Origin of the sequence: Christiangramia portivictoriae DSM 23547 (genome assembly GCF_000423045.1) — a bacterium.
GTDB lineage: Bacteria > Bacteroidota > Bacteroidia > Flavobacteriales > Flavobacteriaceae > Christiangramia > Christiangramia portivictoriae.
The window spans coordinates 1-57671 of record NZ_AUHF01000009.1 but is presented as its reverse complement, the minus strand read 5'-3'; the positions used below and the strand labels follow the sequence as shown (position 1 = coordinate 57671).

Annotated in this window: 60 protein-coding genes, 1 rRNA gene and 1 other RNA gene (1 of these 62 running past the window's edge); 28 read left to right on the top strand and 34 right to left on the bottom strand. The window is 38.9% G+C overall.

Features of this window, described 5'->3' with window-relative positions:
* The 6 genes from G529_RS0108180 to G529_RS0108155 form a co-directional block, all read right to left on the bottom strand.
* Positions 1–496, bottom strand: the 5' portion of a protein-coding gene (locus G529_RS0108180; RefSeq protein WP_026915072.1) for a CAP domain-containing protein. 11 nt of this gene lie to the left of the window's left edge; 496 of the gene's 507 nt are visible here — the first part of the coding sequence; it begins with the start codon at positions 494–496; its stop codon lies beyond the left edge, outside the window.
* A gap of 173 nt (positions 497–669) precedes the next feature.
* Positions 670–1578 (bottom strand): ribonuclease Z, encoded by a 909-nt coding sequence (locus G529_RS0108175; protein ID WP_026915071.1) that lies wholly within the window; start codon positions 1576–1578, stop codon positions 670–672.
* Positions 1579–1595: 17 nt separating this feature from the next.
* Positions 1596–1928, bottom strand: a complete 333-nt coding sequence (locus G529_RS0108170; RefSeq protein ID WP_026915070.1) for a hypothetical protein — start codon at positions 1926–1928, stop codon at positions 1596–1598.
* Between the two features lie 8 nt (positions 1929–1936).
* Positions 1937–2869, bottom strand: a complete 933-nt coding sequence (locus G529_RS0108165) for an aspartate carbamoyltransferase catalytic subunit (RefSeq protein WP_026915069.1) — start codon at positions 2867–2869, stop codon at positions 1937–1939.
* The gene (gene pyrR, locus G529_RS0108160; RefSeq protein WP_026915068.1) at positions 2862–3416 is read right to left on the bottom strand and encodes a bifunctional pyr operon transcriptional regulator/uracil phosphoribosyltransferase PyrR; all 555 of its coding nucleotides are present in this window, start codon (positions 3414–3416) and stop codon (positions 2862–2864) included. Before pyrR ends, G529_RS0108165 begins: the two co-directional genes overlap by 8 nt.
* A gap of 94 nt (positions 3417–3510) precedes the next feature.
* Positions 3511–4506, bottom strand: a complete 996-nt coding sequence (locus G529_RS0108155) for an alpha/beta hydrolase (RefSeq protein WP_026915067.1) — start codon at positions 4504–4506, stop codon at positions 3511–3513.
* Between the two features lie 258 nt (positions 4507–4764).
* Here G529_RS0108155 and G529_RS16180 point away from each other — a divergent pair, with 258 nt between their 5' ends.
* The 3 genes from G529_RS16180 to G529_RS0108140 all read left to right on the top strand — a co-directional run bounded on the left by G529_RS16180 (position 4765) and on the right by G529_RS0108140 (position 10365).
* The gene (locus G529_RS16180; protein WP_051201399.1) at positions 4765–7485 is read left to right on the top strand and encodes a PAS domain-containing sensor histidine kinase; all 2721 of its coding nucleotides are present in this window, start codon (positions 4765–4767) and stop codon (positions 7483–7485) included.
* A complete protein-coding gene (locus G529_RS0108145) occupies positions 7472–7873 on the top strand; it encodes a response regulator (RefSeq protein ID WP_026915066.1) in 402 nt (133 codons plus the stop codon). The genes G529_RS16180 and G529_RS0108145 overlap by 14 nt, the downstream gene beginning before the upstream one ends.
* 113 nt (positions 7874–7986) lie before the next feature.
* Complete coding sequence (locus tag G529_RS0108140) at positions 7987–10365, top strand: alpha-L-rhamnosidase-related protein (RefSeq protein WP_051201398.1); 2379 nt, start codon at positions 7987–7989, stop codon at positions 10363–10365.
* Positions 10366–10445: 80 nt separating this feature from the next.
* On the opposite strand, the gene rpsA is transcribed toward G529_RS0108140, so the two are convergent.
* From rpsA to lon, 4 genes are all read right to left on the bottom strand, one after another.
* Complete coding sequence (gene rpsA / locus G529_RS0108135) at positions 10446–12296, bottom strand: 30S ribosomal protein S1 (RefSeq protein WP_026915064.1); 1851 nt, start codon at positions 12294–12296, stop codon at positions 10446–10448.
* A 176-nt stretch (positions 12297–12472) separates the two neighbouring features.
* Positions 12473–13645 (bottom strand): MFS transporter, encoded by a 1173-nt coding sequence (locus G529_RS0108130; RefSeq protein WP_026915063.1) that lies wholly within the window; start codon positions 13643–13645, stop codon positions 12473–12475.
* Entirely contained in the window at positions 13646–14338 is a 693-nt protein-coding gene (gene cmk / locus G529_RS0108125) for a (d)CMP kinase (protein ID WP_026915062.1), read from the bottom strand.
* A gap of 93 nt (positions 14339–14431) precedes the next feature.
* Entirely contained in the window at positions 14432–16882 is a 2451-nt protein-coding gene (lon, locus tag G529_RS0108120; protein WP_026915061.1) for an endopeptidase La, read from the bottom strand.
* A gap of 209 nt (positions 16883–17091) precedes the next feature.
* On the opposite strand from lon, the gene G529_RS0108115 reads away from it, so the two are divergent.
* From G529_RS0108115 to G529_RS0108100, 4 genes are read left to right on the top strand one after another with little or no spacing between them, the layout of a single operon-like run.
* Entirely contained in the window at positions 17092–17646 is a 555-nt protein-coding gene (locus tag G529_RS0108115; RefSeq protein ID WP_026915060.1) for an RNA polymerase sigma factor, read from the top strand.
* Positions 17636–18184 (top strand): hypothetical protein, encoded by a 549-nt coding sequence (locus G529_RS0108110; protein WP_026915059.1) that lies wholly within the window; start codon positions 17636–17638, stop codon positions 18182–18184. Before G529_RS0108115 ends, G529_RS0108110 begins: the two co-directional genes overlap by 11 nt.
* Positions 18165–19271, top strand: coding sequence for a DUF4097 family beta strand repeat-containing protein (locus tag G529_RS0108105; protein WP_026915058.1), 1107 nt, complete (start codon positions 18165–18167; stop codon positions 19269–19271). Before G529_RS0108110 ends, G529_RS0108105 begins: the two co-directional genes overlap by 20 nt.
* Before the next feature lie 26 nt (positions 19272–19297).
* Complete coding sequence (locus G529_RS0108100; RefSeq protein ID WP_026915057.1) at positions 19298–20020, top strand: head GIN domain-containing protein; 723 nt, start codon at positions 19298–19300, stop codon at positions 20018–20020.
* A 23-nt stretch (positions 20021–20043) separates the two neighbouring features.
* Here G529_RS0108100 and G529_RS15650 read toward each other — a convergent pair whose 3' ends face one another.
* Both G529_RS15650 and G529_RS0108090 read right to left on the bottom strand, forming a co-directional pair.
* Positions 20044–21393: an MFS transporter gene (locus G529_RS15650; protein WP_035695841.1), complete on the bottom strand. Its 1350-nt coding sequence runs from the start codon at positions 21391–21393 to the stop codon at positions 20044–20046.
* Between the two features lie 61 nt (positions 21394–21454).
* Positions 21455–22276 carry a M48 family metallopeptidase gene (locus G529_RS0108090; protein WP_026915056.1) on the bottom strand — a complete coding sequence of 274 codons (822 nt, stop codon included), beginning with the start codon at positions 22274–22276 and terminating at the stop codon, positions 21455–21457.
* 186 nt (positions 22277–22462) lie between these two features.
* Between G529_RS0108090 and G529_RS0108080 the strand changes: the two genes are divergently transcribed.
* The 5 genes from G529_RS0108080 (at position 22463) to lpdA (ending at position 26315) form a co-directional block, all read left to right on the top strand.
* Entirely contained in the window at positions 22463–23335 is an 873-nt protein-coding gene (locus tag G529_RS0108080; RefSeq protein ID WP_026915054.1) for an alpha/beta fold hydrolase, read from the top strand.
* A 27-nt stretch (positions 23336–23362) separates the two neighbouring features.
* Positions 23363–23854: a peptide-methionine (R)-S-oxide reductase MsrB gene (msrB, locus tag G529_RS0108075; RefSeq protein WP_026915053.1), complete on the top strand. Its 492-nt coding sequence runs from the start codon at positions 23363–23365 to the stop codon at positions 23852–23854.
* 1 nt (position 23855) lies between these two features.
* Complete coding sequence (gene msrB, locus G529_RS0108070) at positions 23856–24248, top strand: peptide-methionine (R)-S-oxide reductase MsrB (RefSeq protein ID WP_026915052.1); 393 nt, start codon at positions 23856–23858, stop codon at positions 24246–24248.
* A gap of 16 nt (positions 24249–24264) precedes the next feature.
* Positions 24265–24786: a hypothetical protein gene (locus tag G529_RS0108065; protein ID WP_035695839.1), complete on the top strand. Its 522-nt coding sequence runs from the start codon at positions 24265–24267 to the stop codon at positions 24784–24786.
* Between the two features lie 137 nt (positions 24787–24923).
* Positions 24924–26315: a dihydrolipoyl dehydrogenase gene (gene lpdA / locus G529_RS0108060; RefSeq protein ID WP_026915050.1), complete on the top strand. Its 1392-nt coding sequence runs from the start codon at positions 24924–24926 to the stop codon at positions 26313–26315.
* 160 nt (positions 26316–26475) lie between these two features.
* Here lpdA and G529_RS0108055 read toward each other — a convergent pair whose 3' ends face one another.
* The 7 genes from G529_RS0108055 to G529_RS0108030 all read right to left on the bottom strand — a co-directional run bounded on the left by G529_RS0108055 (position 26476) and on the right by G529_RS0108030 (position 30248).
* The gene (locus tag G529_RS0108055; protein WP_026915049.1) at positions 26476–27198 is read right to left on the bottom strand and encodes a Dph6-related ATP pyrophosphatase; all 723 of its coding nucleotides are present in this window, start codon (positions 27196–27198) and stop codon (positions 26476–26478) included.
* Complete coding sequence (gene aroQ / locus G529_RS0108050) at positions 27191–27616, bottom strand: type II 3-dehydroquinate dehydratase (protein WP_026915048.1); 426 nt, start codon at positions 27614–27616, stop codon at positions 27191–27193. Before aroQ ends, G529_RS0108055 begins: the two co-directional genes overlap by 8 nt.
* A gap of 77 nt (positions 27617–27693) precedes the next feature.
* The gene (locus G529_RS0108045) at positions 27694–28191 is read right to left on the bottom strand and encodes a hypothetical protein (RefSeq protein ID WP_026915047.1); all 498 of its coding nucleotides are present in this window, start codon (positions 28189–28191) and stop codon (positions 27694–27696) included.
* A 118-nt stretch (positions 28192–28309) separates the two neighbouring features.
* The gene (locus G529_RS16175; RefSeq protein ID WP_051201397.1) at positions 28310–28600 is read right to left on the bottom strand and encodes an outer membrane beta-barrel protein; all 291 of its coding nucleotides are present in this window, start codon (positions 28598–28600) and stop codon (positions 28310–28312) included.
* Between the two features lie 21 nt (positions 28601–28621).
* Positions 28622–28843: a hypothetical protein gene (locus tag G529_RS16170; protein ID WP_051201396.1), complete on the bottom strand. Its 222-nt coding sequence runs from the start codon at positions 28841–28843 to the stop codon at positions 28622–28624.
* 137 nt (positions 28844–28980) lie between these two features.
* Positions 28981–29514: a porin family protein gene (locus G529_RS0108035; RefSeq protein ID WP_026915046.1), complete on the bottom strand. Its 534-nt coding sequence runs from the start codon at positions 29512–29514 to the stop codon at positions 28981–28983.
* Positions 29515–29642: 128 nt separating this feature from the next.
* Positions 29643–30248, bottom strand: a complete 606-nt coding sequence (locus tag G529_RS0108030; protein ID WP_026915045.1) for a porin family protein — start codon at positions 30246–30248, stop codon at positions 29643–29645.
* A gap of 110 nt (positions 30249–30358) precedes the next feature.
* Between G529_RS0108030 and xerD the strand changes: the two genes are divergently transcribed.
* Positions 30359–31255, top strand: coding sequence for a site-specific tyrosine recombinase XerD (xerD, locus tag G529_RS0108025; protein WP_026915044.1), 897 nt, complete (start codon positions 30359–30361; stop codon positions 31253–31255).
* A gap of 78 nt (positions 31256–31333) precedes the next feature.
* Positions 31334–32281: an aldo/keto reductase gene (locus G529_RS0108020; RefSeq protein ID WP_026915043.1), complete on the top strand. Its 948-nt coding sequence runs from the start codon at positions 31334–31336 to the stop codon at positions 32279–32281.
* A gap of 63 nt (positions 32282–32344) precedes the next feature.
* On the opposite strand, the gene rny is transcribed toward G529_RS0108020, so the two are convergent.
* The 4 genes from rny to G529_RS0108005 form a co-directional block, all read right to left on the bottom strand.
* Positions 32345–33907: a ribonuclease Y gene (gene rny / locus G529_RS0108015; RefSeq protein WP_026915042.1), complete on the bottom strand. Its 1563-nt coding sequence runs from the start codon at positions 33905–33907 to the stop codon at positions 32345–32347.
* A 52-nt stretch (positions 33908–33959) separates the two neighbouring features.
* Positions 33960–34078: non-coding RNA, 6S RNA (gene ssrS, locus G529_RS16370), on the bottom strand.
* 51 nt (positions 34079–34129) lie between these two features.
* Complete coding sequence (locus tag G529_RS0108010) at positions 34130–34423, bottom strand: cell division protein ZapA (RefSeq protein WP_026915041.1); 294 nt, start codon at positions 34421–34423, stop codon at positions 34130–34132.
* Between the two features lie 7 nt (positions 34424–34430).
* On the bottom strand, positions 34431–34721 hold the full coding sequence (locus G529_RS0108005; protein ID WP_026915040.1) for a hypothetical protein: 291 nt from the start codon (positions 34719–34721) through the stop codon (positions 34431–34433).
* 185 nt (positions 34722–34906) lie between these two features.
* On the opposite strand from G529_RS0108005, the gene G529_RS0108000 reads away from it, so the two are divergent.
* The gene (locus G529_RS0108000; RefSeq protein WP_026915039.1) at positions 34907–36595 is read left to right on the top strand and encodes a M23 family metallopeptidase; all 1689 of its coding nucleotides are present in this window, start codon (positions 34907–34909) and stop codon (positions 36593–36595) included.
* 67 nt (positions 36596–36662) lie between these two features.
* Here the strand turns inward: G529_RS0108000 and G529_RS0107995 are convergent, their stop codons facing one another.
* Complete coding sequence (locus tag G529_RS0107995; RefSeq protein WP_026915038.1) at positions 36663–37811, bottom strand: cysteine desulfurase family protein; 1149 nt, start codon at positions 37809–37811, stop codon at positions 36663–36665.
* 87 nt (positions 37812–37898) lie between these two features.
* Here G529_RS0107995 and G529_RS0107990 point away from each other — a divergent pair, with 87 nt between their 5' ends.
* Positions 37899–38936 (top strand): hypothetical protein, encoded by a 1038-nt coding sequence (locus G529_RS0107990; RefSeq protein ID WP_026915037.1) that lies wholly within the window; start codon positions 37899–37901, stop codon positions 38934–38936.
* Here G529_RS0107990 and G529_RS0107985 read toward each other — a convergent pair.
* A complete protein-coding gene (locus G529_RS0107985) occupies positions 38933–39478 on the bottom strand; it encodes a Smr/MutS family protein (RefSeq protein ID WP_035695836.1) in 546 nt (181 codons plus the stop codon). The two genes, G529_RS0107990 and G529_RS0107985, sit on opposite strands and share 4 nt — an antisense overlap.
* Positions 39478–39678, bottom strand: coding sequence for a hypothetical protein (locus G529_RS0107980; RefSeq protein WP_035695834.1), 201 nt, complete (start codon positions 39676–39678; stop codon positions 39478–39480). Before G529_RS0107980 ends, G529_RS0107985 begins: the two co-directional genes overlap by 1 nt.
* Before the next feature lie 77 nt (positions 39679–39755).
* On the opposite strand from G529_RS0107980, the gene G529_RS0107975 reads away from it, so the two are divergent.
* From G529_RS0107975 to G529_RS0107965, 3 genes are read left to right on the top strand one after another with little or no spacing between them, the layout of a single operon-like run.
* Positions 39756–41588, top strand: coding sequence for a T9SS type A sorting domain-containing protein (locus tag G529_RS0107975; protein WP_157514582.1), 1833 nt, complete (start codon positions 39756–39758; stop codon positions 41586–41588).
* Positions 41585–41878 carry a DUF2752 domain-containing protein gene (locus G529_RS0107970; protein WP_026915033.1) on the top strand — a complete coding sequence of 98 codons (294 nt, stop codon included), beginning with the start codon at positions 41585–41587 and terminating at the stop codon, positions 41876–41878. The genes G529_RS0107975 and G529_RS0107970 overlap by 4 nt, the downstream gene beginning before the upstream one ends.
* 17 nt (positions 41879–41895) lie before the next feature.
* Complete coding sequence (locus tag G529_RS0107965) at positions 41896–42222, top strand: CCC motif membrane protein (protein ID WP_026915032.1); 327 nt, start codon at positions 41896–41898, stop codon at positions 42220–42222.
* Between the two features lie 62 nt (positions 42223–42284).
* Here the strand turns inward: G529_RS0107965 and rocD are convergent, their stop codons facing one another.
* Positions 42285–43568, bottom strand: coding sequence for an ornithine--oxo-acid transaminase (gene rocD / locus G529_RS0107960; RefSeq protein ID WP_026915031.1), 1284 nt, complete (start codon positions 43566–43568; stop codon positions 42285–42287).
* A 174-nt stretch (positions 43569–43742) separates the two neighbouring features.
* Here rocD and rlmD point away from each other — a divergent pair, with 174 nt between their 5' ends.
* From rlmD to G529_RS0107945, 3 genes are read left to right on the top strand one after another with little or no spacing between them, the layout of a single operon-like run.
* Positions 43743–45152 (top strand): 23S rRNA (uracil(1939)-C(5))-methyltransferase RlmD, encoded by a 1410-nt coding sequence (gene rlmD / locus G529_RS0107955; protein ID WP_026915030.1) that lies wholly within the window; start codon positions 43743–43745, stop codon positions 45150–45152.
* Positions 45153–45157: 5 nt separating this feature from the next.
* Positions 45158–45721, top strand: coding sequence for a DUF6452 family protein (locus tag G529_RS0107950; RefSeq protein WP_026915029.1), 564 nt, complete (start codon positions 45158–45160; stop codon positions 45719–45721).
* Positions 45684–46406, top strand: a complete 723-nt coding sequence (locus G529_RS0107945; RefSeq protein WP_245566902.1) for a DUF6048 family protein — start codon at positions 45684–45686, stop codon at positions 46404–46406. The genes G529_RS0107950 and G529_RS0107945 overlap by 38 nt, the downstream gene beginning before the upstream one ends.
* A 1-nt stretch (position 46407) precedes the next feature.
* On the opposite strand, the gene G529_RS0107940 is transcribed toward G529_RS0107945, so the two are convergent.
* Positions 46408–47565 (bottom strand): THUMP domain-containing class I SAM-dependent RNA methyltransferase, encoded by a 1158-nt coding sequence (locus tag G529_RS0107940; RefSeq protein ID WP_026915027.1) that lies wholly within the window; start codon positions 47563–47565, stop codon positions 46408–46410.
* 106 nt (positions 47566–47671) lie between these two features.
* Between G529_RS0107940 and G529_RS0107935 the strand changes: the two genes are divergently transcribed.
* The gene (locus G529_RS0107935; protein ID WP_026915026.1) at positions 47672–48355 is read left to right on the top strand and encodes a ZIP family metal transporter; all 684 of its coding nucleotides are present in this window, start codon (positions 47672–47674) and stop codon (positions 48353–48355) included.
* A 1-nt stretch (position 48356) separates the two neighbouring features.
* Positions 48357–48785: a DUF4268 domain-containing protein gene (locus G529_RS0107930; protein WP_026915025.1), complete on the top strand. Its 429-nt coding sequence runs from the start codon at positions 48357–48359 to the stop codon at positions 48783–48785.
* A gap of 2 nt (positions 48786–48787) precedes the next feature.
* On the opposite strand, the gene G529_RS0107925 is transcribed toward G529_RS0107930, so the two are convergent.
* Positions 48788–49699: an AraC family transcriptional regulator gene (locus tag G529_RS0107925; protein WP_026915024.1), complete on the bottom strand. Its 912-nt coding sequence runs from the start codon at positions 49697–49699 to the stop codon at positions 48788–48790.
* Positions 49700–49903: 204 nt separating this feature from the next.
* Between G529_RS0107925 and G529_RS0107920 the strand changes: the two genes are divergently transcribed.
* The 4 genes from G529_RS0107920 (at position 49904) to G529_RS0107905 (ending at position 52684) form a co-directional block, all read left to right on the top strand.
* Positions 49904–51427: an aldehyde dehydrogenase family protein gene (locus G529_RS0107920; protein ID WP_026915023.1), complete on the top strand. Its 1524-nt coding sequence runs from the start codon at positions 49904–49906 to the stop codon at positions 51425–51427.
* 4 nt (positions 51428–51431) lie between these two features.
* Entirely contained in the window at positions 51432–51821 is a 390-nt protein-coding gene (locus G529_RS0107915) for a DUF779 domain-containing protein (RefSeq protein ID WP_035695828.1), read from the top strand.
* An 88-nt stretch (positions 51822–51909) separates the two neighbouring features.
* Entirely contained in the window at positions 51910–52275 is a 366-nt protein-coding gene (locus G529_RS15640; RefSeq protein WP_211220661.1) for a ZIP family metal transporter, read from the top strand.
* Position 52276: 1 nt separating this feature from the next.
* Positions 52277–52684, top strand: coding sequence for a DUF4268 domain-containing protein (locus G529_RS0107905; RefSeq protein WP_026915021.1), 408 nt, complete (start codon positions 52277–52279; stop codon positions 52682–52684).
* A gap of 43 nt (positions 52685–52727) precedes the next feature.
* On the opposite strand, the gene G529_RS0107900 is transcribed toward G529_RS0107905, so the two are convergent.
* From G529_RS0107900 to rrf, 5 genes are all read right to left on the bottom strand, one after another.
* Positions 52728–53381, bottom strand: coding sequence for a response regulator (locus G529_RS0107900; protein ID WP_026915020.1), 654 nt, complete (start codon positions 53379–53381; stop codon positions 52728–52730).
* A 113-nt stretch (positions 53382–53494) separates the two neighbouring features.
* Positions 53495–55261: a tetratricopeptide repeat-containing sensor histidine kinase gene (locus G529_RS0107895; RefSeq protein ID WP_084509763.1), complete on the bottom strand. Its 1767-nt coding sequence runs from the start codon at positions 55259–55261 to the stop codon at positions 53495–53497.
* A gap of 314 nt (positions 55262–55575) precedes the next feature.
* The gene (locus G529_RS0107890; RefSeq protein ID WP_026915018.1) at positions 55576–56634 is read right to left on the bottom strand and encodes a hypothetical protein; all 1059 of its coding nucleotides are present in this window, start codon (positions 56632–56634) and stop codon (positions 55576–55578) included.
* 6 nt (positions 56635–56640) lie between these two features.
* Positions 56641–57174 carry a DUF6252 domain-containing protein gene (locus G529_RS0107885; RefSeq protein ID WP_026915017.1) on the bottom strand — a complete coding sequence of 178 codons (534 nt, stop codon included), beginning with the start codon at positions 57172–57174 and terminating at the stop codon, positions 56641–56643.
* 223 nt (positions 57175–57397) lie between these two features.
* Positions 57398–57507 (bottom strand): 5S ribosomal RNA (gene rrf / locus G529_RS0107880).
* Positions 57508–57671 lie beyond the last annotated feature (164 nt).

Here is a 57671-nt window from a genome sequence, read left to right as displayed (position 1 = left end):
CAAAAATATTTGTGAAGTAGTTTTTCCCTTCTGCATCCTGTCTAACAGAAATTCCAAAATGAGTATAATTTCCTTCAATATTGTCCTTGTGTCCTCTACTTTTTAGCCATGCATTAATCACTGCTTCAGAAGTTCTATACCCATAACCTACATTTTCTCCCACCTTGCTCGCGCCTACTGCATTCATCAAATACGAAGCTCTTTCAGAAAAATTATCGTGACTAACGGCTCCTGCATCTATCATATAGTAATTATGATCTTCAGACTCTACAGAACCTTCAGCAAGTGGCTGTAATTCACTCAAACCATTAGCTTTTCTGTAAATGTTCAGATCTTCTAAGATCTCTACTTCCAGGGCGCTGTATTCATAAGAGGCACGGCTGGTGACAGTTTGATCATAACCGGTAACACTATCTTCAGAATTATCCTTAGAGCAAGAAGTAAGAAATAGCGTACAGAATAAAATAATTAGTGCAGGTGAGAAATACTTAGTCATAATAGAGGTTCATTTAGATTGGGATGATAAATGTACATATTATATCGACGAAAAACACGATTAGCTACAAATTGACCTAATTATACATTAATTTTAACATATTCTGTAAGAATTTACGTCTAATTACCTGAACGCTTGTCGATTAAAGGCGTCTCCTAAATATTTGATCGGTGTTATTGAACCATTATTTCTTGTCCGTCATCGCCTAAAATAACATTAGGGAATACCGAGACAGCTTCCTCTCTAAATTTTGTGATTTGGTCATAACGTGTAGAATAATGACCAAGAATAAGTTGACCTACACGGGCTAGTTTAGCGATTTCCGCAGCTTGTTTGGCTGTGCTATGTTTTGTAGGAGCAGCAAGTGCCAGTTCGCTCTCAAGAAATGTAGATTCATGGTAAAGCGCTGAAACTTGTCGAATTAAAGTAATCATTTCAGGATTGAACATGGTATCACTGCAAAAGGCATAGGACAAGGGTTCGGGTGGATCCTGAGTAACTAGGTGGTTACTTACCAGTATGCCATCTTCCGAAGTTACATCCTTGCCTTTTTTCAAACTTTTAAACAAAGTGTAGTGAATGTTTCTTTGCTGGGCTTCGTCTATGAGCAGCTTTCGATCGCCCGGTTTCTCTTTAAATAAAAATCCGTTCGTATAAACCCTGTGTTTTAAAGGAATTGTACTTACAGTAACTTCATTATCTTCAAAAATAACTTCAGATACTTTGGAGTTTAGTTCATGAAAGATTAAAGGATATTTGGTCCAGGCACCACTTAATTTCAGTTGTACAGTAATAAACTCTTTGATGCCTTTAGGTCCATAAATATGAAGCTCAGTTTCACGATTCAGTAAAGAAAAAGTGGAAACAAGGCCCACCAGTCCAAACACATGATCCCCATGCAGATGAGAGATAAAGATATGTTTGATGCTGGAGAACTTTATCTTATTCTTTCGCAAAGCCACCTGGGTACCTTCACCGCAATCGATTAGGAAAAGGTGGTTTTTAATTTCGAGAACCTGGGAAGTTGGGTTGGTAAAGCTCCTGGGCGTCGCGGCATAGCACCCGAGAATCGTTATTTTCAACTGATGATGGCTCATTATTAAAATCCAAGATCACGCTGGATCTCATCCATCTGTATCATGTCTTCTGCCTCCTGCAAAGTGGGCACTACAACCAATTCTTCCGGTAATACATCAATCGCCAGTGCGTCATTTACAATGACGAAACTTTTCTTCGCTTCTCTATGCACATTACTAACTTCCAGAAATGCCAGTAACTGATGATGTTTCAGGTCTTTAAAGGATCTTAGATCTACTACGACATTAGCAGTTTCAAAATCTTTATGATGTTTGGTTAACTCACTTGTGAATTCGGTTAGCTCTGCATCTTCTGCAGCAATAAGAATGTAGTTATCTTTATTAGTTCTTTTCATGATATCTGTTATTGTTTGATTTTGGAGGCAAGTAAGTAAATTACCGCCATTCTAACGGCGACCCCATTCTGAACCTGGTCAAGAATGATCGCATGTTCAGAATCTGCCACATCGCTGGTGATCTCTACTCCACGGTTGATTGGTCCTGGATGCATAATGACAATCTCTTTATTAAGATTATCCAGCATTTTCTTATTCAGGCCGAATTGTTTTACATATTCACGGGTACTTGGAAAATAACTAATATCCATACGTTCATTTTGTACACGTAGCATATTAGCAACATCACACCAGTCCAAAGCTTTTTTAAGATCTGTTTCAACCTGAACCCCCAGAGATTCAATGTGCTTAGGCAGTAAGGTTTTGGGTCCACACACCTTCACTTCCGCCCCCTGAAGCTTCAGCGCAAAAATATTGGAGAGCGCTACCCTGCTATGAAGAATATCTCCAACGATCACAACCTTTTTTCCCTGTACATCTCCAAGTTTCTCTCGAATGGAATACGAATCCAGCAATGCTTGGGTGGGATGTTCGTGTGCTCCATCTCCGGCATTGATGATACTGGCATTTACATGTTGTGAGAGAAAGATACCTGCTCCGGGATTAGGATGTCTCATCACCACCATATCAACCTTCATTGAAAGGATGTTATTCACAGTATCTATAAGTGTTTCTCCCTTTTTTACTGAAGATGAAGCTGCAGAAAAGTTGATAACATCTGCACTTAACCTTTTTTCGGCAAGTTCAAATGAAAGTCTGGTTCTGGTACTATTTTCGAAAAACAGGTTCGCTATTGTTATATCTCTTAGCGATGGCACCTTTTTAATTGGCCTGTTGATCACTTCCTTGAAATGATCTGCAGTCTTAAAAATTAACTCGATATCCTCCTTCTGAAGGTATTTGATTCCCAGTAAGTGATCTACGCTTAATTCACTACTCATGATCCAAGTCTTTTGCGATTAAATACACTGCATCTTCTCCATCCTGCTCTTTCCAACTAACCTTTACTTTTTCATCGTTGATCGCATCTACCTGTCTTCCAGTATAATCTGGCTGTATAGGTAAATGTCTGCTGAAACGCCTGTCTATTAAGCTTAATAATTCGATTCCTACGGGCCTGCCAAAGGATTGAATTGCGGTAAGCGCCGCTCTTATGCTCCGGCCGGTATATAAGACATCATCTATAAAGACAACGTTCATATCTTCCACGACAAAATCTATTTTCGTCTTGTTAGCTTCCAGTGGTTTTTCTCCTCTTCTGAAGTCATCCCGGTAGAAAGTAATATCTAGCTGACCAGATTTTAAATGATGTAGTTGGTATTCTTCTTTGAGAATTTTGATGATTCTTTCAGCAACATAAATGCCTCGTGGCTGAATTCCAATGAGAACGGTATTCTCAAAATTTGTATGTTTTTCTACTAATTGACAGGCCAACCTGTGAAGAATGATATCAAGTTGGTTTGAGTCTAAAAGAACTTTGCGGCTCATAAAACTGGTTGTAGATTAGAACAAAAGTAAGGCTTTTTTTGAATTGATTTTGATAATCAATATACCTAGCCTTCAACCTACCTATTCTGAAAAGTTAAATATTGATATTCAGTTTATTTGTTAGAAAATCTTCAATTGCCTTTTCTACGATTTTAATGTCTTTTGATTTAATATCGCTGCCTACAAAGTGTGTCTCTGGAGTGGCCAGAGGCTTCAAAACAACCATCGAGTCTGGCGTAACAAGTAATCTGTGAGTTTCTTCATAAATATCTACCTCTACATGTTCATCTTCCTGCATAAAATTTTTATGATAATACAGTGTCAAAACAGGTGATTTCACTTTTTTGAAGGTTTGTGGGATCATGGTGGTCTCCACAAGCACCTGAAGGTCTACCAAAGCCCTGGAAGGATAAATGGTATCCCAATACTGTGTAGCGATTTTTTGCTCATGCTCGATCTTCTTATTTTTGCCAAAACTAATCAGGCTGGCGATCTCATAACCCCAGGGAGTATTCAGAACAAAAGTACCCGGCTGATCATCTTCCAGATTTGGCCCCATGTTGATAAGGGCATGAACATCTTCGGGATATTCAGCAGCAAGTTTAAAGGCGAGCGTACCTCCTGTGGAAGTACTCATTATAATCACTTTTCTACCAATTTGCTTCCCAATAGCCAAGGCCTCTTTCGCAGATTTCCAGGCTTCCTTACCGCTAAAATCTTCCAGACTCGCCTGAGGTTGCAAACCATGACCCGCCCAGCGGGCATAATATATATTTGCCTTTAATTTGTTAGCAACATTCTTGTTTACCGGGTAACCATCCCTGTAACTGCCGGCAAAGCCATGTAAATAAACAATACTATATTCGGTAGTGGATGGTTCACCGTTATACCAATCAATTCGAGCCTGGTTATCCTTGCGAGTAGGCATTTTTCGTTCGCTGTCATCTACATAAGTTTCCAGCGCGGCTAAGCCGGAAGGCAACTTCGGCATCTCCAAGGTATATTCCGGCTCATCAGGTACAGGGCCGGTAAAGTAGGTTATGGCCAGAAGGACCAGGATCATAAGGGAGATCCAGTATCTTTTTTTCATATTTCAATAATACTTAAAAATGACACACCTTTCTATATAATTAATAGCAAAATCTACTCTTTCAACTCGATTGAACCCTGTATTTGCCTGTAAAAACAATGCTTAGGTATAGCCATAATTTCTACCTGTCCTGTCTAATACATATCATTTATTTTATAACAACTTAGAAAAATTCTGAATCTTAGAGTTGCTTAAATGCGAGAAAATATCTTAATTGCAGTAATAGATTACCCCCAATCTACGCTAACGACCGACCCTATGCAGAAAGTGAGAGTAGAAGAAATCTCATTAATTATGCGAGAACCTCATGCCTTTGAATTCGTTCAAAAATATGGCTTGCACGGATTTTTGATCTATAAACCAGAAGAACCGGAGCATATCTGGCTGAATGTTCAAATCCTACGAAATCTGGGATTTCCACCTCCGGAAAGCGTTGTAACAAAATATAAGTCTGCAGATTTTTTAAAGGTTTCTAATTGGAAATCACTTCTTTTAAAAATTGAGCAGGATCCTGAAAAGTCGGGTCAAATTCGACTCAAAACATTAAAAAATCACTTTAGAAAGTTCTCTTACAAAGCGATCCAGTTAGCAGACAGATCATTGATTTTTGCTTTGGAGGAATCTGTCCAGAATATCATTCAGCAATTATCATACGGTATTGCCGGCGCTGTTAACAGTGAGGAGATAAGCCAGATGAAAAAAAGGTTTGAGCTAAAAAGATTATTTATTGAGCAAGCTCCCTCTGCTATCGCCATGTTTGACAACAATTTGAAGTACATCGCCGTATCAAAAAGATGGCTAAAGGATTATAACATTGAAAATCTTGATGTCATTGGAAAGTCTCATTACGAGATTTTTCCGGAAATTGGTGAGAACTGGAAAAGGATTCATCAGGAATGTTTAAGCGGAGCCATTCATAGTATGGATGAAGAATGCTTTGTTCGTGCAGATGGTACAACGAACTGGATTACCTGGGAGGTGCGACCATGGTATAATTCTGAAAATCGTATAGGCGGTATCATTATGCATACGGCAGATATTACCGAAATTAAGAATAGCCAGACAGAGAATTACCGCAAACAGGAACTTATGGAGAAAGTTCTTGAAAGTGTTGAAGTTGGAATTGTTGCCTGTGATGCAAAAGGCAATCTTACCCTGTTCAACCAGGCAACCAAAGACTGGCATGGCTTACCTGCCAGACCAGTTCCCAAAGAGGAGCTATCCAGGCATTACGGTCTTTACAATGCTGAAGGAACAAGGGCCCTTAAACCGGAGGAGATTCCGTTAATCAAAGCATTAAATAGCGGCACTATTTCAAACGAGCTGATTAAGATTAGGCCGGTAAATGGTGAAGAAGTTACGGTTTCAGTAAATGGTGTTCAGCTGTTTGATCATGAAGGCAAGCTGGATGGCGCGGTAGTGGCGATGCATAATATTAATCACAGGATAAAAGCTGAAGAAAAATTACGTATTAGTGAGCAAACCTTCAGAGGTAGTTTTGAACATGCAGCCATTGGGATGGCCATACTTGATATTGAAGGAAACTGGTTGAAGGTCAATAAGAGTCTCTGTAATATCATTGGTTATACCGAAAAAGAACTAAAAAAACTTAGTTTCCAGGATATCACTCACCCCGATGACCTGCATACCGACCTGAATTTACTAAATGAACTGGTTGCAGATGAGCGAAAATATTACCATATGGAAAAACGATATTTTCATAAAGATGGATCGATCGTTTTTATCAATCTGGCTGTTTCTCTAGTTCGTGATCATCACGGAGCGCCTTTGCACTTTGTATCCCAAATCACTGATATTACAAAAGAGAAGATCGCTTCCCAGCAATTAAAACAAACGCTGGGAGAACTGGAAAGCATTTTTAATTCCAGTACTCAGGTTAGCATCATTTCCACAGATTCTGAAGGTAGGATCATATCTTTTAATAAAGGAGCTGAAAAGATGCTTGGCTATTCCCAAAAAGAAGTTTCCCAACAGCTAAATATCACCTCTATACATCTTAATTCAGAATTGGAGGAATTTTCTAATCGCCTTTTTGCTGAAGCTGAAATTTATGAACTTCCGGAATTCCTGGAAAGAATTTCCACAAGCAAGGATTTTAAGAACAAAGACTGGACTTATGTAAGGAAGAACGGGAGTGAACTTCCGGTACAACTGGCCATTACTTCAATTACTGAAAATAATGAAAACAAAGGTTTTCTATTTATGGCCATCGACATTACCAACCTTAAACTGGTAGAAGAAGAGCTATCCAATGTCATGTTAATTACCCAGGAACAAAATGCCCGACTGAAGAATTTCGCTCATATAGTCTCACACAACCTGAGATCACACTCCAGTAACATTGGTATGCTCCTGGATCTTTCCATGCGTGATTATCCAGAATTAAAAAACAACGAGATATTCTCTCATCTCACTAATGCATCTGGCAATCTTTCTGAAACCATTGAACATTTAAATGAGGTAACCCTGATCAATACTGCTGTCGAAATAAATTTAGAAGCAGTTAACCTGTACAAAAGCGTGGAGAATATCAAACATTCTATCACAGCGATTGCAGCGACGCAAGGTGTAAAAATTCGAAATAATATCTCAGAAGATAAAAATGTGTTAGGTGTGCCTGCCTACATAGATAGTATCCTTCTTAATTTTATGACCAATGCTGTCAAATACAGCTCATCGCATAGAGAATCTTATGTAGCACTCACAGCCGAAAAACAGGATGATGGTTTCGTAAAAATCGATATTGAAGACAACGGGCTTGGCATTGATCTGAAAAAACATGGCCGGAAGCTCTTTGGAATGTATAAAACCTTCCATAACCACAAAGATTCAAGAGGAATTGGATTGTTTATAACGAAAAATCAAATTGAGGCGTTGCACGGAAAAATTAAGGTAAAAAGTATTCCGGGACAGGGCACGACCTTTTCAATATATTTAAAGAGTTATGAAAAAAGTTGATATCGCCTGTATCATAGATGATGATCCTATTTTTATATACGGGACTAAAAGAATTATGGAAATGGCAGATTTTGCCAGCAGCATCATGGTTTTCAAAAATGGAGATGAAGCTATTACCAATTTGCGACCTATCATGAGTAGCAATAATTCTGTTCCTGATGTAATTTTGCTTGATCTAAACATGCCAATAATGGATGGCTGGCAATTTCTGGATGAATTCATCAATATTCCAAGTTCAAAAAAAGTTGTCATTTATATTGTAACCTCTTCCGTAGATCCTGAAGATGTAGAGCGCGCTAAAAGTTATGGGGAAGTGGATAATTATTTGGTCAAACCAATTAAAGCAGATCAATTAATGAGCCTGATGAATAATTTTCAAAAAAATTGATTCAGGGATATCCATATTAAGAATTTTAAATACTCGTCTTTAGCTGTAGGTCCGCTTAATTTTAACAACCTGGAAAATTATTTTAAATTGAAAGCATAAATATTTCCATGCTCATGCTGCTTAAAAGAATTGCCTTTCTATCGATCATCACTATCTCTCAATTAGCTACTTCACAAAATACCACCAGTATAAAACAACATTTGAAAGGTGTCCCTTTTATTGAGGGTAAAGAAGCATACATCAACTCCCCTTTTGTAACCGCTGGAAGAAGAACTTATGTCGTAGGTCATCAGGATGGAACATTTCCTGAAATTGGCTGGCATATTGATGGGGAAATGGGTGGAATCTGGAATCATCCAATTAAACTTTTTGATGGTATATCTGCCGAAGTCATTATCGAACAGGATAGCTTTCAACTGGATCAAGCCACAAAATTCATCAACTATCCATTTGCGAGTCTGCATCTTTTTGATCTGAAAAAACAGGATATCAAAGTAGAACGCTGGCAATTTGTTTCCGATACAACACAAAGCCTGGCCATTCAATTTATACTGAAAAACAATGGTAAAGCGACAAAAGATTTACAATTCAATTTTAAAGCTTACTCAGATCTTAGACCAACGTGGCTTGGGGAAAGAACCAATATGCTGGATTCCCCGGATATAGCGACCTATAACCAGGATCAGGATTACTGGATGGTACAAGACAGGAATAACCCCTGGAGCGTGGTCATCCAATCTGATCTGAGATCAAGCTACCAGGATAGTATTGAGCAGCAATATCAAGGTCAGGGCACGGGTACATTGCTGGGTTATAACATTTCCATAGAACCCGGGCAATCTCAAATGATCACATTCTTTCTTGCCGGTTCATATATTTCAAAATCAAATTCACTCAAAACTCTCAATTATCTCGAAAACAACCTTGAAAATGAGATCAAACTAAAGAAGGCGAAGTATAAGCAAATCGCTGAAAGCTCAAAACTCACCATTCCAGATAAGAATATGCAGCAGGCCTTCGAATGGATCAAATACAATAGCGAATGGCTCGTTCAAACCATACCTGAAATTGGAACCGGTATAACCGCAGGAATTCCGGACTATCCATGGTGGTTTGGAGTGGATAGCGAATATGCGCTAAAAGGATATATGGCAGTTGGACAGACCGAAGCGGTCGATAAAACTATAAGACTATTGGATAGTGTTTCCATGTCAACTAATCAAAATGGCCGGATTATTCATGAAATGTCCACCAACGGAGCCGTATTTAACAAGGGAAACATCAACGAAACCCCTCAGTTCGCTTCATTGATCTGGGAGATCTATAAATGGAATGGTGACAGGAGCTTTCTTGAAGAATATTTCCCAACCATACAGAAAGGCTTGAAATGGTTACTGAACGAGAATGATGAAAATAATAATCTATTTCCTGATGGCTTCGGAATGATGGAAATTCATGGTCTTGACAGTGAAATGATAGACGTCGCTACCTATACGCAGAAAGGTTTCGAAGATGCTTCAAAAATCGCAAAAGAGCTGAATCTTGATGATATAAGTGATCAATATAGTAACACCGCCGGGATATTAAAACAAAAAATTAATACTGAATTCTGGTCTGAAGAATTCGAGTCGTATGCAGATTTTATTGGCACCGATTCCCAGGCTTTAAGGCTCATTGATGATGCGATCATTCGGGCCGACACCCTACAGAAGCCGTGGTCTGTTTCAGAATTAAAAAAAACCAGGACGTTTATTGAAAATAATCCTTCAACCAGGCCTCGACCTTTTGTCTTACATCATAACTGGGTGGTAAATACTCCCATGGAAATGAAAATTGCCGATTCCGCTAAAGCAATCAAAGCCCTCAGGACAGCTGAAAGATACACTAATCCATTTGGAGTATTTGTTACCGGTATAGACCGCGATGCCTCTTCAGAAGAAGGAAGCGGAAGCTTTAAGGGAAGTAAAAGTTTTTCCTACACAGGTGCTGTAATGACACTTCCAACCGGAGTGCAGGCGATTGCTGAAAATAATTACGGTAGACCGGACCAGGCGTTGAATTACCTGAAGAAAATGAGCCGTTCTTTCAGTTATGCATTCCCTGGCAGTATGTATGAAGTGAGTCCGGATTATGGGATGATCACTCAGGCATGGACCGTCTATAGCTATGCAATACCCATTGTCCAGCAATTTTTTGGTGTAGATCCATTTGCTTCTGAAAAACTGGTAGTCATCAAACCTCAAATGCCAGAAGAATGGGAGAACGCTTCTCTCGAAAATATAAAAATAGCTGAAAATTCTATTTCCATTTATTATTCAAAATTTGATGGAAAAATAACTCTTAAGATAACACAGCTTCAGCCAGAATGGAAAATGAAAGTCGTTCTACCCAAAGGTAAATATCTTCTGGATGGTGAGATACTGGAGCAGAAAAGTGATAAGAATTCTTCTTTTCTGATCACTGGAAAGCAGGTAAATATTAGTTCCAAATAAACTCTCAGCAATTTTTTACGCATAAAAAAACCTCCTTAGAAAACTAAGGAGGTTTTATATTTAAGGATTAAGAAAGTTAATTAGCTCTTTCCTTCCATCTTGTCTTTCAATGCCTGAAGATCAGCATTAACATCACCAATAGTAGTGGCGTTGTCTTTGTTTTGCGAAGCCGATTTCTTAGCAGCCTGCTTAACGATTTTTTGCTCTTCTTCTTTGTGAATTACCATATGAGAAGCTACCACTCTCTTGAATTCTTTATTGAATTCAATAATTTGGAATTCTGCTTCTTCACCTTGTTTAAGTTTAGAACCGTCTTCTTTCTCCAGATGTCTCTGTGGAACGAATGCAGTAATATCCTCATTGAAGTCGATAGTTGCTCCTTTGTCTACTATCTCAGTGATCGCAGCAGTATGTTTTGTTCCAACTCCAAAGTCAGCTTCATACTTATCCCACGGGTTATCTTCGATCTGCTTATGACCAAGACTTAGTTTTCTACCATCTACATCCAATTCAAGAACTACAACTTCAAGCTTATCACCTACGTTAGTAAACTCAGATGGGTGCTTGATCTTCTTAGTCCATGAAAGATCAGAGATATAGATAAGTCCGTCGATTCCTTCTTCTAACTCAACGAATACTCCGAAGTTAGTGAAGTTACGAACGATACCTTCATGTCTTGAACCAACTGGATATTTTGAAGTGATATCAGTCCATGGATCCTGGCTCAATTGCTTGATACCAAGAGACATTTTTCTGTCTTCTCTATCTAAAGTAAGGATTTGAGCATCAACCTCATCACCAACATTTACGAAATCCTGAGCTGAACGCAGGTGCGTGCTCCATGACATTTCAGAAACGTGGATAAGACCTTCAACACCTTCAGCAACTTCGATAAATGCACCGTAATCTGCGATTACAACTACTTTACCTTTCACATTGTCACCAACTTTAAGATCCTCACTAAGAGCATCCCATGGGTGCTGGCTCAATTGCTTAAGTCCTAACTGGATTCTAGACTTAGACTCATCAAAGTCAAGAATTACCACGTTCAGTTTCTGATCAAGTTCAACGATCTCATTTGGATGGTTGATTCTAGACCAGCTAAGATCTGTGATATGAACAAGTCCATCAACACCTCCAAGGTCAACGAATACACCGTAAGAAGTAATGTTCTTCACAGTACCTTCAAGAACCTGACCTTTTTCAAGCTGCCCGATGATCTCTTTCTTCTGCTCTTCGATATCTGCTTCGATAAGCGCCTTGTGAGAAACAACAACGTTCTTAAACTCGTGGTTGATTTTCACTACTTTGAATTCCATGTTCTTACCAACGTAAGCATCGTAATCACGGATTGGCTTCACATCGATCTGCGATCCTGGAAGGAAAGCTTCGATACCAAATACGTCTACGATCATACCACCTTTAGTACGACATTTAATGAATCCATTTACTACAAGACTTTCATCATGTGCAGTATTCACTCTTTCCCAAGCCTTGATCACTCTCGCCTTACGGTGAGAAAGGATTAACTGACCTGTAGAATCTTCACGAACGTCGATCAATACCTCTACATCATCACCTTCTTTAAGGTCTGGGTTGTAACGAAATTCGTTTAGGGAAATAACACCTTCACTCTTTGCATTGATATCAATGATTGCATCACGATCTGTAATATTGATTACTTTTCCTGTTACAACCTCGTCATCTAAAGTGTCAACGAAATTTTCAGCTACTAATTTTTCGAATTCTTCCAGCTTCTTATCGTCGATAGGATCAATTCCTTCTTCGTAATTATGCCAGTTAAATTCTTCCAGAAATTTCTCAGGATTAGCCTGTTGCGTTTCTGCGTCAGGTTGAGACTCATTTGCCATACCGGCAACCTCTTGTACTTCAATTTCCTGAGTTTCTTTGTTTGTGTTTTCTTCAGCCATTACTGACTCCTAAATTTGTATCCTGTGTTTCTTCGGAAATCTTTCAGCAAAACAGAAACTACAGAAGTTGTTTATAGTTTTGATTTTCAAGCCTTTTTGGATTCCCGGTATTCTGCCAAAAAGGAGTGCAAAAATACAATTTAATTTATATAAATCAAACCCCTACTCTCCTATTTTTAAGCAGATTCAGTTTTCTTAAAAAGGAAGTGAGTAATTAATATGAGTATCGTGTAAAAAAGACCTAGAGTTGCCACTCCTTCCCAATGGAAAAGTTCCCAGGCATATGCACCTGTGACCGTTCCCAGAGCGCCGCCAGCAAAGTATCCCACCATATAGATCGTATTTATCCGATTGCGTGCATCCTGGTTCCTGGAAAAAATAATATTCTGATTCGTGATATGCAGTGATTGCAGGCCCATATCTACCAAAAGAACTCCAGTGACCATACCAACTATCGAATTGCCTGAAAATTCAAAAATCACCCAGGCTAAGAGCATGATGAGCGTGGCCAGGGTGATCAAATTGTTCTTGTTCATACGGTCGCTGAGCTTACCAATAACAGTTGCCGCCAACGCCCCTCCTATTCCTAATAGCCCGAAAGCTCCGGCGATACCGCTTCCATAATTAAAATTTTCTTCCATTACAAAAACCAGAGTAGTCCAGAAAGCACTAAAACCTGCAAATCCAAGTCCTCCTCTCAGCGCAGCAAGTCGCACCGGACTTTCGGTTTTAAAATAATGCCAGGTAGATTGCATGAGTTGTTTATAGGTACCTTTGAAATCGGGTTGAAGTTCTGGTAATTTCAATTTCAGAAGTAACCAAAGTATTAGCATTATTCCGGTTGCAACATAATACATGGTACGCCAGCCAAAATATTCCCCTACATAACCACTGATGAATCTACTTCCCAGGATCCCTATAAGCAATCCACTCATCACGATACCAATGGCACTACCCCTGTTTTCTGGATTTGCCAGTTGAGCCGCCATAGGCACGAATACCTGAGGCACCACGCAGGAAAAGCCAACCAAGAATCCAGACAATATTAGAATTGGTAAACTTGGAGCAATCGCCATGGCGAGAAGGCTAATGATGATGACAATAAAATCGACCATCACCATCTTTTTCCTGGGGAATTTATCTCCTAACGGAATTATAAATAATAATCCAAAGGCATATCCAAGCTGAGTAAATAATGGGACATTACTCACTGCCGCTTCAGAAACGCCGAAGTCAGTCGCAATTAAATTTAATAAAGGTTGATTGTAGTAATTATTGGCTACTACCAAACCGGCACTGGCAGACATTAAATATAGTACCGCTTTACTTATACCTTTGTTTTCAGACATTTATTCAGACAATCTGTCTTCTACAATCTTTAATATCTGGTTGAATTGCTCTTTAAGATCCAAGTCTGAATTATCAAATTCCACAGCATCTTCCGCCTGAATTAGCGGGGAGTCTTCGCGAGTAGAATCCATAAAATCACGATCTTTTACATTTTTCAGGACAGCGTCATATCCTACCTCATCCCCTCTTTCAATAAGCTCGTCATATCTACGCTGCGCTCTTTTTTCAGTAGAAGCGGTCATAAATATCTTTAATTCGGCATCTGGAAAAACCACAGTACCAATATCGCGACCATCCATCACTACCCCTTTTTCCTTACCCATTTCCTGCTGTTGCTCCACTAGCATCTTTCGAACATCGGTTAACGCAGCCACCTTACTCACCTGTTGCGACACCTCCATGTACCGAATTTCCTTTTCCACATTTTCGCCGTTCAGGTACATTTCACCAAAACCTTTCTCTTCGTTAAAGACGAATTTTAAACTAACAAATGGCAGGTGCCTGATAATTGCTTCCTCATCAAAATTGGTATCTGAGACAAACAGCTTACGCATCATGTACAAAGTCACCGCGCGATACATAGCGCCGGTATCTACATAAACATAATTTAATTTTTTAGCCAGTCCTTTTGCAACAGTGCTTTTACCTGTAGAAGAAAAGCCATCAATAGCGATTGTTATTTTTTTACTCATATACTTGAAACTTCGAATTACAAAGGTAAATTTTTAAAACCTTTACCAGATGTTTATATAAAAGAAAAGCCCCTTTCGGGGCTTTTTATAAATTTATAACTTCTTAGCGTTCTTTACCGCCTGCTTCGTAATGGCGATATCTATAACATCGCTCATATCCCTTACATAATGGAAGGTTAATCCTTTGAGGTATTCATCCTTGATCTCTTCAACATCACGTTTGTTCTCTTCACACAGGATCAATTCTTTTACCCTGGCTCTTTTAGCTGCCAGAATTTTTTCTTTGATTCCGCCAACAGGAAGCACCTTACCACGTAAGGTAATCTCGCCAGTCATGGCAATACTCTTCTTAACCTTTTTCTGAGTAAATAATGATACCAGAGACGTAAGCATCGTAATACCTGCACTTGGACCGTCCTTTGGAGTTGCTCCTTCCGGAACATGAATATGAACGTTGTATTTTTCGAAAATACTAGCATCCAAACCAAGATCGTCTGCATTTGCTTTGATATATTCCATAGCGATGGTCGCAGATTCCTTCATCACTTTCCCGAGATTCCCGGTAATACTGAGGTTCCCTTTACCTTTTGATAGAATGGATTCAATGAATAAAATATCACCACCTACCTGAGTCCAAGCAAGTCCGGTAACCACACCAGCCACATCATTGTTCTCATATTTATCGCGTTCCATTTTAGGACTTCCCAGAATTTCAATAATATCTTCATCGTTCAGTTTGATGTTGTATTCATCTTCCATCGCGATGTTCTTGGCGGCGTATCTTACCACTTTGGCAATTTGCTTCTCCAGCGACCTCACTCCAGATTCTCGGGTGTAGCCTTCCACAATTTTCTCAAGCTGTTTCTTTCCAACTTTTAGATGTTCAGCGGTTAGACCATGTTCTTCTAATTGCTTCGGAAGTAAATGTCTCTTTGCGATCTCTACTTTTTCCTCGATCGTATAACCAGTCACGTTGATAATTTCCATTCGGTCTCTTAGTGCCGGCTGAATGGTATTCAAAGAATTACAGGTGGCAATGAACATCACCTTGGATAGGTCAAATCCCATTTCCAGGAAGTTGTCATGAAATTCTGAATTCTGCTCAGGATCCAGAACTTCGAGTAATGCTGAAGAAGGATCTCCCGCATTTCCCATACTTAATTTGTCGATCTCATCCAGAACAAAAACAGGATTACTGGTTCCAGCTTTCTTTAAACTTTGAATAATTCTACCTGGCATAGCACCAATGTAAGTTTTTCTGTGTCCGCGTATCTCTGCTTCATCTCTTAGACCACCCAGAGAAATCCTGACATATTCTCTGCCTAGTGCTTCAGCAACCGATTTTCCCAGCGAGGTTTTACCAACTCCCGGAGGTCCGTAAAGACATAGAATCGGAGATTTCATATCGTTTCGCAGCTTCAAAACAGCTAGATATTCAATGATCCTTCTTTTAACGTCATCCAGACCATAATGATCGCGATCAAGAATCTTCTTGGCCCGCTTCAGGTCAAATTTATCTTTACTGAACTCGTTCCATGGAAGATCCAGAAACAGGTCCAGGTAATTTCTTTGAATGGAGTATTCCGCAACCTGAGGATTCATACGCTGCATTTTGGAAAGTTCTTTCTCAAAATGATTCTGAACATCTTCGCCCCACTGTTTGTCTTTTGCGCGATCACGCATCTCTACAATTTCACCTTCATGAGAAACACCTCCAAGCTCTTCCTGGATGGTCTTCATTTGCTGGTGAAGAAAATACTCTCTCTGCTGCTGGCTCATATCACTCTGCACCTTGCTTTGAATATCATTTTTGAGTTCCAACTTCTGGTTCTCAGTATTCATATGCTTCAGCGTGGAAAGTGCTCTCTCCTTAAGATCATTCATCTCCAGCAGCTTTTGTTTTTCAGAAACAGACAGAGACATATTAGAAGAAACAAAATTGATCAGGAAAGAATTGCTTTCTATGTTCTTGATCGCAAAGGATGCTTCCGAAGGAATATTAGGACTCCCTTTTATAATTTGAAGCGCAAGATCTTTTATCGATTCTATAATTGCACCGAACTCAGCATTATCTGCCTCAGGTCGTGTGTCGGGAACCTCAGCAACGGTAGCGTTCATGTAGGGTTCTTCAGTCACTACCTGTGTGATCTGGAAGCGTTTTTTACCCTGTATAATCACCGTCGTATTCCCATCAGGCATTTTTAAAACCCTTAAAATACGTGCAACCACACCTACCTTATTGATATCTTTGGAAGTAGGGTTCTCTACTTCCTCATCCTTTTGCGAAACCACACCAATGATTTTGCTTCCATTGTTCGCCTCGTTAATAAGCTTAATGGATGCATCCCTACCCGCAGTAATAGGAATCACAACCCCTGGAAATAGCACGGTATTTCTAAGAGGTAAGATTGGTAAGGTTTCCGGCAGATTTTCCTTATTTATTTCTTCCTCATCTTCAGGTGTCATAAGAGGAATCAATTCTGCATCTTCATCTATCCCTTGAAATGACAAACTGTCAATATTCGTAAACTTTGTTTTAGCCATAATTATATTTAAGTCAAACTGTCACCAGATCAAATTTCACTAATTTGGTAACTATCGTTAGAAGCCTTGCTAGACAACGCTTTGCAGCTTTCTGTAGATTTTCAATATCAAATATTCAATTCCTATGCCACGCCTTCATTGTAAATTAATTTTCAGAAAGTGTAACATTGTTCGAAAAGTTACATCTTTAGAATAGAAACAGGCATTAATTGACACCAACCATCACACATATTAATGATCTTGTTGCCCGCTGCCGAAAAGGAGAACAGCGTGCACAGATGGAAATCTATGATCGATATTATAAAGCGATGTACAACACAGCCTTTAGAATAACAGGGCACTCTGCTGAAGCTGAAGATATTATGCAGGATTCGTTTTTAAAAGCGTTTACCAGGATCCATAGTTTCAACGAGGACTCCACCTTTGGAGCCTGGCTGAAACGTATTGTGATCAATCAAAGTATCACTGCTTTAAACAAATCTAAGAAGCTGGCAGAGGTTTCTTATAACGATGAGCTTAAAAACGAAGCAGACAGTGTAGGTGTAGCTGGTGAAGATCACAACAGTGATAAAGTAAAATTAGTACTGAATGCTTTGAAGAGTTTAAAAGAGAATTACAGGCTGTGTCTAACCTTACATCTTATTGAAGGGTACGATCATGAAGAAATTGGCGAAATTATGAAGATCTCTTATGGAAATTGCAGAACGATGATCTCCCGAGCCAAGGAAAGCCTGAGAAAAAAATTGCAGCAACATGAAAAATAAGGAATTAGAAGAATTCTTCGAGTCTGTAAATTTTGACATTGAAGAACCACAAACAGCTCATCGTGATAGGTTTGCCAGGAAATTGAAGGAGGCCAAAATGCCTGGAATTGCTGAAAAGGATTCAGCAAAACTTTGGATAGGATTCTTAAGTATTGCCGCGGTACTTGCGCTGGTGTTATTACTGTCCGGTAATTTCGAGCAGGGCAATCAATCCCACCTTGCCAGTATTTCTCCGGAAATGAGGCAAACGCAGGAATTTTATACGGGAGTAATCGAAAAAGAACTCATCGCACTCAATGCTGAAGCTACTCCTGAAACCCAGGCGATCATCCAGGATGCCCTTCAGCAATTGAAAAAGCTGGAGAAACGATATAATAAACTGGAAAAAGATCTGCTGGAAAGCGGAAATGACAAAAGAGTGATTCATGCCATGATTCAAAATTTTCAGCAGCGAATAGATCTACTTAGCGAAGTATTAATACAAATCGAAAACATCAAATCATTAAACAATCAAAATTATGAAAGCAATACTATCTAGCATCCTATTTTTCACGGTGCTTGTAACGAACCTGTATCCCGACAGCACCTGTACAAATACTGAACCTGTCATTGAAGAGGGTAAACACACCAGGAAAAAGACCATCAGGAAAGAATTTGATGTAAAATCAAATGCCGATCTCAACATCAACAATAGTTACGGGAACATAGATATTGTTACCTGGAAAGAAAATCGGGTTCAAATAGAGGTTATTATCAAGACCAATGGGAATGATGAAGATGAAGTGGAAGACAAGCTTGATGATATTCGGGTAGAATTTAATCAGAATTCTGCAGGAGTGACCGCAACGACAAAATTCTCAAAAGAAGATCGATCCTGGTGGAAGAATATCTTTGATGGATTCAATAATGTGAACATGGAGGTAAATTACGTGATTCGGGCCCCTGAAAACAACAATCTGAACCTGGATAATAATTACGGCGGGATCTATATTGACAAAACTTTTGGAAATACTGATATCAATTGTGACTACGGAAAAATTGATGTGGGCGAGCTGAATGGCCGCACTAATATTTTAAATTTTGACTATTCCAGAAGCAGCCGAATTGGTTTTGTGACCAATGCAGAAATTGATGCAGATTATTCAGATTATGAAATTGGAGAAGCTGAAGAATTACTGGTCAATGCAGATTATACCAAATCCCGAATTCGAAAAGTATCCAAACTTGATTTTAACTGCGATTACGGAAGTATGGAGGTCAATAAGGTCCAGGTCCTTATTGGAAACGGAGATTACTTAACGACCACTGTGGACCGGATTTTTACTTCAGCAGACATCAACCTGGATTATGGATCATTGCATATCGAGAAAATAGTAAAAGGCACCAAAACCGTAAATATTGATACAGATTATGCCGGTGTACATCTGGGTTACGATCGGGAAATGACCTTTAGCTTTGACGTTCGAACCAACTATGGAGGAATTAGCGGAACAGATGATCTTGACGTTCGCCGTACGAACGATAAGAATACAAGTAAGTCGATATCAGGAAATTATGGGACAGGATCTGGAGCAAGAATCGATATCTCCACCAGTTATGGAAGTGTAAAATTTAGCAAAGAATAATTAATCAACCATTAAAATTACAAATCATGAAAAAAGCATTATTACTTACAGCCTTACTCTTGCTTGCCTTCACCTCTGCCCAGGCTCAATGGGGCAGTAAGAAAGTCCGCGGAAATGGAAACATGGTCACCGAGACCAGGAGTACATCAGATTACGAGAAAATCCATGTGGTTGGATCCATGAACGTAAAATTGGTATCTGGGAGCGAAGGAAACATCAAGGTTGCTGCGGAAAGCAATTTACAGGAGTATATTCTTACAGAAGTTAAGAATGGTACGCTTAAAATTTCTACTGAAAAAGGCGTTAACCTTCAAACCAGAAAGGATCTTCTTATCACCGTTCCTGTAGAAAGTGTTAACGCTATTTCACTTACCGGAAGCGGAGACATTTGGACGCAGGACAGCCTTTCAGAAGAAGAGCTAAGCGTGAGTGTCACCGGTTCAGGCGACATGGTCCTGGATATCAAATCAAAATATCTCAAAGGTCAGGTGACAGGCTCCGGAGACATCAAGATCAAAGGCAGTAGCGAGAATTTTGAATGTAACGTGACTGGAAGCGGCGATTTTGATGCTTTCGATCTAAAAGCAAAGCACGTGGAAGCGAGAGTTTCCGGTTCCGGAGATGTGATGGTGTATGCCGCATCAAGTCTAAAGGCCAATGTTAGTGGCTCTGGTGACATTGTCTATAAAGGTGATCCGGAGAAACAAAATTTCAAGACAAATGGATCGGGCAAGGTTTCCAGCTACTAGCTAAGATCTGCGTTTCGAACAAATCAAAACCTGTCATCTGGCAGGTTTTCTAATTTAGGTTGCTTTTTCGGAACGCGCATTAATAAAAATACTCCGGCAATGAAAAATACAACTAGGAATAAAATAGAATTTCTAATGCTTCCAGTAATTTGAGCGACCAGCCCATACATAAACATCCCAATCACGATCCCAATCTTTTCAGCCACATCGTAAAAGCTAAAATAACTGGCAGTATCTACGGCATTTTCTGGCAACATTTTAGAATATGTAGACCTTGACAATGATTGTATCCCTCCCATCACCAGACCTACGGATGCTGCTGCTACATAGAACTGTTGCGGAGTTGTGATGAAATACGCATAACCACAAATTGCAATCCAGATGAGGTTTATAAAAATCAGGATTTTCACGTCTCCATAGTTGATCGCCAGTCGTGAAGTAAGAAAAGCTCCCAGAACCGCCACCAGCTGAATGAGTAATATACTAATGATCAAACCCGTAGTAGCGTCCTGCTCTCCCCATTCAAGTTCCTCGATGCCAAAGTAAGTAGCGATTAACATGATGGTCTGCACAGCCATACTATAGACAAAAAATGCAACCAGATAACGTTTCAAGTGCTTATTCTCTTTGATCTTTATCCATATGCCTTTCAGTTCCCTGAATCCGTTGAATAAAATATTATTGGTGAGCCGTGCTTTTTTATTCCCTTCAGGAAGATAATGATAGGTGTACTGACTAAATCCAATCCACCACACTCCTGTCAATACAAATGAAAGTCGGGTAGGCATACCTTCATCTTCAAACCCAAACAGGTCATGGAATAGAATCATTACCAGGCAGATCACCAGCAAAATCACACTTCCCAGGTAACCAAGAGAGAATCCTTTCGCACTCGCTTTATCCTGTTGATCATTGAAGGCAATATCTGGCAGGTAAGAGTTATAGAATACCAGGCTGGACCAGAAACCAATAAGAGCAAGAAAGTAGCAAAGCAGGCCAAACCATAGATTCTCAAGATTGAACCAGAATAGACCAATACAGGAAACGGCTCCCAGGTAACAGAAGAATTTCAGGAAGTTTTTTTTGTTTCCCACATAATCGGCGATCCCTGATAAAAAAGGGCTTAAGAGACTAACTACCAGAAATGCAGCGGCTGTCACATAACTAATAAGCGTATCGTTATTCCAGTTAAAACCTATGAATTCGACGGTATCGCTGATCATATTCCCTTCGGAATCTTTTACGATGGTAAGAGCACCATAAAATATTGGAAATATCGCTGAGGAAATAACAAGGCTGTAAACTGAATTAGCCCAGTCGTAAAATGCCCATGCATGAATTAATTTTTTGCTGCCTTTAGGTAATTGCTTCATGCTTTAAAAATAGAAAAAGCCACCGAATACGGTGGCTTTTCAATTTTAATTTTAGACTATCCTATTTAAAAGTAGTGGTTCCATATTTTCTAGCTTCAGCAATAGCTTCAGGAGCCCACTGAGTAAGATTATTGATCCTTGTTTGATTTGAAGGGTGCGTGCTTAAAAATTCTGGCGGAGCCTGTCCCCCACTATTCGCCTGCATTCTTTTCCATAATTCCGGAGCTTCTCTTGGATCATATCCGGCAATGGCCATAAGTGTTAATCCAATTCTATCCGCTTCAGATTCGTGACCTCTGCTAAAAGGAAGCATCACTCCTACTGTAGTACCCAATCCATAGGCCTGAGCAAAGATCTGCTGTGTACTTTCACTTCGACCACTAACAGCAACAGTTCCTGCTACTGCTCCCAGTTGTTGCAACTGCGCGGCACTCATTCTTTGCGCACCGTGATCTGCAAGTGCGTGGGCTATCTCGTGCGCCATTATGGTTGCAAGACCATTCGTATTCTCAGCTTCATCCAGGATACCGGTATATACTACCACTTTACCACCTGGCATCGCAAAAGCATTAGCCTGATCGTCTTTTACGAGATTAAATTCCCATTTAAAGTCATTCATAAAACCCTGGTAACCGTTCGCGTTCAGGTATCTTTCCGCAGCAGTTACAATATCATCACCCAGTCTTTTTACTTTCCTGGCTTCTTCTGTATTATTGACAACTTCAGCTTCATTTAAGAACTGATTGTATTGCTCGAAGGAAGTTGGGAATAATTGATCGTTGGAAACGAAGTTTAAATTTTTCTCTCCAGTAAATGGATTGGTCTTACATGATACTACTAATAGCAGCACACTTAAACCTAAAAAGGCATTCTTAATTTTCATATCGTTGGTTTTGGATACATAAAAGTACAAAAGCTGTAAAGCCGCTCGAGTTCAATTAAGTATGATTTAACAATAAAAGCAGTTTCAAAAACAATACCATTGTTGATATTTGTAGTGTTTGCAAGGCCTGCAGGACTATAGGAATTTGCAATACTTGAGTAAACCACATTATCAGAACGCACCAAAATGACCCAAAATACCAAAGAAAACATACCGGTTCAAAGACTATTGGTTCCGCAGTATATTTTAACTACATCCCAAATTTTAACCAAGGTAAGTCCGTTTCTGGCCAGTAGATTCGCGGCCAAACTGTTCCTTACACCATTTCGCTATAAACTTCCGGAGAGAGAGAAAGAGATGGATAAAAATACGGTGCAGGAAACATTACTAGTGCCTTCCATGAATCGTGAAATCGTGACCTACAGCTATGGAAGCTCTTCAAAGAAGATCCTATTGGTGCATGGCTGGAGTGGCAGAGGGACTCAGCTGGCTAAAATTGCTTCAGCATTAAAAAGCAAAGGGTATCAAACTATAAGTTTTGATGCTCCCGGTCATGGAAAGGCAGCTGGAAAAATGAGCATGATGCCTTTCTTTATTGAAGCAGTAAAATTTCTGGACGATAAATATGGTCCCTTTGAAGCTGTTATAGGACATTCTCTTGGAGGCATGTCTTCACTTAGGGCAATCAAAGATGGAATGAAAACCAATAAACTGATTTTGATAGGAACTGCGAACAATGTTACTGAAATCACGAAAAATTTTGCTTCAAACATGAAAATGAATGATAAGGTGGCCAAAAAGATGAAAGCTTATCTGGATGGTAAGTTTAAGCAGGATATGGATAGTTTGTCTGGAGCAGAGTCTGCCAAGGAAGTTCGCACTCCTACACTTATTATTCACGATGAACATGATGTAGATGTAGAAATTAATTCAGCTTACGAAATTCACGAGGTTATGGAGAACAGTGAATTGATGGTAACACAAAATCTGGGACACCGGCGAATACTGGGTAATCCTGAGGTAATTAACAAAATTACAGGATTTATAGCGGCACAATAATTGTAATTTTAAACAAAAAATAAAATGATGAGAAAGATTTTAATACTAAGTGCAATGGCAACTTTCCTTTTCAGTTGCAATGGAAATGCTCAAAAAGATGCTTCCAAAGAAAGTTCTAAATCGTATGAGGTAACCAAGTCAAAAGAAGAATGGAAAGCGGCTTTGACATCACAAGAGTACGCTGTATTAAGAGAAGCAGCCACCGAAAGGCCATTTAGCAGCGATTTACTTGATGTTAAAGGAGCCGGAACCTTTGTTTGTGCAGCTTGTGGAAACGAACTGTACGAAAATGAGCATAAGTTTGAAAGTGGTACCGGCTGGCCAAGTTTTGACCGCGCGATCGAAGGTGGTGTAGCTTATGGAAGCGATACTAAATTGGGATACCAGCGTGATGAAGTGCATTGCGCAAAGTGTGGCGGACATCTAGGCCATGTTTTCAACGACGGTCCTAGAGAGACTACTGGAAAACGTCACTGTATTAATGGAGTTGCCATGGACTTCGAACCCGAAAACAAATAAGATGAAGAAATATAATGTAGAAAAGACCGAAGCAGAGTGGAAAGAAAAGCTTACTCCGGAACAGTATAGAGTTTTAAGACAGAAAGGGACTGAGGCGCCTCATACTGGCGAATACAATCTTCACTTTGAGGACGGTGAATACCAGTGTGCTGCCTGTGGAGAGCAGTTATTTGAAAGTGATGCGAAATTTGAAAGTGGTTGCGGATGGCCGAGTTTCGACAATGCTATTGATGGAAAAATCGAATATATTCAGGATAGAACATTCGGAATGATACGTACAGAAATCCTTTGTTCTAACTGCGGAAGCCATCTTGGCCACGTTTTTGATGATGGACCTACAGAGACCGGTCAGCGTTACTGCGTGAACTCGGCAAGCATCAACTTTAATCAATAATATAAATAGATTTATCATGAAAAAATTACTATCACTTATTTTAATAGCGAGTACGATCATCGCGTGTTCTTCAGACGGTGAAGTTGGACCTCCAGGACCTCCGGGACAGGATGGTGTTAACATCGTTGGACAGGCCTTTGAGATCGAAGCAGATTTTAATGATCCGGATTACTCAGTTTTTGCAGATATTCCATCCTCCATCGAAGTACTTGAATCTGATGTTGTTTTAGTTTACTGGCTGGAGCTGGTGGACGACGGGACCGATGTTTGGAACCTGATCCCGCAAACCATTTATTTTGATGATGGAGAATTTCAGTATAATTATAATCATACAGATTTTGACGTGAACATATACCTTCAGGGTAATATCGATCTTGGTACCCTGGGAGAACGATATACTCAGGATCAAATTTTTAAGATCGTGGTATTACCGGTAGATTATGCTCAGGATAACAATTTGGACGTAAGTGATTACCAGTCGGTAAAAACTTCTCTTGATCTTAATGATTCAGATATCAAAAGATTTGAAGTAAAATAATCTTCAATTATTCATATCAAAAGCCTGCTTGATTCAAGCAGGCTTTTTTCATTTTATAATGGGTCTTCTCAGCTTTTAGTTTAAGCTGAAATTCCTTAAATTCGCAACTTCGTTAACCGAATCAAAATATTCTGAATATGACTAAATATGATATTATAGTTTTAGGTAGTGGCCCAGGTGGATATGTGACTGCCATTCGCGCTTCTCAGCTTGGTTTCAAAACCGCTATTGTGGAGAAGGAAAGTCTTGGTGGAGTTTGTCTAAACTGGGGATGTATTCCAACCAAAGCATTATTAAAAAGTGCTGAAGTTTTTGAATACCTGAAACACGCTGAAGACTATGGTCTGAAACTAGAAAATCCAGATAAGGATTTTGATGCGGTAGTGAAGCGAAGCAGAGATGTTGCCAACGGGATGAGCAAAGGTGTTCAGTTCTTAATGAAGAAGAACAAGATCGATGTTATTGAAGGTTTTGGTAAACTAAAATCTGGAAAGAAGATCGAGGTTACCAACAGTAAAGACAAGAAAACCGAGTACCAGGCAGATAATATTATCATTGCAACCGGAGCAAGATCAAGAGAATTGCCAAATCTTAAACAGGATGGTAAAACCGTAATTGGTTACCGTGAAGCGATGACTCTTAAAAAGCAGCCAAAGAAGATGATCGTGGTTGGTTCTGGAGCGATTGGCGTGGAATTCGCACATTTTTATAATTCTATGGGTACAGAAGTAACGGTGGTTGAATACCTTCCAAACGTTGTGCCTTTAGAGGATGAAGAAGTTTCAAAGCAATTCGAAAGAAGCATCAAGAAAGCCGGAATTAAAGTAATGACTAATTCTTCCGTAGAAAGCGTGGAGAAGTCTGGCGATAAGGTAAAAGCTAAAGTAAAGACTAAAAAAGGAGAAGAAACTCTGGAAGCAGACATCGTACTTTCTGCAGTAGGAATTAAAACAAATATTGAAAATATTGGTCTTGAAGATCTTGGGATCAAGACAGATAAGGACAAGATTCTCGTGAATGATTTTTATCAAACAAATGTTTCAGGAGTTTACGCCATTGGAGATGTGGTAGCCGGACCAGCGCTGGCACACGTTGCTTCTGCGGAAGGGATTCTTTGTGTTGAAAAGATCAAAGGAATGGATGTAGAACCACTTGACTATGGAAACATTCCTGGATGTACGTATGCTACTCCTGAAATTGCTTCAGTTGGAATGACTGAAAAGCAGGCAAAAGAAGCTGGCTATGAATTGAAAATTGGTAAGTTCCCATTTTCAGCTTCAGGAAAAGCGAGCGCCTCTGGTAAGAAAGATGGTTTTGTAAAGGTAATCTTCGATGCCAAGTATGGTGAATGGTTAGGTTGCCATATGATTGGTGCCGGTGTAACCGATATGATCGCGGAAGCCGTTTTAGGTAGAAAACTTGAAACAACAGGCCATGAAGTACTAAAAGCAGTTCACCCACACCCAACAATGAGTGAAGCGGTAATGGAAGCTGTAGCTGCTGCTTACGATGAAGTAATCCACTTGTAAGAAGCAAACTTATTATATAATAAAACCCGCCTTCAAATGAAGGCGGGTTTTTTATTTTAATGCGATATATGCTAGACTATACAAAGAATCACGATGATCATATTTCTAGCTTCTACTGAAGTTCAATTCAGCTTAGCGAAATAGATACTATTTGGAAATTTTACTTCGGAAGAAGATCACAAAAGCAGAATTCCGTATTCCAGGATTTTTCAGTATCGCTATGACAATCATCTTCATCTTCCGCAGAAGAATAGGATCGCTTTACCTTCTCTCCTATTTCAAATTCAACAGGACTTTTAAAAATTGGTCCGTCGTAAACAAAGCTGTGAAATTCTCCGTTTTCTCCGCAGGGATCAACATTTTCGGGCAGATCTTTGATAAACTTTTTATCGATAAGTCTTCCGCAGAAAGAATCATCAAGCACTTTGGAATTGGTACAAACCACGATCGCTTTAAATTTGAGATCTATAAACTGCTGAATCAATTCTTTTGTGTTGAGTTTCCATAAAGGAAATACCGCCTGAATGTTAGCATTTTGTAATTGCTCTTCACGATAGGTTCGTAGATCCTCAAGGAATATATCGCCAAAAATCGCATGAGAATAATCTTCTGCTTTTAACTGTTTTGTAGCTTCAGCCATCTTCTGATTATAGGTTTCCATTCCCGCATAGGCAGGAAGATCTATAATTTGCAGATCCATACCGATGCAGCGAGTCTGTTGTAGCAATAATTCTCTACGCACCCCGTGCATGGTAACTCTATCAACATCTGCACTCAGACTCGTTACCAGCTTTCCTACTTGCAGCTGCCGTTTCTGGCGGGCATAGTACAAAGCCATGGCTGCATCTTTGCCACTACTCCAGTTAATGTAAGCCTTATTCATTCTCCTTCAAAAAACTTTGAATGGCCAGGTCATAACTTTGTAGCCCGAAGCCAACGATAACACCTTTTGAATTGGGTGCGATATATGATTTATGCCTGAATTCCTCACGGGAAAAAGTATTTGAAATATGAACCTCAACCACTGGAATGCTAATCGCCGCGACTGCATCGCCTATTCCTACTGAAGTATGAGTATAAGCAGCTGCATTGAGTATGATCCCATCAAAGTCTTCCTGGCCCTTCTGGATCATATCTATCAATTCTCCTTCAATATTGGTTTGATCGTATGAAAGCTCAATGTTTCTGAATTTGAACTGAAGTTCTGAAAAGTAATCTTCAAAACTTTTGTTGCCGTAAGTATCGGGCTCTCTGCTACCCAGCAAATTGAGATTAGGCCCATTTAATATCAATAATTTCATAAGGTGAAATTAATGAATTCTAAAGAAAATGGAGAGTTAGATGTTATTGTATTAAAACGATGTTCTGAATTTGAAGTTTAAAGGTTGTACAGGTATATACTGAACTGGAGAATGGCTTTTCCAGAATTTAGATTCTGGAAACCAAAAAATTGAACGGCTTCTAAAGAGGTATTCTTATTTACTTCGTATTCTATACCAAGAACTGTGGTAAAATCATAGTCTCTCTTACCATTAATATTTGAGTAGATGATCTCCTGACGGCCCATCATCATTGAAAAGTCTGAAGTGCCTAATTGATATTTCAGATTATATCCCATCTTATCTGTGTAGCTGGTCGGGTTCTCATACCTTACCTGATGTGGCTGTAACTTTAAGCCCGGTAAAATTTTACCAAGTTCAAAAGTATCAGCTTCAAGGTTTTTTTCATGGTAATATTTCACCTGCGCCTGCTGTCCTTCAAAATTAATTTTAGCACGATTTTCTTCAGGTGTTAGGTGAAATTCCTCGCTTTCCTGGGCAACGACACAGGTTGAATATACAGTTAGGACCAATAAGATATTTATAGATTTCAGCATAATTAGATAGGTTTTAGCAGTCGCAAGCGTAATATCAACAATAACGAAATTGATTCAGGTTTATTCTAAAAAAAAGCGAAGATTACATCTTCGCTTAAGAATTCAAGTTTTAAATGTGCTAGAATTTGTAGCCAACTCCTATCATCAATGAATTGATTCCTTCTTTGAGATCATTAGACGTATGAAATTCATGATCTTTAAATCTATTCGTTACCTCGTGATAGTATTTAGCTTCCAGGAAAAAATGTTCGTTAATATCATACCCAAGGCCGAAACCCAGATCAATACCAAAATCCTGGTTGTGTCTAATGCGTTTTTCATCAAAAATTATAGATGACTGCGGCCCACCCTGGAGATAGAAACCAGAATCAGCAATTTTGTATTTCAACATCAGCGGTACATACAGCATATTAGAAACATGAGAATTTGACTAATTAACACCGGGTACAAGATTTAATGATTCACTAAGGCTTATATCCAGAAAGGCACCAACATAGTATCCAGATTCACTGAGATTACGGTTATAAAGTTCATCTTCTATGGAATAGACTGAGTTCAAATAACCCGCTGTAACTCCAAAAGAAGTTTCCTGGGGGAAAGATGACAAAGAAAGGATTGTAAAACCTGCAATCAACATGACTTTTTTAAACATGGATAATAATTTATATAGGTTGGATGTAAGATATAACAAGGAAAACGGAGCTTTTTCTGAAATATTACCGACTAACGTTTATAATTAAAAAAACCGAAGAGAATCTCTTCGGTTTCAATACTTTAGAAAAGAAAAATCTAGAATTTATAGCCTACTCCAACGGTGAACGTATTTAAATTCAGTTTAAATTCATCATCTATCTCTCTTACCCTATCCGCGAACCTGTTTGTGAGTTCAAGCGCGTACTTAGCTTCTACGAAGAAATTCTCATTGATCTCGAAACCTACACCAAAACCTGCATCCACACCCACTGTATTTGTGTATTTACCTGGATCTTCTTCAAGGTTCAATGTCGCTTGTGGACCGGCCTGAAGGAAGAATCCCGAGTTCGCGATATGGTACTGCGCCATTACAGGAATAAACAAAAGATTGGTCTCTTCCACTCTACCATAATTTACTCCGGGAACAAGATGCCATGATTCGTTCAATTCGAAGTCGGCTAAAACTCCAACATAAAAACCAGATCCGTCATCAGAAAAGCTTACAGTCTCTTCGCTTACTTTGTACTCAGCATTTAAATACCCTGCGGTAAGACCAAAAGTTGATTCCTGCGCAAAGGAAGATAATGACAGCATGGTGAATGCCATCGCACACATAATTGTTTTTAACATTACTTGATTGAATTTGTAGTTAGATCGCCAAAACTAATAATATTATATACTCGTAAAAATTTTCTCTCAGAATTTCTTACATAAAAAAGCGGACAATGTCCGCTTTTGTATACTTATTTGTCAATAGACTAGAACTGGTATCCAATACCTGCCTGCCAAACTGAATTGTGAGCATCAGATCCTTCAAATACTTCAGTAAATCCGTAAGTATATCTACCCTGGATAAAGAATCCATTATTCAACTTGTACTCAAGACCTGCAGCACCACCAATTTCGAAATCCTTTACCTGATCTTCAAGATCAATATCTCCTCCATTTTCGGTTGGAGCATAATCGATCTCTTCATTCACGTTAAAGTTAAAAGAAGGACCAGCCTGAACACTCAATCCATCAGTTACGTAAACCTTGGCAAGTACTGGTACCTGGATATAATCCAATTGATATTCAATATTATCATCAATATCGAAAATGTTATCTTCATCGATCGAAGCAAAATCGTATCCCTGAGCAGAGTATAATACCTCTGGCTGTATGGATAGTCTGTTTGCTACAGGAATTTCAGCAAGAACTCCCAGGTTGAATGCTGTTCTATGACTTGGATCATTAAAGTAATTTCCAGTTACAGTAGAAAAGTTTACACCACCTTTCACACCAAAACTCCAACTTTCCTGTGCGAACGAATTAGACACAAATCCCATCAACGCAACGGCTACTAATAAAACTGTTTTTTTCATCATTTTTAATTTTTATTTCCGCCAAAAGTAGGATACAACCTGTTAACAAAAAGTTACTCAAGCATAAAGTATTATTAAGACTAATACCGCGTTATCAGTATCTTTAACACATGAAATGGGAGCACGCCTTGAAGGATTATACCAACTACCTGAAGCTTGAACGTGGATTGTCAGATAATTCCATCTCGAACTACCAGTTGGATGTGAAGAAGCTTCAGAAGTTTTTAAATGTTAATGAAATCAACATTGGTCCTGATCATATTTCCGAAGAAATCATTCAAAAGTTCATATATGATGCTTCTGCACGTCTAAATGCCCGTTCTCGATCAAGGTTGATATCGGGGCTGCGAAGCTTTTTTGATTACCTGGTCTTCGAAGATTACAGAGCTCAAAATCCTATGGAACTCATAGAATCTCCAAAAACAGGACGAAAACTTCCCGATATCATCTCTACGGAAGAAATCGACCGGATTATTCGTGCTATAGACCTTGGCAAAGCTGAAGGCGAAAGAAACCGGGCAATGATCGAAACTTTATATGGATGTGGATTACGTGTCTCAGAACTTACCGAACTCAGACTCTCTGATCTGTTCTTCGATGAAGGATTTATCAAAATAACCGGGAAAGGCAATAAACAGCGTTTTGTACCCATTTCAGACTACACCATTAAATACATCAATATTTATAAAGATGAAGTTCGTCCTCACCAACCCATCAAAGACGAGTTTAGTGATACCCTTTTTTTAAACCGAAGAGGCAGACAGTTGACCCGCGCCATGATCTTTACAATCGTTAGAAAGCTTACTGCGGAAGCGGGTATTCAGAAGAAAGTGAGTCCGCATACCTTTCGTCATTCCTTTGCCACACATTTACTGGAAAACGGGGCAGATCTAAGAGCCATTCAGCAAATGTTGGGTCATGAGAGCATTACTACTACTGAAGTCTATGTACATGTGGACAGATCGCATTTGAGAGAAGTCATGGAAAGCTTCCATCCTCGCCGCTAGGTATTAAAGTTCTGCTAAACCATTTTCAGGACTTTTCGCTCCCTCTGTAAATTCTTAACTTCATAGAAAAATTGAATTATGAAGACTTTAAAATTTGAAAACGGAGACCAGATGGATGCTATAGGTCTTGGAACCTGGAAATCTGAAAAAGGTGAAGTTGCTAAGGCTGTAAAGGTCGCCCTGAACAATGGATATAAACATATTGACTGCGCTGCTACATATGGTAACGAAGCTGAAGTTGGAGAAGCATTCGCTGAAGTTTTTGGCAAAGGCGATATTAGACGTGAAGATGTTTGGGTTACTTCTAAATTATGGAACAATGCCCATAAGAAGGAAGATGTTATCCCAGCTTTAAAACAAACTCTAAAAGACTTACAGCTGGATTATCTTGATCTTTATCTTATTCACTGGCCGGTTGCATTTAAACCTGAGGTATCCTTTCCAGAAAAGGCCGATGACTTCTTATCTCTGGAGGAAGTACCATTGATCGAAACCTGGAAGGAAATGGTAAAAGCCAAAGAGCAGGGTTTGGTGAAACATATAGGAGTTTCGAACTTCAGTATAGAAAAACTGGAGGAACTTATGAAAGATACAGACCACGCACCTGAAATGAACCAGGTTGAGCTGCATCCTTATTTGCAGCAGGATAAACTGCTGGAATTCTGCAGTAAGAATGGGATCAATGTTACTGCGTATTCTCCGCTGGGAAGTGGTGATCGGAGCGATGAAATGAAAGCCGACAATGAACCTTCTCTACTTGAAAACCCGGTGATCAATAAGATCGCTAAGAAACACGGTGCATCTGCGGGACAGATCCTTATCAAATGGAGCGAGCAAAGAGGTACTGCTGTAATCCCAAAATCAACCAATGAAGGAAGGATCAAGGAAAACCTACAAAGTGCCGGTTTCCAGCTTGATGAAGAGGATCTAAAACAGATCGCAGATCTGGATGATCATTTCAGGTATGTTACCGGGAAATTCTTTGAAATGGAAGGAAACTCGTATGAGAACATTTATAATGATTAGGAGTACAGAACTCAAAAAAAAGGCCGTTCTTACGAACGGCCTTTTTTTGTATGTTTCTAACGTTTACTTTGCAACGTTCACTGCTCTGGTTTCTCTAATCACAGTAATTTTAACCTGACCTGGATAGGTCATATCTGTCTGGATCTTCTGCGAGATCTCAAACGATAGATTAGCAGCTTTATCATCTGATACTTTTTCGCTTTCAACGATCACTCGAAGTTCACGTCCAGCCTGTATCGCATAAGCTTTCTTTACTCCGCCAAAACCAAAGGCTATTTCCTCAAGGTCTTTTAAACGCTGTATGTACGAATCCAGCACCTGTCTTCTTGCTCCCGGTCTTGCCCCGCTAATGGCGTCACATACCTGTACAATTGGAGATAACAGTGAATTCATTTCGATCTCGTCGTGGTGAGCTCCAATGGCGTTGCATACTTCTGGCTTCTCACCATGCTTCTCTGCCCATTGCATACCAAGGATCGCGTGAGGCACTTCAGTCTCCGTCTCCGGTACTTTACCAATATCATGAAGTAATCCGGCTCTCTTAGCCAGCTTTGGATTTAATCCAAGTTCTGAAGCCATCACCCCACAAAGTTTGGCAACTTCTCTCGAGTGTTGCAGTAGGTTCTGACCATAAGAAGAACGATATTTCATTCTCCCTACCATTTTGATTAATTCTGGCTGTAAACCATGGATACCAAGATCGATCACGGTTCTTTTACCGATATCGATGATCTCTTCTTCGATCTGTTTGCGTGTTTTCTTAACTACTTCTTCGATACGTGCCGGGTGGATTCTACCATCGGTCACTAATTTATGCAAGGATAATCTTGCTACTTCTCTACGAACCGAATCGAAACAGCTTAAAATGATCGCTTCCGGGGTGTCATCCACGATAATCTCTACTCCGGTAGCAGCTTCCAGCGCACGAATATTTCGACCTTCACGACCAATAATTCGGCCTTTTACATCATCACTTTCAAGATTGAATACAGAAACGCAGTTCTCTATTGCTTCTTCGGTACCAATTCGCTGGATCGTATTAATAATGATCTTTTTTGCTTCCTGCTGTGCAGTAAGCTTCGCTTCCTCCACTGTATCCTGAATTAAGGACATCGCATCGGCTTTGGCCGTATCCTTCAGAGATTCTATCAATTGTGCTTTGGCATCTTCCGCAGAAAGTCCGGAAATTACTTCCAGTTGCTGTACTTTGCTATTATGCAGTCTGTCGATCTCCTCCTGGCGCTTGTCCAGGTAATCTACGCGATGATTATAATCTGCAAGTCGGGCTTCAAGATCCTTGTTCAGTTTTTTGTTTTTATTCAGCTCATTAGACACATGAGACTCTTTATCCTTGATCCTTTTCTCTGCATCCCCAATTTTCTTATCTCTGGATAAGATCACTTTCTCATGCTCAGACTTTAATTCAATAAACTTTTCTTTGGCCTGCAGGATCTTATCCTTTTTGATACTTTCGCCCTCTGCTTTGGCTTCTTTAATAATAGAATTTGCCTCTTTTTTTGCGCTGGTAATAGTATTAGAAGCCTGTTTCTTTTCAAGCATCTTCGCAATCGCAAAACCCAACGCAAGGCCTACCACTGCTGCAACAATTATTATAAGTATTTCCATTTATATTGAATTAGATGTATAAAAAAAGCCTGTATTAGCTGTGTTTTGGATTAAACTCCTTAAAATCAAGTTTAGGGCTAACAAGCTGATCAAGAATCCGCTCTCCCGGTAAAGGGACACGGCACGCTTTTACAACATAGACTTACCCTCTTTAAAGAATTCGTGTTGAGTTTATCAAAAAAGCACTAATACAGGCAGTAACCTTTATTATATTTTATGAACTTATGAGCTTAAATGTTCCTGTAACAGATTGTTAAGTTCCTTCAACTTATCTTCTGCTTCAATCATTTCACTCGACTTATCTATATTCTTCTGCTCTGTTTGAGCCGCAAATTGTAAAGCACACATGGCTAAAACATCCTGCTTATCACGCACAGCATAATTTTGCTCAAACTGTTTGATCATCGCCTCGATCTTTTTCGCTGCTTTTCGTAAACCTTCCTCCTGGCTGGGCTGAATGGTTAACGGATACACGCGGTCTGCGATCGATATTTTAATTTTCAGTTTATCTTCCATCCTAAAATTATTCAGATAACTGAACGATGCACTGATCGATTTCCCGAATCAGGCTATTTATCTTGAGCTTCGTTTCTGTCTTATGTTCGGTACTGCCAAGCATCGCGTTTGCTGCTTTTAGAGTTTGAATCTGATCTCTGGAAAGTTGTAAATCTTCTTCCAGCTTGTCATATTCAGATCTTACAGTAGTTAATTCCTGTTGCAAAGCTTCATTGGACTGCCTCACAGATTCGTATCTATGTAGAAGCTTACTGATCTTATTTTCCAGGTTATCAACTATTTCTGTCATATCACTCATAATCGCTCAAACCGATGTGAACCCTTACAAAGTTAACATACGCTTTTTAATATCCCAATACTTTTTGCGGTGTTTTGAAATTTTAATGAACAATGTTAGTAATTCTCTGTAGTCAAGCCATTTAATATTGATAGAACTTTAATTAACTTTACAGCTGCTTGAAAAATGAAAAAGTCCCCAGATCTATGAAGAAAGCTGTATTATTCCTGGTAGCGATCGTTAATATCCAGGTATACTCCCAAGAACAATTACCCCAGGATTATTTTGAAAATCCGCTGAATGTACCCATTGTACTCGCCGGCACCTTTGGTGAATTGAGGTCCAATCACTTTCATAGTGGTCTCGATATTAAGACTCAGCAGCGCGAAGGTCTTGAGGTGAATGCTTCTGCGGAAGGTTATATTAGCAGAATCAATATTCAGCATTATGGCTACGGAAAAGCACTTTATATTCAACATCCAAATGGTTATACCACGGTGTATGGCCATCTTCAGAAGTTATCTCCAAAGCTGAAGGATTATCTACGGAAGCAGCAATATGCAAAGGAATCTTACGAAATTGAACTTTTCCCAGAACCCGGAGAACTTAAAGTTGAAAAAGGAGAATTGATCGCTTATAGCGGAAACACCGGAGGTAGCGGTGGCCCCCATCTGCATTTCGAAATCAGGGATGGCAGCCAGCGACCCATGAATGCTCAATTATTTGGTTTGGATGTTGCCGACTCAAAACCGCCAATGATTCAGGGACTTTTTGCCTACCCTCTTGGTGAAGATGCACATGTAAATAATTCTCAAAACCGACAAAAATTAAAACTGATCCCTCAAAATGATGGAACTTTTGCTGTTCCCGATGTTGAAGCTTGTGGTGAAATAGGCTTTGGTATCACCACTGTAGATCAGCAAGATGGCGCTTACAATCAGAACGGTGTTTTTAAAATAGAATCTAAGCTGAATGGAGAAGAAGTTTTCGAAATTAATTTCGAGAAGTTTTCTTTTGCTGAAACCAGACATCTTAACCAGTTGATCGATTATGAATATTATGCCACCAATAGAAGTAGAATACAGCGACTCTATAAAACGCCAAGCAACCCTTTAAGTATCTACGGAAATATGCAAAACGATGGTTTATTGAATATCAAGGATAGTCTCGATTATCAATACACCATAAGAGTAACAGATCTCAAAGGAAATGAAAAGCTTATCCGTATTCCCATTAAAGGACAGATTAGCGATAAAATCACCAAAAGAAAAAACCTGGAAACAGAATACCTTGCTTCCAGCGAAAACGGACTCTCGGCCAAAGGAGGCAAAATGGATGTCTATATTCCTGGTGGCAGCTTATATAATGATACCTTTCTTGATATCAGCTTCAGCGAGGATGTTGTAAGAGTACATCGCGATGAAATACCTTTACATAAAAATTTCACCATAGGTTTTGATGTAAGCGACCTTTCCGAAGAAGATAAAGCGAAAACCTTTATTGCTCGTGTATCAGATAACGGAAGATTAAATTATTCTACGACCTACAAAAAAGGAAATCGTTTTACCACAGGCACCAGAACATTTGGTAATTATCGATTAGCACAGGATACGAATGCCCCGAGCGTTAGGCCGGTTAATTTCTACGATGGTCAATGGATCTCTGGCAATGAAACCTTAAAGGTTAAAATATCAGATGATCTTTCAGGAATCCAGGATTTTCGGGCAACGGTGAATGGAAAGTTCATTTTGATGGAATATGAATACAAAAACAATACGCTCACGCATTATTTTTCGGATGGTGTCGTGACCGAAACTGAAAATGATCTGAAGATCATCGTAAATGATAATGTAGGTAATACGACGACTTATACTGCGAAGTTTTTCAGAAAATAATCCCATGGTATAAAATTAAATAGCCCGAATCAATGATCCGGGCTTTTTTTTATGTTTAGACGGTCATTTAGCTCTCTATAAAATCTTTCAAAGTAGCTACTACATAGTCAATTTCTTCTTTAGTATTGTATCGGGAAAATGAAAATCGCAAGGATGGCTTTTTCAAATCCTCTTCAGAACAGAATGCATTGAGCACGTGACTACCTGTATCACTCCCGCTTTGGCAGGCACTCCCTTTAGAACAGGCGATCCCTTTAAGATCCAGTTGAAATAAAAGCATTAAAGCCTTCTCCTGGCTTACAGGCAGGCATACATTCAATAAAGTGTAGGTGCTTTGAGTATGATCTTCACAGGCTCCATTAAAGCTTACCCCAGGAATCTCCTGCTTCAGCTTGTCTATAAAGTGCTGTTTCAAACCTTTTACATAAGCCTGTTCTTCTTCCAGATCCTTATAAGCAAGTTTCAAAGCCTCTTCCAGACCCACAATATTGTGCACGCCTTCAGTTCCTGCACGGTGTCCTCGCTCCTGTTCGCCTCCAAATATCAGTGGTTTCAAACCAGAATTTCGGCGCACATATGCAAAGCCAACACCTTTTGGTCCATGAAATTTATGAGCGCTCACCGCGGTAAAGTCGACAGGAATTTCTTCGAAATCCAGTTCAAAATGCCCTACAGACTGTACGGTATCTGAATGAAAAAGAGCATTGTAGGATTTTACTAGTTGTGCAGTTTTCTTGAGATCCAGCATATTCCCAATCTCATTATTCACATGCATCAGGCTAACCAGTGTTTTGGTATCTGAAGATTTTAATCGTTCTTCAAGGTCCTTCAAATCCACATGACCCCTGGAATCCAGTGAAACATATTCAACCTCAATATCAAAACAATTCTGAAGTTGGTTTACGGTATAAAGCACCGCATGATGCTCGATTTTTGAAGTAATGATTCTGCGAACGCCCAGGTCTCTCACGGCAGAATTTAATGCAAGATTATCTGCTTCAGTCCCTCCCGAAGTAAATACGATCTCAGATGCCTTTACATTAAGAATTTTGGCAACAGATTTTCTGGCCTGCTCGATCAAGGTTTTGGAAGATCTTCCGAAGCTATGCGTGGAAGATGGATTTCCATAGTTTTCTTTTAAAACGCTGGTCATTTTATCGACCACTTCATCCCGAATCTGGGTGGTAGCTGCAGAATCAAAATAGACATTTTTCATGGTCGCAAAATTAAAGGAAATAAAATAACTTCCTACATCTCTTCCTCATATCTTTGATTCACGTATTTTTGTTTAAAAAGCAATAGAATGAAACGTTTTTTGATCGCGATTGCGCTGCTTGGCCTATTTACTTCCTGTGATGATGGAGATATTATTGTGACCGACTTCGATTTTGAAGACAGTACACTACAATTTTGCGAAGGCCCAAATAAGTATGTGATTTACGCTACCAATAATGATGACGTAAACGAATCAATATCTGTTGAATTCACCAATAGTAATATTACTACAGATGATTCTGGAAATTTTATTACCAATACATCTGAAAATATCACTTTCTCTTTAAGTACTACAAACAAGGTTATTTACCGTATATATGATGGGCAGATTAATGGTAATAGTTATTTCTGCCAAGTAGTTCCTCCAAGTGATCCGGTTCCAACAACGGAATATGTGAGTGGCTCCGATGGAACTGTGACCATCGCTACCAGGTTTACAGATGAAACCGGAGATGCAGATCCAGATGATGATGATCTCTCTAATTTACAGGAAGGTTGGGATCCAGATGGAATTAATCATCAGGATACTGATGGTGATGGAATTCCGGATTACCTGGACCGCGATGATGATGGTGATAATGTTATTACGCGCGTAGAACTTTTAGTTAATGAAGATTCCATATTAGACGATAATGGAGAAGTTGATACAGACGAAGATGGTATCCCTAACTATCTGGATGATGATGATGATGGAGATGGCGTGGAAACAAGACTGGAAGTAAGCGAGGAAGATGGACTAACCAATCCAGGAAGCTTTAGCAGCACCGGGGATGGACTTCCTAATTATCTGAATGATCAGCAAACTGAATTCTTCCAGCATAATGAAAATATTTCACACAATATTACCAGGAATTACGGGTATCAGGTGACGCTACGTAATTTCAACCTTGAAAGGAAAGATGATGGATCTGGAGAAACCATTGGCTTTAGCTCCTACCAGTTGGGTTCTCTTAATGAGACAAATATTCCATTCGAATTATGTCCTAACGACTTAGATTGCAGCGAAGAAGAAGAGGATGAAAATACTGATGAAACAGAGGATACTGACGAAGAAACTTCTAATTAAGAATTCTGAAAGACATATACTTCTGTAGCACCGAGGCCATATTTCTGATAATCTGCATCGTAAAATTTTACGTTCGAGTATCTTCCTAAAAGATATTCCAGCTCCATTTTAAGGACACCCTCACCCTTGCCGTGAATAAAAACGATCTTCGGAATACGCTTCTGAATGGCGAATTCGAGTTTGTGACGGGCATGATCCAACTGTAGATTCAGCATTTCATGGTTCGACATATGTCGGCTGGATTTTACCAGTTGATGAATGTGCAAATCTACTTCCATGGGAGGAGCATTACGTTCCTTTGGCTTGACTCGTTCAGATCTTCTAGGCTTATCAGGTGTTTTTTGCTTGATCACCTGCTCCATATCGAAATCTGAAACATCTTCAATGGAAAACGAATCCTCGATCTTTACCAGTTCCTGGGTTTCAAAATGCATTAGAAATCCGTCCTCCGTTTTAATAGTAACACGATCATTCTGAATCTCCTGAACCACTCCGGAAAGGGCATCATCGATAACCTCTACTCTATTTCCTTTTTTCAACATTATTGATCCTTTTCATTTTGCCCTTCGTGATCATCTTTAGTCGCAACCCAGAAGTTAGTAGCACGGTAAAGACCTAACATGATAATGATAAGTCCAATTATTTTAAAGTACGGACTTACATCATCCACAGATATCGCGTAAAGTAGCAGCGCACCGCCAACAAAGATGAGAATCGTATTTAAGACCTGAGAATTATTCATTTTCAAACAATTAAATCATATTACAGAATTCGGCGAATTCGATTAATGATTACATTTATTGCAAATTTATAGCTTTCGTGAAGCACACCTTGCTTTTTCTGCTGATTTTTAGTGCGGGCTCTGTATTTGCACAATTATCTGTCACATCTTCTGCGGAAGCAGAACATTTCCTTTTTGTACAAAACAGGCTGCTTTACGTAGAGAAAGAAATTTCTATAGATCAAAAGGATCCCGGCTCTAAAGCAGGCATATACCTGCGTAACCATGCGGGACTACTGCAAGGAGACAGCGATTCAAATAATAATACAGGCAATGGCAAATTATCAGTCTATCAGCGTGGCACCTCTTCAGCTTTCGATTACAACTACTGGAGTTTACCTGTAGCCGTTAGAACTACAGAGCAAAGTATCGCCGATTACATTTATGCACCAAAAGATGTATTAAACTCGGAGAAAATATCACTCATTTCAGAGCTTAATGGTAAATCTGATCCACTCCAAATATCGAACAGATGGTTGTATACCTTAGCCGGAACCGGCTATTCCAGCTGGCAATACCTGGGAAATCAATTTGACCTGTTCCCTGGCGAAGGTTTCAGCATGAAAGGAGTAAGTGGCGCTAATTTCAATTTGATTGATACTGAAATGATTAATCCTGGGAACTCCCAGCTATACGATTTCAGAGGCATTCCCAATAATGGTTTGATTGAGATGCCGATCAAAAAAGATCAGATTCTCCTTATTGGTAATCCATATCCCTCCCTATTTGACCTGGATAGATTTTTACTTGAAAATAAGGCCACCACAGGAATTGCCTATTTCTGGGATTCAAAGGCTGAAGTTAATTCTCATTATCTCTCGGATTACATTGGAGGTTATGGCACATATTCACCTGGTCTTAGAGCGTATTTACCGCCAATCTTCAGGAATGACACCGATGCAGAGATTTTTCGTGGCAGAGACATGCAAAGGAGTCCGTCACCCATAGGACAGGGCTTTATGATTATAGGAAAACAGGATGGTATCGTGTCCTTTAAAAATAGTCACAGGGTTTATAATAATGGAGAGCAGACACCAATTTTCAAAAATGCGCAAACACAGGAAATAATTTCTCTCACCTTAAAGATCACCTTTGATTCTTTACACGAGAAAAATCTCATCCTTGGTTTTAATGATAGGGCTACAGACGGAGTTGACCACGCGATGGATGCTAAAAGTATGGAGCAGAAATCCAATGACATCTTCTGGGATCTAGATAATGTGAACTATGTTATTAATGTTCAGCCAAAAATTGACGAAAAACTGAGTCCGTTATTTCTGCAATTAAAGGAACAGGCCGAGATTAGCTTTAGTCTTTCAGGTTTGCAGAATTTTGATCCAGACAGGGTCTTTATCTATGATGCTGAACAGGATCTGTATTTTGGTATTCGATCTGGCAGTTTAAGTTTAAGCCTTTCAGCAGGACTCTATAAAAACCGATTTTATCTGAGTTTTATTGAAAAGTTACCTGAAGGGCAGGAAGAAAATTCAGAAGAGATTGATGAGAATGATAGCGACGAAGCACAGGAGACTGCAGCAGAAGAGAATTCTGAAGATCCCGATATTCAAAATCCAGTTATACCAGATCTGAAGGTTTTTGATTCCAAACCTTCACGTGTTCTACTAAATTCTCTGGAGATATTTCAGAATAACAAACTGGAACAGCTGGAAATAAAACTATTTTACGACAGCTGGATCACACAGGTGAGTATGTTTGATTTGCAGGGAAGACAGGTTTACCAGCAGGTTTTTCAAAATAGAGAAAAAGAATTTTTATATCCTACCGGGAATTTGAGTAATGCTATTTATATTGTGAAGGTTAAAACTCATGATCAAACAGAGATCAGCAAAAAAATAAGAGTTAGTAATTGAGTTCGATAGAAGAATACATGCTGCCCTGCCTCAACAAAAGCGTATTTGGTATTGATTGTACCGGATGCGGAGCTCAGCGTTCTGTGGCCTTATTGCTTCAGGGCAATTTTGAGGCTGCATTTTATATGTATCCTGCCATCTACAGTATCATACTATTACTACTTTTTGTCATCTTCAACCTGTTTGTTAAATTTCGACAGGATTACAATATCAAAATAGGTCTTATCATTTTGAACGGTGTCATCATTGCCAGCGCTTATCTCTACAAAATGTTTTATATATTTAATTAACCAATAACTAACTACCAATGGAACAAAGAGAATTACCAAATTCAACCCTAATCCTCGTATTCGGAATTTTATCTATCGTAGGCTGTTGCTGCTATGGAATTGCCGGAATCATTTTCGGGATCATCGCTTTAGTAATGGCCAAACGCGCTATGGAAATTTACAATACAGATCCTCACTTATACACTGGTTATAACAATGTGAAAACCGGGAGAATCCTGGCGATTATAGGTCTAGTGCTAAGTGGAATTTCTATTCTAATTACGATTGTAAGCCTTATCGCATTTGGAGGAATGGAAGGTGTTGAAGAAATGCAAAGAGAGATCTTAAGAGAATACGGCGGGTAGTGCCATGCCTAACATAAATAAAAAAACCCGCCAATTAGCGGGTTTTTTTTGTTGTAAAGCAATTACTTCTCGAATTGCTTGAGGGTAGTAATAATAATATTGACGCAGTCTCGCAATTGTTCTTCATTCATCACCAATGGTGGAGCGAACCGAATAATATTTCCATGCGTTGGTTTAGCCAGTAAACCATTTTCTTTAAGCGCCATACAAATATCCCAGGCAGTGGTACTTTCAGGTGAGTCATTTATCACGATCGCGTTTAACAATCCACGTCCTCTTACAAGTTCCACAATATTGCTTTCCTTGATATAATCATCCAGCAGTTGTCTAAACAAATTACCTAGCTTTCTCGCGTTCTGAATAAGATTCTCATCCTTAACCACATCCAAAGCTGCGACAGCCACAGCAGCAGCTACCGGGTTTCCTCCAAAGGTAGAACCATGCTGTCCTGGTTTGATAACTTCCATCACTTCATCGTCTGCAAGTACTGCAGATACCGGGTAGTTTCCTCCGGAAAGCGCCTTACCTAAGATGAGAATATCTGGTTTACTATAAGTTTCCTCCTGTCTTTCACAGTGGTTTTCACAAGTACAATGTCCACAAACAGCCAAAAGACCACCAGTTCTGGCAATCCCTGTTTGTATCTCATCTGCCATAAATAAGACATTATGCTTATTACAGATCTCTTTCACTCTTCTCATGTAGTCATCTGTTGGTGTATAAACACCTGCTTCACCCTGAATTGGCTCGACAAGAAATCCAGCAATATTAGGATTTTTTTCAATGGCTTCTTCCAGGGCATCAACATCATCGTAATTAATTTTGATGAAACCTGGAGTATAAGGACCAAAATTCTTACGGGCTCCCTCATCATTCGAAAATGAAATAATCGTGGTGGTTCTTCCGTGGAAATTATTTTCAGCAACAATGATCTGGGCTTCTGTCTCCTTTACCCCTTTTTTCTCATAGGCCCATTTACGAGCGATCTTAATAGCCGTTTCCACTGCTTCTGCACCTGTATTCATTGGCAGGATCTTGTCAAAACCAAAATATTCTGTAGCGTACTTCTCGTAAGCTCCCAATACATCATTGTGAAATGCTCTTGATGTAAGGGCAAGTTTAGAGGCCTGTTCATACATCGCCCCAACGATCTTTGGGTGACAATGCCCCTGATTTACTGCGGAATAAGCCGATAGAAAATCATAATATTTTTTGCCTTCAACATCCCAGACATGTACACCTTCTCCCTTGCTCAAAACTGCAGGTAGCGGGTGATAATTATGGGCTCCATGTTGATCTTCAAGTTGTATCGCTTCAGCTGAAGAATTGACTTTAGGTAATGGCATGTTAGTTCTTAATTTTTTGAATTAGTGTTTGGTTATTCCTACTTTTCCGCAGGTATTGGCGGCATTTGGAGAGAAATCATCCGGTAAATTTCAATTGTTGCAAATTACTAAATGTTTGCTGAAAATTTCAACTGGCCTCTCTTTAAATCTTGTTAATTATCCTATTTTTGCGCTATGGCAAGAAGAAACAAAAACAAGTTATTTACTGAAGTAGAAGTGGTAGACGCCGGAGCCAAAGGCAAGGCTATTGGCAAATCGCCAGACGGCAGAGTGATCTTTATAGACAATGCAGTACCAGGTGATGTCGCAGATATTCAAACCACCCGAAAAAGAAAATCCTATTACCAGGGAACTGCAGTAGAATTTCATAAACTTTCAGAAAAAAGAACGGAACCTGTATGTCAGCACTTTGGAACCTGTGGTGGTTGCAAATGGCAGAATATGGAATATAAGTTTCAGCTTGAATATAAAGAGAATGAGGTAATTAATAATCTACAGCGGCTGGGGAAAATCGAATTGCCTGAAGTCACTCCAATTCTTGGGAGCGAAGAGATCTATTTTTATCGTAATAAAATGGAGTTCTCCTTCAGCGACAGTAGATGGCTTACCATAGATGAAATTCAAAGCGGTGAAAATATTGAAGATCGTAATGCTCTTGGATTTCATATTCCGGGAATGTGGGATAAAATCCTCGATATTAAAAAGTGTCACCTGCAGGCAGATCCAAGCAACGCCATCCGAAATTTCACAAAGAAATTTGCCACTAAAAATGATATTACTTTTTTTAATACAAGAAACCAGGAAGGCTTGTTGCGAACCCTCATGATCAGGACCTCTTCTACAGGTGAGATCATGGTTTTGATTCAATTCTATTCTGAAGATAAGGAAAAGAGAGAATTACTTCTGAATGCGATTAGTACAGAATTTCCTGAGATCACTTCATTACAATATGTGATCAATAACAAAGGAAATGATACGATCTACGATCAGGAAGTTATCTGTTTTAAAGGTCGTGACCATATATTCGAGGAAATGGAAGGTCTTAAATTCAAGATCAACGCTAAATCTTTTTATCAGACCAATTCTGAGCAGGCCTATAATTTATACAAAATTACCAGGGAGTATGCAGATCTTAAAGGTGATGAACTTGTTTACGACCTTTATACAGGGACCGGTACCATTGCCCAGTTTGTCGCTAAAAATGCGAAAAAGGTCATTGGTGTAGAAGCCGTTCCGGAAGCCATAAAAGATGCAAAGGAAAATGCTGAACGCAACAATATTGAAAATACAGAGTTCTATGTGGGAGATATGCGAAAGGTTTTTACTGAAAGCTTTATCGCACAGCTTGGTAAACCAGATGTGATTATTACAGATCCACCTCGGGACGGGATGCATAAAGATGTGATCGCTCAGATACTAGGGATTATGCCTGAAAAAATTGTGTATGTTAGCTGTAATTCGGCAACACAGGCCAGAGATCTTTCTTTAATGGATGAATATTATAAGGTCACCAAAACAAGAGCTGTGGATATGTTCCCGCAAACTCATCATGTGGAAAACGTAGTCCTTCTGGAAAAACGATAAATAGCATGAAGACCAGGTTCTTACTTTTTGGATTACTCAGCTCGATTTTTCTACTAGGATGCCAGAGAGACGATATTTGTCCGGAATCGGCAGATATCACTCCCTTCCTGATCCTCCGATTCTACGACATTGATGATCAACAGCTGGAGAAGGCACCACAAAACCTGAGCATTCGTGAGGTTGGAGATGATACTACTTTTGTAAGTATTCGAAGCAATAGCAGTACCATTACCTACTTTAGATATTCACAGGATAGTATCGCAATACCTTTACGTACCAATGCTGGTGAAACCAATCTTGAATTTATTTTAAATACCGCAGAAATTCCTGAAGAGGGGGAAGAACCTGATGAAGAAGACGAGGAAAATCCGCAGAACACAGATATATTACGATTTTCCTATACTGTAGAGGAAGAATATCTAAATCGCGCCTGCGGCTACAAAGCAAATTATATTGGACTGAAGGTAAATTTGGACGCCGGTGAAGACGATAGCTGGATACAAAACATACAAATTCTGGAAACTAATATTGATGATCAAAATAATGCCCATGTTTCGATATTTTTCTAGTTTCATTATTCTGCTTAGTTTCTCATTCCTGGCTGGTGCCCAGGAACAATCCAGCACAAAGGATACTTTAAACTATAATGAGAAGTACGGTATACGGGTTGGGGTGGATATCAGTAAACCTATCAGAAGTATCTTTGATGATAATTATAGCGGAATTGAATTGGTAGGAGACTATCGTTTTTATAAAAATTTCTACGCTGCTGCAGAGCTTGGTAATGAGAGGATCACTTTTGAAGGGGATAATATTCAAACTTTGTCCAATGGAAGTTATATAAAGTTGGGTGGAGACTATAATGCTTACGAAAACTGGCTGGACATGCAAAATGTCATCTTTGTAGGTATACGGTATGGATTCGCAACATTCTCACAAACCCTCGAGGAGTATACGGTATATACTTCGACAGATTATTATGGAGTAAATACGAATACTGAAGAAATTGAATTTACAGGACTTACGGCAAGCTGGGCAGAAGTTATGGTAGGCATCAAAGTGGAGATCGTTAATAATCTTTACTTATCTGCCAACGTACAGCTTAAAAGAAGAATTAGCCAGAGCGAACCAAATAACCTGGACAATCTTGCCATCCCCGGTTTCGGAAGAACTTATGATGCCAGTGAATTTGGCGCAGGCTTCGGTTACTCAATCAGCTACATGATTCCTTTCTATAGAAAAGCAAGAAATTGATTTAATCTCTTTGTTTGCTCTTCTTTTTTGATCCTTCGTAAAGCACATACTTCAGAAGTCTTCCTTCGAGGGGTCCGTTATATAATTTTATTTTCCTGGAGGCTCTTAACCCAACATTTTTTATTGCCTCGAAATTGGTAGCGATAAACCAGGCATGGGTTCCGGGATATCCCTGTTTTAGGGTATCCCCTATTTTTCCGTAGAAATCTTCAATATCGATCTCAAGTCGCTCACCGTAAGGCGGATTAAATAGCATATGCAGATAGCCCTCATTCTGTTTTACGCTATCAAAAAAACTCTTCTGTTCAATTTCAATAAAATCGCCTAGATTCGCATTCGTCACGTTATCCTTGGCTTTCATTACTGCGGAAGGGGCCTTGTCATAACCTCTGATCTTGAAGTGAAAATCACGTACTTTCTTTAAGGCTGAAGTTTCTATCTTTTCATAAAGATCTTCATCCCAGTCATTCCATTTTTCGAAAGCAAATTCTTTCCTGTTCAAGTTTGGAGGAATGTTGCACGCAATCATCGCCGCTTCAATTGGAATGGTTCCGCTACCGCACATAGGATCTAAAAAGTCACATTGTCCATCCCATCCAGACATCAACAACATACCCGCGGCCAGTACTTCATTTATGGGTGCGATATTCGTTGCAGTTCTATAACCTCTCTTGTGAAGGCTATCGCCAGAACTATCGAAGGATACGTTACAAAAATTATTCTCGATATGAATATTAATTCGCAGATCTGGAAAATCAAGATCTACATCAGGCCTTTTGCCAAATTTCTCCCGAAAACGGTCTACAATTGCATCCTTGGATTTTAATGCCACGTATTGAGAATGAGTAAAAATATCAGAATGAACCGCAGAGTCTATAGCCAGGCTACCTTCCACATCAATAAATTTCTCCCAGGGCAATTTTTTGATATTATCGTATAGCTCCTGTTCAGAATTTGCCTTAAAACTTTCGTAAGGCTTCAGAATTTTAATAGCGGTACGTAAACACAGATTAGCTTTATACATAAAACCCTTATCGCCTACAAAACTAACCATTCGGTTACCCTCTTTGATATCCATCGCACCGAGGTCTAAAAGTTCTTTTGCCAATATCGATTCGAAGCCAAATAAAGTCTTGGCGATCATTCTGTAGTTATCCATAGTACTGCTTTAAAGAACCACAAAAATAAAGTAATTTTGCCCCAAACGATAATATTTACAGGATACTTCGATTGAAAGATCCTCTCCTGTCTTAATTGCATTCAAATTGCCAGATAGCTTATATATTTACCTGTTGCCCGTCCTGGCTGTTCTCGCTGGATATATTATTTCAGTATTTTTAAAACCAGGAAGTTCTTCGGGCTTTAAATTGTTGCTGGCTTTTAGTGGAGCCTATCTCTTATCGGTTACTGTACTGGAATTGCTTCCGGAAGTTTATAGCTCTCCCAATAAAAATATTGGTGTTTTTATCATGCTGGGACTTTTATTGCAGATCGTGCTGGAATTTCTATCCAAAGGCGCCGAACATGGTCACATGCATCATAACAAAAATTCTGCTGCATTTCCAATTACACTCCTTATCAGTTTAAGCATACATTCGCTGCTTGAAGGCTTTCCAATGGATCACGATAACCATCTTTTGCATGGTGTGGTAATTCACAAAATACCTGTAGCTGCAATTCTTTCAGTATTCCTGGTGCAGAGCAAACTCAGTAAACCAAAGGTCTTCCTTTTCCTAACTTTATTTGCTGCCATGACGCCACTAGGAAACTGGCTCAAAAATCATATTCCTGAAATTGCCAGGTATTCAGATGAGATCAACGGAGTAGTTATTGGGATTTTTCTACATGTATCTACCACGATCCTGTTTGAATCTTCAAAAAATCATTCATTTAATGCCTCCAAACTAGGGGTCATTATCCTTGGAATATTACTCGCTTATTTTATCTGATATGTTTTCTCACGAAGAATCAAAAAAGATAAGACAGCAATTCTGGACCAGCTTTGGGAAAGAATTTCCGCATAAGTGGCTTTTGTATAATACCAAAATGAAGGAGATCCAATTAAAATTTTCCTTTACCCGGAAATTTGCCATGGTATCGTTTGATATTGTTGACCAGGACGAATTTATCAGAAGTTACTACTTCGAAAAATTAGAATCGCTAAAAACGGTTTTAAAGGAATCATATCTTCCCAATATTCAGTATGAAAAAGAATACGAATTACCGGAAGGTAAAGTAATCTCAAGAATTTTTGTGGAAAAAGATGGAGTTAATATACATCGCCAGAAAGACTGGCCAGAGGTAAAAGAATTTTTGGCTGAAAATATGCTGAAGATGGAGGAGTTTTTTGGAGATTTCAATGATTATATCAAAAGTTAATTCTAAGCATCCAATTGAATCCTGGATTGATAATCGCCAGGTGCCATCTTTTTTCTAGATTTAAAGACCCGGTTAAAATAGGAGCGGCTCTCGAAACCACACTCTTGGTAAATTTCCTTAATACTTCTCCTCTTGTCTTGTAGAAGGCTTACCGCAAGTTTAATTCTCTCATTATTTATAAAATCAATAGGTGAAACTCCTAATTCATTTTTAAACACACGATAGAAATTAGATTCACTCATACAAGCCTTCCTGCTCAATTCACTTATAGAAATATTAGAGCTCAAATTAGACCTGATAAATTCTACCACATACGCCAACCGCTTACTGGTTACTAAACCAAAACTTTTTTCAGTATAGATTTTCCTGGAATTGGTTTGCAGAATTCTAATAATGAGCTCTTCCAGCATGTTATCAACAAAAAGATCTTTGGAAGGACGCTCTTCAGTAAACAGGAACATCAATCTTTGTAAGATCTGGTAGATTCCAAGGTCGTTTGTGAAATGAAAATTATAATCCATAAGACTCCATTCCAGACCATCAGCTTTGGGCATTTGATCGTTCATTTTGTCAAGCACACTTTTTATCTTTTCTTCAGAAATAGCCATGGCGAGACATTGTGTAGGCTTATTAGACCTTGCTTCCGGAAAATCTATACACATAACTTCCTTTGACGGTAGGATAAGAGATTCCCCAGGTAGAAAATCAAAAGCTTGCCTTTCTCTTAAATGCATTATCTTCTTACCTTTTAGCATACTGGCGAGAACCGGTTGATCGAACTCAAGAATTACCTTCTCAGCTTGGGCATGTGTCTCGAAAATATGTAAAGCGGCATTATTGAGTGTATAAGAGGTTTGATTTTCTACAAGGCTTTGCAATTTACGATTCCCGTAAAACTTATTAGACAACTGCATATAAATTAACTATTGATATTGTATCGTAGGATAATGTATTAAATATACAAATTTGTGCAGGTTTTTTTAAAGATATATCAGTTTTTAAAGGATAGTTCAATATATCGATAGAATAGTTCAGGGATTTAATATAAGAACTGTATAACTTTGAGAAGCAACGAATTTGGTCGTTTGCTAGTTTCTTATAACCTTAAAATTCAGATCATGAGCACAACACAAACCACAGAAAAGAAAGGAATTCAAAAACCAGAATTTAAAGACACTTACGATAACTTTATTGGAGGGAAATGGACTGCTCCCGTAAAAGGTGAATACTTTGAAAGTATTTCACCAGTCGACGGGAATAGCTTCACAAAAGTTGCAAGATCCACAGAAGATGATGTTAATAAAGCAATAGATGCTGCTTGGGAAGCCGCAAAAGAATGGAATAAATCTTCAGCCGCTTATAGAAGTAACCTATTACTGAAAATAGCAGATGTAATGGAAAACAATCTTGAAGATCTCGCCAGAGCAGAAACCTGGGATAATGGTAAAGCAGTTCGGGAGACTCTTGCAGCAGATCTTCCTCTTGCAGTGGATCATTTTAGATATTTCGCAGGAGTTATTCGTGCTGAAGAAGGATCGGTTGCGGAACTGGATTCTAATACCGTATGTGTGAATGTTACAGAGCCATTGGGTGTAGTTGGACAGATAATCCCATGGAATTTCCCTATCCTAATGGCTGCATGGAAACTAGCACCTGCCTTGGCTGCTGGTAATTGTGTGGTATTAAAACCTGCGGAACAAACACCAGTTGGAATTATGATTTGGATGGAATTGATCCAGGATATTCTACCAGCTGGTGTGCTAAATATAATAAATGGATTCGGTGCTGAAGCAGGAAAACCACTGGCTTCAAGTCCAAGAATTGATAAAGTTGCATTTACTGGTGAAACAACGACCGGTCAACTAATCATGCAATATGCCTCAAAGAATATTACGCCTGTAACCCTCGAATTAGGAGGGAAATCACCAAATGTATTTTTCGAAAGCATTATGGAAGCAGACGATGATTTTTTCGATAAATGTATAGAAGGAGCTGTAATGTTTGCGCTGAATCAGGGTGAAGTTTGTACCTGCCCATCAAGGTTGCTGGTTCAGGAAAGCATCTATGACAAATTTATTGAGAGAGTTATCGAACGTACGAAAGCAATTAAATTAGGTCACCCGTTAGATCCAGAAACTATGATGGGAGCACAAGCCTCCAACGATCAATATGAAAAAATTCTGAACTACATCAAAATTGGAAAAGAAGAGGGATGTGAGGTACTTACAGGTGGCGAAGCTGCCTACAACGAAGGATTGGATGGTGGATATTATGTACAGCCAACTATACTTAAAGGAAATAACAAGATGAGGGTTTTCCAGGAAGAGATCTTTGGACCTGTTCTTTGTGTTACAACTTTTAAGGATGAAGCTGAAGCTATAGAAATTTCTAATGATACATTATATGGTTTAGGCGCAGGTGTATGGACAAGGGATATGCACCAGGCATATCAAATTTCAAGAGCAATTCAAGCTGGTCGAGTTTGGGTTAATAACTATCATAATTACCCTGCTCATGCTCCATTTGGAGGCTATAAAAAATCTGGTATAGGTAGAGAAAACCATAGGATGATGCTTAATCACTATAGACAGACTAAAAATATGCTGATATCCTACGATAAAAAAGCAATGGGGTTTTTCTAGTCATATGATAAATCGTGTAGATATAACGGAAGAAGCGATTGATGTGATTGACAAATTGAAAGAACGTCACGGAGATTTAATGTTTCATCAAAGTGGAGGATGTTGTGATGGCTCCTCTCCCATGTGTCTGGAAAAAGGGGATCTCCTTCTCAATGAAAATGATGTCTGGCTTGGAACCGTGCATGGATGCGAATTCTTTATGAGCAAGGATCAGTTTGAATACTGGAAACATACTCATCTTACAGTTGATGTAACAAAAGGCAGAGGATCAAGTTTTTCGCTGGAAATACCACTTGGTTTGAGGTTTATTATTAAATCCAGAATGTTCAGAGAGGAGGAAATATCAAATCTACGTGAGATTAAATTCGGAGAAGATTTTATTCAGAATGACTAGTTCTAATTGTTTAGACTTAAACAGCCACCATTTATGGTGGCTGTTTTTTTGGACATAAAACTTAATCTGACCGTTTATTATCTTATAGTTGAGTGTACATTCTTTGCTTGAAGGTTTTCCTATGGATCATGAAAAACACCTTTTGCATGGCGTTGTAATCCACAAAATACCCGTTGCAGCAATTCTTTCAGTTTTCCTGGTACAGAGTAAACTCAGCAAACCAAGGGTTTTTATATTCCTGGCTTTATTCGCTGCCATGACGCCCCTTGGAAACTGGCTCGAAAACAATATTCCTGAAATTGGCCAACATGCAGATGAGATCAACGGAGTAGTTATTGGTATTTTTCTTCATGTATCTACTACGATACTATTTGAATCCTCTAAAAATCATTCCTTCAATGCTTCTAAACTGGGAGTTATAATATTAGGGATTTTACTTGCTTATTTTATCTGATATGTTTTCACACGAAGAATCAAAAAAGATCAGACAGGAATTCTGGACCAGCTTCGGTAAAGAGTTTCCTCATAAATGGCTTTTGTACAATACCAAAATAAAGGAGATTCAATTAAAATTTTCCTTTACACGAAAATTTGCCATGGTATCGCTTGACATCATCGACCAGGATGAATTTATCAGAAGTTACTACTTCGAAAAATTAGAATCATTAAAAACGGTTCTTAACGAATCTTATCTTCCCAATATTCAGTATGAAAAAGAATACGAATTACCGGAAGGTAAAATGATCTCAAGAATTTTTGTAGAAAAAGAAGGAGTCAATATACATCGCCAGAAAGACTGGCCAGAGGTAAAAGAATTTTTGGCTGAGTTTTTTGGAGATTTTGAAGACTTTTTAAAAAATTAATTCATTTCTATAAAGGACTGCTGTACCCTGTAGATCCTAGTAATTATATAATGTTATATTTCCTGGCAACATCTACTGCCTCAATCTTGGAATGTACCTGAAGTTTTTTATAGATATTTTCTACATGCTTTCGAACAGTGTTTGATGAAAGAAACAGCCTATCAGCAATGACCGTTGTACTCAAACCAGTTGCTAAATATTCCAGAACTTCGATTTCCCGTTTAGACAAAGAAACCTTTTCCTGAAGTTTTTTATTTTTAATCGCCTGAGGATTTCTTAGTAGATGTAAAGTTCTTTTTGCTATGGCAGGGGTCATGCCAGCACCACCTTCGATAGTTTCTATGATTCCCTTATAAAGATCTTCTGGTTTCGTATCCTTTAAGAAATATCCATCTGCTCCTGCTTTTATAGCATTAAAAATATATTCGTCATTATTAAATACTGTGAGAATTAAAACCTTTATATGAGGAAATTTTTGTTTGAGCAGCATCGTACAATCAATGCCATTTAATCCTGGCATTTCTATATCCATAAGAATTAAGTCCAGGTTGGAGTTTTCATCTAATTTTTCCAGCAAATCCTGGCCTTTAGTAAAGGAAAATTTGTGATGTAAATCATCAAAGAATGATATCTTCTCTTCAAGAGCTTTTATGAGAAAAATATTGTCGTCTAATATGGCTAAGTTGATATTCTTCATTCGAAAAATTCCGCAGGTTATTAGTACCTGCGGAATTAGGTGTATCCAAATCCCCAATAATTGGATATCTAAATCTAGCAGGACTTCTGTTTATTTACAATACGTCAATCTACCTATTTTTGGAGAGTAACTCGTGTTCCCTTCCCTGGTCGTGACCAGATCTCCAGATCAATGTTACTCTCCTTTGCCCGTTTCTGCATATTAAGCAATCCGAAGCCTTTTCCAGTGTCCTCAGGATCAAAACCAATTCCATTATCTTTTATGACAAATTCAATACGAGAATCATTTAAGATCTCCTCTACACTAATTGTCGATGCCTCTGAATACTTAATCGCATTGTTTATGGATTCCTGGATTATACGATACATGTTTATGGCATCTAGTGCTGAGTATTCGATCTTCGATAGACCAGGATCAAAGTTTAGTTCGAAATCAATCATTTCACTGGACTGTTTGGCTTGATAGATCAAGTCTTTCAATCGATCCTGCAATTCATTTCTGTTAATAGTTTCTTTGTTCATTGCCCAGATGGTATCCCGCAATTCATTGATGGTGGTGGAAGTAAATGTAGAAATTTGATCGATTTTTTGTAGTATGATTGCGTCAGAATCCTTAAGTCTGTACTTCAGGTTGTCCAGGCTTGAGATGATGAATGTTAGCTGTGAGCCTATATTGTCATGCAAATCGCGGCTTATCCTTAGACGTTGATTCTCTAGTTTATTACGTGTATCCAGCTCGGCGATCGCTACTTGTAGTTCACCTTCTTTTTTCAACCTAATTTTTTCTGATTTTTGTCTTTTAATAACCAGATAAGCCAGTACGGCTAAAAGTGCTGTAAGAATTAAAATTCCAGCGATGATAAAATTTCTTTTCTGAAGCTGAAGTTCATTTTCGGCCAGCTTCGCCCGTTGTGCTAAAATTTCATTTTCTTTCTGCTCCGTTTCAAACTCCACATTCAATTCCGCAATCTTCTCCTTCACGTCAATGGAATTGATACTATCCTTAAAGACATTATACTTTTCAAGATAAAATAATGCAGAATCCATATTATTCCTGAATTTAAATGCTTCAGACATTTTCTGATAGGTATACTGAGCCAGGAAATTATAATTTTCTTCCAGTGCTAATGGAATTGCCCGACGAAAGCTTTTGATAGCTGAAGACGGATTGCCCTCTTCGAGATACACCTCTCCAATCTGGGTATAATTTTCAGCAATTCCTTTACGATCTTGAATATCGATACGTAATGATCTAGACTGTTCAAAATAATATCTTGCACTGTCATATGCACCTCGCTGCGCCAGAATTCCCGCCAGACTGCTATAACTATAAGGAATACCGATTTTATAATCTATTTTAAGAACTGTTTTAAGACCTTTTCTGTAATAAAATTCAGCACTATCCAACTGCCCCTTCATTTCTTTAATAACACCATAATTGTTATAAATACGGCTCATTACCATTTCATAATTGTGCTCTTCTGCAATCCTTTTACCCTTCAACATGTATTCCTGGGCCTTATCCAGATCTTCCCTTTTCATGCGGTATCCCAGCTCCCCGTAACCATCTGCCAATTTTTCCATATCACCAATCTTTTCGTAAACTTTGATTGACTTCAGCATATAGTCTATAGAAATATCAAGATCGCCTTTGTATGCATGTAAGGTTGAAAGCTGCCAGTAAGAACCTGCAATACCACTATCGTATTCCAGTACCTTGGAATTCTCAAGATTGAGCTGAAAAATTTTTAACAAAGAATCTGAGGAAATTGCTGAATTTTGGAGAGTAAGGGAATTAAGAGAATCTATTTTCGCATGTTGTTGAGCGAACATCGTGTTTAAGGTATAAACAAAAATTACGAGCAGTAATCGTTGCTTCATAAGAAAATTGATTGGTTAGTTGATTACTAATTTAAACTATTCAAACAATTAATTACAGCTGAAATATTGAATTTCAGTAAATTATACTGCCTCAGGCAGTTTTCCCTACGATTTTTCAGTGCTTCCAGATACAAAATTCGTGATTGAAGGTTACTAATATCTGTGTTGCATGCCTGCCGGGATATTCTATTTTTTTTTAACTCAGAGGCGATCGCTAACAGGAGAAGAAAGCATAATATGATTATCACTGGCATAGCTGTAAAAAATAAAAAGGCCGATAGAAGAAATCGGCCCTGTTTGAATAAACTCAAAGGTTAAAAGCTTGAGAGGAAAGTATTGGTTTGGTCAAGCAGCATCTTTTTACAGGCCATATAGCTTCCATTTGCATATTTAGCACCATCCACCTCCAGAGTCTTTAGATCACTTACGTTTTTAGATTCGGCACTATAGATTTTATAATAAGCGTTCGAAGTACCAACCATGTCAACATCTCCAAAGGCAGATGTCACTAATTTATCTTCACTTACTACGCCATCAATTTCTATCGGCTTTTTAAGTGCTCCAATAAAGTTAGCCTTGGCATTCATTCCCATCTTACCTGAAAAGAAAGTGATCTTACTATTCACATTATCTGTAGTTTGTGAACCTTTGAACCTAAAACCCTTGGTTTTCTTATTCGCTACAGTATAAATATCTGTCAATCTCAAATCTGGTTTAATTTTAACCTTGGCTCCACCAGGAGCAAAACCACTACCATAATCGGCAAAAATCACATATAGATTTACATTGGCTACAATAGCATCATTAAGTTCTTTTGAGACATTTTTGTCATTCATATTTCCCATGGAGGCGGCAAATTTGCTTTTTTTCTTCTCTTCTCCCTTATTATTCACTTTGTAATAGTAGTCATATCCAGTAGGACTAACAGTGACGATTCCCGGGATAGTAGACTTTCTTACTTCCCCTCCAGTAGATTTAGCCCAGCCGGCATAGGCTTCGATATTCGCAGCATCTGCAGAAGATAGTATAGTAAATCCATTTGATTGTAGTAACTCAGTAAATTCCTGGTATAACTTATCTGTAGTGGCTATCAGCGCTTCCTCACTAACACCTCCTAGACCCACAGCAAGTTCCGCAGTAGCATCTCCTTTCACACCAGTATGGAACATCTTTCCACCTTGTTTGAAATCTATTACTTCATTAAAGATTTGATAATGAATATTGAATTCACTTATATAAACCTTTTGATTGGCATCCTTAAAATTTTTAGTCCCATATTTAGTAATCCAGGGTTTATAATCACCTAGACTTTGAGCGTGAATTGTATTGGTTGCAAAGACTGCAATAATAAATAATACGATGATCCTTTTCATAATTCTTTAATTGGAAAAAAAGTTAACGTTGAATTTACCTTCAGAAATTGTTTTTATACTGTCGTCATTTCCGTTTTTGCCTTTAAAGCTGAAGGTTCCTTCAACACCTTGATCTGTTTCTTCTGAAATAGTAATAGTTCCAGTGGACCCAGTCATATACTGGGAAGACCAGCTTTGAGTATCCATAGGATTGTTCACATCAGTTTTAGTGTAAATCGCCGAACTTGAATTAACAGATCCAAAAGTAAAATCATAGGTTCCCTCGCCAGTATATCCCATAATTGTCATGGTAATGCCATGACCATCGGAATTAGTACCCTGCACTACCAGCATTGTGCTTGTGGAGGCAATAGTTTGTTTTACAGCGTTGGATGATGCCGGAAAGGATTTGAAAGAACCAACGCCACTAATATTGGCAGTCATTTCTCCACCACCATCGCCGGAGGCATTCTCATCATCATCTTTAGAACAACTTGATAAGGTTAAACTGAAGAGTGCCAGTGACAAAAGACACTGTTTAAAAAACTTAAATCCATTCATATTATTGAGATTAGGTTAATAATTGAAGGATAAAACTAAGAAGAGGAGTGTTTCATTTCAATACGGCAATTGCCCTAAAATTGAAGTTATTTGGATTAATGTACATTATGAGGAAAGAAATCTGGAAAGGCACAAGTCAGTGTGAAGGATGAATCTAACTTAAGTTTACTTCACATTATTGCATAAAAAAACCCTTCATCGGTTTGATGAAGGGTTTCTAAGAAGAAGGCGGCGACATACTCTCCCACAATACAGCAGTACCATCTGCGCTAACGGGCTTAACTACTCTGTTCGGGATGGGAAGAGGTGAGCCCCGTTGCTATAGCCACCTTAAAAGGTAAGTTATAAGCCTCGAGCTTAAAACTGTTCTAATTGCTTAGAACTAATATCGTTGACATGATTAAAGAAACAAAAAAGTTACAAGTACCTGTACTACTCTTATAAAATAAGCATTTGGCGGCTCTGAGGTTTTGCGGCCTCAGAGCCATCGCGCATCA

Excerpts from the sequence above, each read along its gene's own strand:
- G529_RS0108170 (WP_026915070.1), bottom strand. The coding sequence starts at position 1,928 with ATGAAAAGAACTAATAAAGATAACTACATTCTTATTGCTGCAGAAGAT.
- G529_RS0108165 (WP_026915069.1), bottom strand. The coding sequence starts at position 2,869 with ATGAGTAGTGAATTAAGCGTAGATCACTTACTGGGAATCAAATACCTT.
- pyrR (WP_026915068.1), bottom strand. The coding sequence starts at position 3,416 with ATGAGCCGCAAAGTTCTTTTAGACTCAAACCAACTTGATATCATTCTT.
- G529_RS0108155 (WP_026915067.1), bottom strand. The coding sequence starts at position 4,506 with ATGAAAAAAAGATACTGGATCTCCCTTATGATCCTGGTCCTTCTGGCC.
- G529_RS16180 (WP_051201399.1), top strand. The coding sequence starts at position 4,765 with ATGCAGAAAGTGAGAGTAGAAGAAATCTCATTAATTATGCGAGAACCT.
- G529_RS0108145 (WP_026915066.1), top strand. The coding sequence starts at position 7,472 with ATGAAAAAAGTTGATATCGCCTGTATCATAGATGATGATCCTATTTTT.
- G529_RS0108140 (WP_051201398.1), top strand. The coding sequence starts at position 7,987 with ATGCTGCTTAAAAGAATTGCCTTTCTATCGATCATCACTATCTCTCAA.
- rpsA (WP_026915064.1), bottom strand. The coding sequence starts at position 12,296 with ATGGCTGAAGAAAACACAAACAAAGAAACTCAGGAAATTGAAGTACAA.
- G529_RS0108130 (WP_026915063.1), bottom strand. The coding sequence starts at position 13,645 with ATGTCTGAAAACAAAGGTATAAGTAAAGCGGTACTATATTTAATGTCT.
- cmk (WP_026915062.1), bottom strand. The coding sequence starts at position 14,338 with ATGAGTAAAAAAATAACAATCGCTATTGATGGCTTTTCTTCTACAGGT.
- lon (WP_026915061.1), bottom strand. The coding sequence starts at position 16,882 with ATGGCTAAAACAAAGTTTACGAATATTGACAGTTTGTCATTTCAAGGG.
- G529_RS0108110 (WP_026915059.1), top strand. The coding sequence starts at position 17,636 with ATGAAAAATAAGGAATTAGAAGAATTCTTCGAGTCTGTAAATTTTGAC.
- G529_RS0108105 (WP_026915058.1), top strand. The coding sequence starts at position 18,165 with ATGAAAGCAATACTATCTAGCATCCTATTTTTCACGGTGCTTGTAACG.
- G529_RS0108100 (WP_026915057.1), top strand. The coding sequence starts at position 19,298 with ATGAAAAAAGCATTATTACTTACAGCCTTACTCTTGCTTGCCTTCACC.
- G529_RS15650 (WP_035695841.1), bottom strand. The coding sequence starts at position 21,393 with ATGAAGCAATTACCTAAAGGCAGCAAAAAATTAATTCATGCATGGGCA.
- G529_RS0108090 (WP_026915056.1), bottom strand. The coding sequence starts at position 22,276 with ATGAAAATTAAGAATGCCTTTTTAGGTTTAAGTGTGCTGCTATTAGTA.
- G529_RS0108080 (WP_026915054.1), top strand. The coding sequence starts at position 22,463 with ATGACCCAAAATACCAAAGAAAACATACCGGTTCAAAGACTATTGGTT.
- msrB (WP_026915053.1), top strand. The coding sequence starts at position 23,363 with ATGAGAAAGATTTTAATACTAAGTGCAATGGCAACTTTCCTTTTCAGT.
- msrB (WP_026915052.1), top strand. The coding sequence starts at position 23,856 with ATGAAGAAATATAATGTAGAAAAGACCGAAGCAGAGTGGAAAGAAAAG.
- G529_RS0108065 (WP_035695839.1), top strand. The coding sequence starts at position 24,265 with ATGAAAAAATTACTATCACTTATTTTAATAGCGAGTACGATCATCGCG.
- lpdA (WP_026915050.1), top strand. The coding sequence starts at position 24,924 with ATGACTAAATATGATATTATAGTTTTAGGTAGTGGCCCAGGTGGATAT.
- G529_RS0108055 (WP_026915049.1), bottom strand. The coding sequence starts at position 27,198 with ATGAATAAGGCTTACATTAACTGGAGTAGTGGCAAAGATGCAGCCATG.
- aroQ (WP_026915048.1), bottom strand. The coding sequence starts at position 27,616 with ATGAAATTATTGATATTAAATGGGCCTAATCTCAATTTGCTGGGTAGC.
- G529_RS0108045 (WP_026915047.1), bottom strand. The coding sequence starts at position 28,191 with ATGCTGAAATCTATAAATATCTTATTGGTCCTAACTGTATATTCAACC.
- G529_RS16175 (WP_051201397.1), bottom strand. The coding sequence starts at position 28,600 with ATGCTGTATGTACCGCTGATGTTGAAATACAAAATTGCTGATTCTGGT.
- G529_RS16170 (WP_051201396.1), bottom strand. The coding sequence starts at position 28,843 with ATGTTTAAAAAAGTCATGTTGATTGCAGGTTTTACAATCCTTTCTTTG.
- G529_RS0108035 (WP_026915046.1), bottom strand. The coding sequence starts at position 29,514 with ATGTTAAAAACAATTATGTGTGCGATGGCATTCACCATGCTGTCATTA.
- G529_RS0108030 (WP_026915045.1), bottom strand. The coding sequence starts at position 30,248 with ATGAAAAAAACAGTTTTATTAGTAGCCGTTGCGTTGATGGGATTTGTG.
- xerD (WP_026915044.1), top strand. The coding sequence starts at position 30,359 with ATGAAATGGGAGCACGCCTTGAAGGATTATACCAACTACCTGAAGCTT.
- G529_RS0108020 (WP_026915043.1), top strand. The coding sequence starts at position 31,334 with ATGAAGACTTTAAAATTTGAAAACGGAGACCAGATGGATGCTATAGGT.
- rny (WP_026915042.1), bottom strand. The coding sequence starts at position 33,907 with ATGGAAATACTTATAATAATTGTTGCAGCAGTGGTAGGCCTTGCGTTG.
- G529_RS0108010 (WP_026915041.1), bottom strand. The coding sequence starts at position 34,423 with ATGGAAGATAAACTGAAAATTAAAATATCGATCGCAGACCGCGTGTAT.
- G529_RS0108005 (WP_026915040.1), bottom strand. The coding sequence starts at position 34,721 with ATGAGTGATATGACAGAAATAGTTGATAACCTGGAAAATAAGATCAGT.
- G529_RS0108000 (WP_026915039.1), top strand. The coding sequence starts at position 34,907 with ATGAAGAAAGCTGTATTATTCCTGGTAGCGATCGTTAATATCCAGGTA.
- G529_RS0107995 (WP_026915038.1), bottom strand. The coding sequence starts at position 37,811 with ATGAAAAATGTCTATTTTGATTCTGCAGCTACCACCCAGATTCGGGAT.
- G529_RS0107990 (WP_026915037.1), top strand. The coding sequence starts at position 37,899 with ATGAAACGTTTTTTGATCGCGATTGCGCTGCTTGGCCTATTTACTTCC.
- G529_RS0107985 (WP_035695836.1), bottom strand. The coding sequence starts at position 39,478 with ATGTTGAAAAAAGGAAATAGAGTAGAGGTTATCGATGATGCCCTTTCC.
- G529_RS0107980 (WP_035695834.1), bottom strand. The coding sequence starts at position 39,678 with ATGAATAATTCTCAGGTCTTAAATACGATTCTCATCTTTGTTGGCGGT.
- G529_RS0107965 (WP_026915032.1), top strand. The coding sequence starts at position 41,896 with ATGGAACAAAGAGAATTACCAAATTCAACCCTAATCCTCGTATTCGGA.
- rocD (WP_026915031.1), bottom strand. The coding sequence starts at position 43,568 with ATGCCATTACCTAAAGTCAATTCTTCAGCTGAAGCGATACAACTTGAA.
- rlmD (WP_026915030.1), top strand. The coding sequence starts at position 43,743 with ATGGCAAGAAGAAACAAAAACAAGTTATTTACTGAAGTAGAAGTGGTA.
- G529_RS0107950 (WP_026915029.1), top strand. The coding sequence starts at position 45,158 with ATGAAGACCAGGTTCTTACTTTTTGGATTACTCAGCTCGATTTTTCTA.
- G529_RS0107945 (WP_245566902.1), top strand. The coding sequence starts at position 45,684 with ATGATCAAAATAATGCCCATGTTTCGATATTTTTCTAGTTTCATTATT.
- G529_RS0107940 (WP_026915027.1), bottom strand. The coding sequence starts at position 47,565 with ATGGATAACTACAGAATGATCGCCAAGACTTTATTTGGCTTCGAATCG.
- G529_RS0107930 (WP_026915025.1), top strand. The coding sequence starts at position 48,357 with ATGTTTTCTCACGAAGAATCAAAAAAGATAAGACAGCAATTCTGGACC.
- G529_RS0107925 (WP_026915024.1), bottom strand. The coding sequence starts at position 49,699 with ATGCAGTTGTCTAATAAGTTTTACGGGAATCGTAAATTGCAAAGCCTT.
- G529_RS0107920 (WP_026915023.1), top strand. The coding sequence starts at position 49,904 with ATGAGCACAACACAAACCACAGAAAAGAAAGGAATTCAAAAACCAGAA.
- G529_RS0107915 (WP_035695828.1), top strand. The coding sequence starts at position 51,432 with ATGATAAATCGTGTAGATATAACGGAAGAAGCGATTGATGTGATTGAC.
- G529_RS0107905 (WP_026915021.1), top strand. The coding sequence starts at position 52,277 with ATGTTTTCACACGAAGAATCAAAAAAGATCAGACAGGAATTCTGGACC.
- G529_RS0107900 (WP_026915020.1), bottom strand. The coding sequence starts at position 53,381 with ATGAAGAATATCAACTTAGCCATATTAGACGACAATATTTTTCTCATA.
- G529_RS0107895 (WP_084509763.1), bottom strand. The coding sequence starts at position 55,261 with ATGAAGCAACGATTACTGCTCGTAATTTTTGTTTATACCTTAAACACG.
- G529_RS0107890 (WP_026915018.1), bottom strand. The coding sequence starts at position 56,634 with ATGAAAAGGATCATCGTATTATTTATTATTGCAGTCTTTGCAACCAAT.
- G529_RS0107885 (WP_026915017.1), bottom strand. The coding sequence starts at position 57,174 with ATGAATGGATTTAAGTTTTTTAAACAGTGTCTTTTGTCACTGGCACTC.